The sequence below is a fragment of the Nocardia higoensis NBRC 100133 genome (genome assembly GCF_000308595.1).
GTDB lineage: Bacteria > Actinomycetota > Actinomycetes > Mycobacteriales > Mycobacteriaceae > Nocardia > Nocardia higoensis.
This window is the reverse complement of record NZ_BAGA01000065.1, coordinates 1-57,671: the sequence shown is the minus strand read 5'-3', so window position 1 is coordinate 57,671 and position 57,671 is coordinate 1. Positions and strand designations below refer to the sequence as shown.

Here is a 57,671-nt window from a genome sequence, read left to right as displayed (position 1 = left end):
GGGCCTTGATGAACATCTCGAGCTTGTCCTCGAAGCCCACGAAGCTCGCCTCCACGCGCGGCAGCGTCTCCGGGTCGGGCACCTCGGGCAGGGCGTGCGAGTGCTCGAGGCCCTTGCCGTACTCCTGGAAGGCGGCCAGCATGACGAACAGTTCCTGGTCGTCCTGCAGGGCGGTCACCGTCCGGTTGGCGAAGGCGCGGCCGTCGCGGTGGCGCTCCACCCGGTACTCGATCGGCTGCTTCGGGTCGCCGCCGCGCACGAAATGCGCGTTGACGGCGTGGATGGTCCGGTCGCCCGCGGTGCGGCCCGCCGCCATGATGCCCTGGGCGACGAGCTGACCGCCGAAAGTGCGGCTCCACACCTTGTCCGGATGGTGCCCGATGAAGACATCGGGCTCGGCTTCGTCGAGGTCGAGCAGACCGAGCAAGACATCGAGGTCCGAGGGTCCCTCCGGCACCGACTCCGTGCCGACGGAATCACTCAGCGAGATGCTCACTAATGGTCCTCCTCACCGATGCGGTGCACGTGGATCAGGTTGGTCGATCCGACGGTGCCGGGCGGGGAGCCGGCGACGATGACCACCAGATCGCCCTTACGGTAGCGGTCCATCGAGAGCAGCGCCTGATCCACCTGGTGGATCATGGCGTCGGTGCTCTTCACGGTCGGCACGATGAAGGTCTCGGTGCCCCAGGTCAGCGCCAGCTGGCTGCGCACCTCGGGCAGCGGCGTGAACGCCAGCAGCGGCAGCGGGGTGTGCAGGCGGGCCAGGCGGCGCACGGTGTCGCCGGACTGGGTGAAGGCCACCAGCGCCTTGGCGTTGAGGCGTTCACCGATGTCGCGGGCGGCGTAGGAGATGACGCCGCGCTTGGTACGGGGCACGTGGGTCAGCGGCGGCACCCGGGTCGAGGACTCGGCCTCCACCGCGTGCACGATCCGCGCCATGGTGCGCACCGTCTCGATCGGGTACACGCCGACGGAGGTCTCGCCGGAGAGCATCACCGCGTCCGCGCCGTCGAGCACCGCGTTGGCCACGTCGGAGGCCTCGGCGCGGGTCGGGCGCGAGTTCTCGATCATGGATTCGAGCATCTGGGTGGCCACGATGACCGGCTTGGCGTTCTCGCGAGCCATCTGGATGGCCCGCTTCTGCACCAGCGGCACCTGCTCGAGCGGCAGCTCCACGCCGAGATCGCCGCGCGCGACCATGATCGCGTCGAAGGCCAGCACGATGGCCTCGAGGTTGTCGATCGCCTCGGGCTTCTCCAGTTTGCCGATCACCGGCACGCGGCGGCCGACGCGGTCCATCACGTCGTGCACCAGTTCGACGTCCGCGGGCGAGCGCACGAACGACAGCGCGATGAAGTCCACGCCGAGCTTCAGCGCGAATTCCAGATCCTCGATGTCCTTCTCGGACAGCGCGGGCACCGAGACGTCCATGCCGGGCAGCGAGACGCCCTTGTTGTTGGAGACGGGGCCGCCCTCGGTCACCCGGCAGACCACGTCGTTGCCGTCGACGCGAACGACGGTCAGGCCGACCTTGCCGTCGTCGACCAGCAGGCGGTCGCCGGGCTTGGCATCGGTGGCCAATTCCTTGTAGGTGGTGGAAACACGGTCGTGCGAACCCGCGATGTCGTCGACGGTGATCCGGACTTCCTGACCGGTGGCCCACACCGTGCGGTTCTCGACGAAACGGCCGAGACGGATCTTGGGGCCCTGCAGATCGGCCAGGATGCCGACGGCACGCCCGACATGGTCGGAGGCCTCCCGCACCTTCTTGTAGTTCTCGGCGTGGTCACTGTGGTCGCCGTGGCTGAAGTTCAGCCGCGCCACGTCCATACCGCTCTCGACGAGTTCGCGGATACGTTCCTCGGTGGCAGTGGCCGGGCCGAGTGTGCACACAATCTTCGTCCGTCGCATCACGGGTAGAGCGTAGTCCTGCCCCTCGGGTGGAGGCGGTTGCGGCCTCGATGAAGAGTGCGTGAACTCCGGCGTGGACGGCCCCGGCGTGTCGCCCGGGCGCCCGGACAGCACGACGGGCACCTTCCCGGTCGGGAAGGTGCCCGTCGTCGATCGGGCCGGACCGCGGATCAGTCGCGCAGCGGGCGCCCCTGGGCGTCCGGCACCTTGCCGGTCAGGATCATGATGCCGTCGATCAGCGGCCAGATGGCGCCGAGGCCACAGGTCAGCCAGGTGACGGCGATCTGGGCGATGGCGATGCCGGTGTGGCCGAGGTAGAAGCGGCCGACGCCGAAGCTGCCGAGGAAGATCTGCAGCAGACCCGCGGTCAGCTTCTGCTTGTCCGAGAACGGCACGCCGAACGGGTCGCGACCGTAGGGCGCTTCCGGGTCGTTCGGGTTGTAGCCCTGCGGCATGGCGGGCGGGTAGCCACCCGGCTGCCCGTAACCGGCGGGCGGCTGGCCGTAACCCGCGGGCGGCTGGCCGTAGGGCTGCTGCTGCTGGGCGTACGGGTCACTCTGCTGACCGTACGGCTGCTGGCCCTGACCCTTGTTCAGGTCCGGACCCGTTCCGGCCGGGCCGTACTGCGGGGCACCGTAGCCCGGGTTGTTCTGGTAGGGGTCGGTCACTCATGTCCTCCTCATTCGTGCGGGCACCTCCTATTGGCCCCCGTTCACGCGATCGGTTCGGGGCACCCCGCGACGATCACGCGTCATTCTTGCCGGTCTCGACCCGTTTTGTCGCCCCGGCCATCCACTGGCCGCGCGGCCGATGACCGCCGGAGGGCGGGTCTCGACTCGTTATCGCGGTCGGTGGTGGTTTCGTTGCCGCATTGCCGCGGCGAGCTTCTCGGCGTGCGCCGTCTTCCTAGCCGGCGCTGCCCGCGCTCGGCTTCCCGGATTTCCCGGCGGACGCCGCCTCGTCGGCCTTCGGGTTATCGGCGGGCTCTGCGGCCTGCGCGGATTCCTCGGCAGCTGCGGGCTTTTCGGCTGCCCCGGATGCCGGGGATTCGCCGTCCTCGGCGACAGCGGTCGTGTCGGCAGCGGTCGGTTCGCCTGCGGCCGTCTCGGCTTGCCGCTCCGCGGTGCCCGGCTCGTCGGCGGCGGCCTTCTTCGAGCCGGTCTGCTCCACGCCTGCGCTCTCGGCATCGGCAGTCGCCGAATCGGTCTCCCCGGCAGCGGCCGCACCGGTCCCCCGCTCGGGATCGGCGTCCTCGGGACCGGAGTCTTTCGCATCGCCCTTTTCGGCGGCGCCCTTTGCGGCGGCGCCCTTTGCGGCGGCGCCCTTCGCCGGCTCGCTGTCGGCCTTCGCCGCGACGGACTCCCCGTCCGCGCCGTCGAACGTCACGGTCTCCGGTTCGGCGGGCGCGGGCGTGTTCGCCTCGGGCCCCGCCGCGCGCAGTGCCTTCCATTGCCACGGCCACGGACGGGTGGTGGCGCCGGGCTGCAGGCGGCTGGGGTGCTCCCTGCCCTTCGTCGCGAACACGACGTAGGCGAGCGCGGCGAGGAACACCAGCGCGGAGGTGAAGTTGTTGATGCGGATGCCGAAGATCTCGGTGGCCTCGTCGTCGCGCATCAACTCCACGAAGAAACGGCCGAAGCTGTAGCCGGCGACGTAGAGCGCGAACAGACGACCGTGGCCGATGCGATAGCGCTTGTCGATCTGCACCAGCAGCACCACCACGAGCACGTTCCACAGCAGTTCGTAGAGGAAGGTGGGATGCACGATCTTCTCCACGACGCCGTTGGAGACGCCGGCCATCGCGTCCGGATCGCCGTTCGCGTCGAAGCGCGGGTAGATCTCCAGGCCCCACGGCACGGTGGTCTCGCGGCCGTAGAGTTCCTGGTTGAACCAGTTGCCGAGGCGTCCGATGGCCTGGGCCAGCAGTACCGGCGGCGCGATGGCATCGCCGAAGGCGGGCAACGGGATCCGGTAGATGCGGCAGGCCAGCCAGGCGCCGATGCCGCCGAGGAAGACCGCGCCCCAGATGCCGAGGCCGCCCTGCCAGATGTAGAGGGCCTCGATCGGGCGCGCGCCCTGGCCGAAGTACTTCTCCCAGTCCGTCGCGACGTGATAGAGCCTGCCGCCGATCAGGCCGAACGGCACCGCGAACATCGCGACGTCGAGCACCGTGCCCTCGCGGCCGCCGCGTGCCTGCCAGCGCCGCTCGCCCCACCAGATGGCGACGATGATGCCCAGGATGATGCACAGGGCGTAGGCCCGCAACGGAAACGGCCCGAGGTTCCACACACCCTGCGCGGGGCTGGGGATGTAGGCCAGCACATCGCTTCGTAAGGTCACGGGGCCACCGTAGTCGAGACCCTGTGCCGCGGGCGATCCGGCCGGTGACCGGACGCGCGCGACTAGGAGGCGACGGTCGCCGAACGCACGCCCTCGGCGAGCTCGGAGGTGAGTGCGCGCACCGCGTCCAAGCCTTCGCCTGCCGCGCTGACCAGCGCCGAACCGACGATCACGCCGTCGGCGTAGGCGGCGATCTCGGCGGCCTGCGCGCCGCTGCGCACGCCGAGACCGACGCCGATCGGGATGTCGGAATGCGACCGGATGCGCGAGCACAGCGCGGGCGCGGCCGAGGACACCGCGTCACGTGCGCCGGTGACGCCCATGGTGGAGGCCGCGTAGACGAAGCCGCGGCTGGCTTCCAGGGTCTTCACCAGGCGCTCCTCGGTCGAGGAGGGCGCGACCAGGAAGATGCGGTCGAGATTGTGGGTGGCCGAAGCGATGAACCACTCGTCGGCTTCCTCGGGGATCAGGTTCGGCGTGATCAAGCCCGCGCCGCCCGCGGCTTCCAGATCACGGGCGAAGCGATCGACACCGTAGGCGAGCACCGGATTCCAGTAGGTCATCACCACTGCCTGACCGCCCGCGTCGGCGACGGCCTGGACGACCTTGAACACGTCGCGCACGCGTACGCCGCCACGCAGGGCCTGCTCGGCCGCGGCCTGGATGGTGGGTCCGTCCATCACCGGATCGGAGTAGGCCACGCCCACTTCGATGATGTCGCAACCGGATTCGACCATCGCGCGCACCGTGGCGATCGACTGGTCGAGGTCCGGGTAGCCCGCCGGGAGGTAGCCGATCAGCGCGGCGCGGTGTTCGGCGCGCGCGGCGGCGAAGGTGGCGGCGAGACGGGACTGCTGACTCACTGGTCGGACTCCTTGCCGGTGGTGTTCTCCGCGCCGGGAGCGGGCGCGGCGTCGTCGAACAGACCGAACCAGCGGGCTGCGGTGTCCATGTCCTTGTCGCCGCGACCGGACAGATTGACCAGGATGATCGCGCCCTCGCCGAGCTCCTTGCCCAGCTTCAGCGCGCCCGCCACGGCATGCGCGGACTCGATGGCCGGGATGATGCCCTCGCTGCGGCTGAGCAGCAGCAGCGCGTCCATCGCCTCGGTGTCGGTGATCGGCAGGTACTCGGCCCGGCCGATGTCCTTGAGCAGCGCGTGCTCGGGCCCCACCCCGGGGTAGTCCAATCCCGCGGAGATGGAATGGGATTCGATGGTCTGGCCGTCCTCGTCCTGCAACAGGTACGAGTAGGCGCCCTGGAAGGCACCGGGGGTGCCCCCGGTGAAGGTGGCGGCGTGGCGGCCGGTCTCGACGCCGTCGCCCGCGGCCTCGTAGCCGATCAGGCGCACGCCCGGATCGTCGAGGAAGGCGTGGAAGATGCCGATGGCGTTGGATCCGCCGCCCACACAGGCCGCGACCGCGTCGGGCAGCCTGCCGGTGAGCTCGCGGATCTGCTCGCGCGCCTCCAGGCCGATGATGCGCTGGAAGTCGCGCACCATCATCGGGAACGGGTGCGGGCCCGCGGCGGTGCCGAAGCAGTAGTAGGTGTCCTCGGCGTTGGTGACCCAGTCGCGCAGCGCCTCGTTGATCGCGTCCTTGAGGGTCTGCGAACCGGTGGTCACCGAGACCACCTCGGAGCCGAGCAGGCGCATGCGCGCCACGTTCAGGGCCTGGCGGGCGGTGTCGACCGCGCCCATGTAGATCACGCACTCGAGGCCGAGCAGCGCACAGGCGGTGGCGGTGGCCACGCCGTGCTGGCCCGCGCCGGTCTCGGCGATGACGCGCTTCTTGCCCATCCGCTTGGCCAGCAACACCTGGCCGAGCACATTGTTGATCTTGTGCGAGCCGGTGTGATTCAGGTCCTCGCGCTTGAGCACGATGCGCGCGCCGCCCGCGTGCTCGGCCAGCCGGGTGCATTCGAACACCGGGGAGGGCCGGCCGGTGTAGTCGCGCTGCAGCCGGTCGAGTTCGTCGAGGAAGGTGTGGTCGGTGCGGCACTTCTCGTAATCGGCCGTGACCTCCTCGATCACCGCCATCAGCGCCTCGGGGACGTGCCTGCCGCCGTAGACGCCGAAATGACCGCCGTGATCGGGCTCGTGCGCGCTCGGGTGGGCGACCCCGGCGCTGGCCTTGGGCAGATCGATCGATGTCATCAGCGACCCCTTCGCGCGGGCTTCGGGCAGGACGGGTGAGTGCCCGCGGTCACCAGCTCCGACACCGCGCCACGCGGGTCGCCACTGGTCACCAGGCCTTCACCCACGAGCACGGCGTCGGCGCCCGCGCCCGCGTAGGCGAGCAGATCGGCGGTGCCGCGGATGCCCGACTCGGCCACCCGGATCACCTCGGTGGGCAGGCCGGGGGCGATCCGCGCGAACACATCGCGATCGACCTCGAGGGTCTTGAGATTGCGGGCGTTGACACCGATGACCGAGGCGCCGGCCTCCAGTGCGCGGTCGGCCTCTTCCTCGGTGTGCACCTCGACCAGGGCGGTCATGCCGAGCGATTCGGTGCGGTCGATGAGCGAGGCGAGCACGTCCTGTTCCAGGGCGGCCACGATCAGCAGGATCACATCGGCGCCGTGCGCGCGTGCCTCGTGGATCTGGTACGGGCCGACGACGAAGTCCTTGCGCAGGATCGGGATGCTCACCGCGGCGCGCACGGCGTCGAGGTCGTCGAGCGAGCCGCCGAAGCGCCTGCCCTCGGTGAGCACGCTGATCACGCGGGCCCCGCCGTCCTCGTAGGCCTTGGCGAGGTACGCCGGATCCGGGATGTCGGCCAGCGCGCCCTTCGACGGACTGGCCCGCTTGACCTCGGCGATCACGCCGATGCCGTCTTCCAGCAGAGCGGCCCGAGCATCGAGGGGCGCGGGGGCCTTCGCCGCGGCTGCCTTGATGGACGGGAAGTCCAGGAAAGCCTCGCGGGCGGCCACGTCCGCGCGAACCCCATCGAGAATCGAGTCGAGTACCGTCATCTGGCTCGAATCCTTTCCTGGGAGACGCCACTTGCTGCCTGAGAATCCCCCAAGGCGCTGTCTCACCGATATCGACAAAGAATAAATGGGTGGTTGTCCCGGCTCGGCGGCGGGGTGGCGGGGATCTGCGCGAGCCGATCTGATAGACGATGCCACCCGAGCAGGGCGGCACGGGTGGTCTCACGTCACGTCGGCGAGCCCGGCGGACCGTCACCCGTCCGCGGGTTGTCCTCGGTGGGGTCCTCCCCCGCGTCGAGCGCGTCCCACAGCACCCGTTCGGAGAGCGCCGAGCCCTCCTGCGCGCGCCGCTCGGCGACCGCCTCCGCGGCTGCCGCCTTGCGCGTGCCCGGCGCGTCGTAGCGGCCGGTCAGCCCCTGCGTCTCGCGCGGCATCCTGGCCAGCAGCAGGCCGGCGCCGAACGCGCACAGGGCGGCGACGACGGTCACCACCGCGGGCAGGACGGAGGTCTGCACGTCGGTCACGGTGGCCCGGCCCGGCAGCTCGGCCAGCGCGCCCGCGCGCTCGGCGGTCGCGCCGGAACCGGTGAGCAGCGCGAAGGCGGGCACGGCGGTCACCGCGCCGATCAGCGCAACCAGGACGCCGACCAGTCTGCGCAGCCAGCCCTTGGTCGCCAGCACCGCCGCGATGGCGGCCAGCAGCACCAGGGCCAGCGGGGTGAGCGCGCCGAACCAGACCGCGCCCTTCAATTCGTCGACACGGGGTTCGGTCAGGCCGTCTGCCGAGGAGACGGTCACCCAGGTGAGCCGGGACACGCCCCACATGAGCGCGGCGGCCACCGCCAGCAGGATCACGGGCACGATCGGGCGGGCCCGGCGCGGCGCGACGGGGACCACGGCCGCTTGGTCACCGGCCGCGTCGTATCGGTCCGGGTCGGCGGCGGGGTCCAGGTGAGCCGCGGCGGCGGGGGCACCGCGATCCGAGTCCGGCCGGGCCGGACCGGCGGCCGCGTCGGGGTGCTCCGACGCGGCAGGCGTGCCCTCCGCCTCGCCGGTCGGGTCCGAGTCGGGGGAGGTCATCGGGGCCCACCGTTGTCGGCCGAGAAGGGACGCACGGTCCCGGCGGCGGCGACGGCTTTGAGCACGGCCATCGCCTTGTTGCGGGACTCGACGTCCTCGTAGTCGGGGTCGGAGTCGGCGACCACGCCCGCGCCCGCCTGGACGTAGGCGATGCCGTCCTTGAGCAGGGCGGTGCGGATGGCGATCGCGGTGTCGGCGTCACCGGCGAAATCCAGGTAACCGACGACGCCGCCGTACACCCCGCGCCGGGTCGGCTCGATCTCCTCGATCAGCTCCATCGCGCGAACCTTCGGCGCGCCGGACAGCGTGCCTGCCGGGAAGCAGGCCCGTACCGCGTCGAGGGCGACCTTGCCCGGCGCGAGATGACCGGACACGGTGGAGACCAGGTGCATGACGTGGCTGTAGCGCTCGATGTGGCGGTACTGGGTGACCTTCACCGTGCCCGGCGTGCACACCCGGCCCAGATCGTTGCGGCCGAGATCGACGAGCATCAGGTGCTCGGCGTTCTCCTTCTCGTCGGCCAGCAGGTCCTTCTCCAGCAGCAGGTCGTCCTCCTCGCTGGCCCCGCGCCAGCGGGTGCCCGCGATCGGGTGCGTGGTGGCGACGCCGTCGACGACGGTCACCAGTGATTCCGGGCTGGAACCGACGATGGAGAAGGCGGTGTCGCCGTCCGCGTCGGGGATATGCATCAGATACATGTACGGGCTCGGATTCGAGGCACGCAGCATCCGGTACAGATCGATGGGAGCGCCGTCGTAGTCCATCTCGAAGCGCTGCGAGAGCACCACCTGGAAAGCCTCGCCCGCCTCGATCTCCTTCACCAGCCTGCGCACGCCCGCGCCGAACTGCTCGGAGGTGCGACCGCGCCGGAACTGCGGCTCGGGACGGTCGAAGACCGACACCGTGGAGGCGGCGGGCGCGGCCAGCGCCTCGGTCATCCGGTCCAGGCGTGCGAGCGCGTCGTCGTAGGCCTCGTCCACGTGCTCGGCCGTGCCGTTCCAGTTGACGGCGTTCGCGATCAGCGTGATGGCGCCTTCGTGGTGGTCGAAGGCGGCCAGGTCGGTGGCCAGCAGCAACACCATCTCGGGCAGGTTCAGGTCGTCGGTCGCCAGCGCGGGCAACCGCTCCATGCGCCGCACGGCGTCGTAGCCGAGATAGCCGACCATGCCGCCGGTCAGCGGCGGCAAGCCGGGCAGGCGCTCGGTGCGCAGCAGTTCGAGGGTCTCGCGCAGGGCGTCGAGCGGATCGCCACCCGATGGCGCGTCGGCGGGGATGTGGCCGAGCCAAGCGGCCTCGCCGTCCACCACGGTCAGCGCCGAGGGCGCTCCGGCGCCGATGAACGACCAGCGCGACCACGACTTGCCGTTGGCCGCGGATTCGAACAGGAAGGTGCCGGGGCGGTCACCGCCCAGCTTGCGGTAGGCCGAGAGCGGAGTCTCGGAGTCCGCCAATACCTTTCGGGTCACCGGCACGACCCGGTGTTCGGCGGCCAGCTGCCGGAACTGTGCACGGGTCGTGGTCGTGGGATCGGTCGCGACTGGCATGGGCCCATCATCCCAGGCCGCGTCCACGGCGAGCGCGGCGGGACTTCCCAGGCCCGAGATCGGCCGCCTGCCGGTACTGTCCAGGAATGCAGAAAGGTGCTCAGGCCCCACATTTCACACTTCCCGATCAAACCGGGACGGCGCGCTCCCTCGACGAGTTGCTCGCCGCGGGCCCCCTGGTGCTGTTCTTCTACCCCGCCGCCAACACTCCGGTGTGTACCGCCGAGGCCTGCCACTTCCGCGACCTGAGTGCCGAGTTCGCCGCGCTGGGCGTCTCCTGTGCGGGGATCAGCACCGACGCGGTCGGCACCCAGGCGGGGTTCGCCGATTCTCAGCGTCTGGACTATCCGCTGCTGTCGGACGCCGACGGGACGGTGGCCGCGCAGTTCGGGGTCAAGCGCGGTCTGCTGGGCAAGATCGCTCCGGTCAAGCGGCACACCTTCGTCATCGACACCGATCGCACGGTGCTCACTGTGATCACCGGTGAACTACGGGCGAACGTCCACGCCGACGACGCACTGACGTTCCTGCGCAAGCGCGCGAAGTAGCCCCGCGCCAGGCTGCCGGCCGGACGGACGGGCATACGGCACCCGATGTCGCTACCGGCTGGAAATGATCCGGATGTGAATGATTTCACCGCTCCCGCCTGCGCTATGACTAGCGAGCGAAGCCGTGGCAAACTCGGAGTCAGTGGTGGCGGTCTCCTTCCAACGCCGCCTGATTTCGGAAGGGGGCGCAGATGGCGCAGTGGCTGGAGCCGGTCGAACAGAAGGCGTGGAACGCCATAGTCGCCCTCCTGAACCGGCTCCCGAGCACACTGGACACCAAGTTGCAGCGGGATTCGGGCATCACGCATTTCGAGTTCGTGGTGATGACCGTGTTGTCGCACGAGCCGGGGCACCGCTTGCAGATGAGCGAACTCGCGCACAAGGTGAACTCCTCGTTGTCACGCCTGTCTCATGTCGTGTCCAAGCTCGAACGGCTCGGCCTGGCGAAGCGGTCGGTGACCGAGGGCAAGCGCGGCGTCCAAGCCGTACTCACCGACGAGGGATATCTGACCACCGTCGGGGCCACCCCCGGCTACATCGCCACGGTGAGCCAACTGGTCTTCCGCGGCCTCGACGACGAGCAGAAGACCGCACTGGCCGATATCGCCGTGACGGTGCGCAGGCAGCTCGATGCCGAACTCGGGCGCGCCAAAGAGGATTCCGAGCAGTTCTTCCGCATCTGATCCGCGCGGCATCCGCCCGGCGCCGCGCGCCGACGGCAGCGCCGGACCTAGGCGGGCGCGCCGAGCAGCACGTCGGTATCGAAGCAGGTGTGCGAGCCGGTGTGACAGGCGGCGCCTTCCTGATCGACCACGAGCAGGATGGTGTCACCGTCGCAATCCAGCCGCACTTCGTGCACGTACTGGGTGTGCCCGGACGTCTCGCCCTTGACCCAGTACTGCTGCCGCGAACGCGAATAGTAAGTCGCGCGGCGGGTTTCGAGTGTGCGGGCCAGCGCCTCGTCGTCCATCCACGCCATCATCAGCACATCGCCGGTCGCGCGTTCCTGTGCGACGGCGGCGACCAGCCCGGCCTCGTTGCGCTTGAGCCGGGCTGCGATAGCGGGGTCCAGAGTCATGGTTCCGTTATATCCTCCGGCGCCGGGCGCCGCGGCGACGGGGTTCAGCGCACCACCAGGTCGGCAGCGCGCAACGAGTCCTTGACCTGACCGATGGTGAGGTCACCGAAGTGGAACACGCTGGCCGCCAGCACCGCGTCGGCGCCGGCCCGGACGGCGGGGGCGAAATGCTCCACCGCTCCCGCGCCGCCGCTGGCGATCACCGGAATGGACACCGCGGCCCGCACCGCGCGGATCATCGCCAGGTCGAAACCGGCCTTGGTGCCGTCGGCATCCATCGAGTTGAGCAGGATCTCGCCGACGCCGAGTTCGGCGCCCCGCTCGGCCCACTCGACGGCGTCGATGCCGGTACCGCGCTTGCCGCCGTGTGTCGTGACCTCCCAGCCCGACGGGGTCGGCGGCTCGCCCTCGGGCACCGTCCGCGCGTCCACCGAGAGCACGATGCACTGCGAGCCGAACCGCTCCGACATCTCGCGCAGCACCTCGGGCCGGGCGATGGCGGCGGTGTTCACCGACACCTTGTCCGCGCCCGCGCGCAGCAGCCGGTCCACGTCCTCGACGGTGCGCACGCCGCCGCCGACGGTGAGCGGGATGAAGATCTGCTCGGCGGTGCGGGTGACCACGTCGATCATGGTGCCGCGATCGCCGGTGGAGGCGGTGACATCGAGGAAGGTCAGCTCGTCGGCGCCCTGGGCGTCGTAGCTCGCGGCCAGTTCGACCGGGTCGCCCGCGTCGCGCAGGTTCTGGAAGTTGACGCCCTTGACCACCCGGCCCGCGTCCACGTCCAGGCACGGGATCACGCGTACCGCCAGTGTCATCGCTCGATTCCTTCCTCGGCGGCCGCAGGTTCGGCGACCGCGCAGATCATCTCCAGCAGTTCGGCGTGCACCCCGGGCGCGGCGGCCAGCACCGAGCCCGAGGTGATCGTCCACGGCTGTCCCGCCAGATCGGTGACCACGCCGCCCGCCGCCCGCACCAGGGCGACTCCGGCCGCGTTGTCCCACGGATGGTGGCCGAACACGATGGCGCCGCCGAGCACGCCGGAGGCGGTGAAGGCCAGATCGATACCGGTCGAGCCGTGCATGCGCACCCGGGAGGACAAGGTGCTCAGGGAGCCGAGCAGGTCGAACCGGAAGCGGCCAGGGATGCGGCCGTTCGAGTCCAGATTGAACGTGCCGAAACCGATCATGGATTCGGCCAGTTTGCCGGTCGGCAGCGGCGGCATCGGATCGCCGTCGATCAGCAGCGGTCCGCCCTGCACGGCGGCGTAGCGCCTGCCCATCAACGGCAGCCAGGTCAGCCCGACCACCGGCTCACCGTCGTGGACGAGAGCCAGCAGGATGGCCGAGAGCGGATGCCCGGAGGAGTAGTTGAAGGTGCCGTCGATCGGGTCGAGCACCCACGCCGTTCCCGAAGTGAGCTGCGGGCCGCCGAATTCCTCACCGTGCACGGCGATTCCGGTGCGCTCGCGCAGGGCCGCGGACACCGTGCGTTCCAGTTCGAGGTCGAATTCGGTGGCGAAGTCGTTGCTGCCTTTGGCGACCGCGCTCGGCGCGCCGATGCCGTGGACGAAGCGCTCGGCCGCGCCGTCGAGGATGTCACTCGCGATGTCGAGCAGGCCGGGCAGATCGGGTAGGTCGGCGTTCGGGTCGGCAGCCATCGTCTCGGGTCAGCGCACCGCGGCCAGGGCTTCGGGCAGGGTGAACCGGCCCGCGTACAGCGCCTTGCCGACGATCGAGCCCTCCACCCCGTCGGGCACCAGGCCCGCGATCGCGACCAGGTCGTCGATGGTGGACACGCCGCCCGAGGCGATCACCGGCGCGTCGGTGGCCGCGCAGACCTCGCGCAGCAGGTCCAGATTCGGTCCGGTCAGGGTGCCGTCCTTGGTGACATCGGTGACCACGTAGCGCGAGCAGCCGTCGCCCTCCAGGCGCTCGAGCACCTCCCACAGGTCGCCGCCGTCACTGACCCAGCCGCGCCCGCGCAGCCGGTAGTCGCCGTCGATGATGCGCACGTCCAGGCCGACGGCGATGCGCTCGCCGTGCTTGGCGATGGCCGCCGAACACCACTGCGGGTCCTCGAGGGCGGCGGTGCCGAGGTTCACCCGGGCGCAGCCGGTGGCCAGCGCGGCCTCGAGCGAGGCGTCGTCGCGGATACCGCCGGACAGTTCGACTTTCACATCGAGCTCGCCGACGACCTGGGCGAGCAGTTCACGATTGGACCCGCGGCCGAACGCCGCGTCCAGATCGACCAGGTGCACCCATTCGGCGCCGGCCTCCTGCCACGCCAGCGCCGCCTCGCGCGGCGAGCCGTAGCTGGTTTCGCTACCGGCCTCCCCCTGAACGAGGCGCACGGCCTCTCCATTGGCGACATCGACGGCGGGAAGCAGCACAAGACTCACTTTGGGCAGCTTAGTAGCTGCCCGGCCGTGGTCTGTGCCCGGGCCGGGCATGGCGCCCGATCTACAGCGCGCCCACCCAGTTGCGCAGCAGTTGTGCTCCCGCGTCGCCGGATTTCTCCGGGTGGAACTGGGTGGCCGAGAGCGGGCCGTTCTCGACGGCGGCCAGGAACCGGGTACCGTGCTCGGCCCAGGTGAGCTTCGGGGCGGCGATGTGGTCGTTCGGCGGCAGCTCCCACTTCTGTGCGGCGTAGGAGTGCACGAAGTAGAAGCGGGTGTCGGCGTCCAGGCCCGCGAACAGCACGCTGTCCTCGGGCGCGTCGACGGTGTTCCAGCCCATGTGCGGCAGCACGGGCGCGTCGAGGCGTTCCACCACGCCGGGCCATTCGGCGCAGCCGTCGGTCTGGACGCCGAACTCGACGCCGCGCTCGAACAGGATCTGCATGCCGACGCAGATGCCGAGCACCGGGCGTCCGCCGGCCAGGCGCTGGCCGATGATCTTCTCCCCGCGCACCGCGAGCAGCCCGTCCATGCAGGCGGCGAACGCGCCGACGCCGGGCACCACCAGACCGTCGGCGGCCAGGGCGACCTGCGGGTCGGCGGTCACCTCGACCTGCGCGCCCGCCCGCACCAGGGCCCGCTCGGCCGAGTGCAGGTTGCCGGAGCCGTAGTCCAGCAGGGCGACGGATTTCGTTGTCACAGTGATCCCTTCGTCGACGGCACACCGGTGACCCGCGGGTCCGGTTCCACGGCGGCGCGCAGCGCGCGGGCCACCGCCTTGAACTCGGCCTCGGTGATGTGGTGCTGGTCGCGTCCGTAGAGCACCCGCACGTGCAGGGCGATGCGGGCATTGAGGGCGATCGACTCGAAGACGTGCCGGTTGAGCACCGTCGAGTACGGCGCGCCCGGATCGCCGCTGCCGCGCACCGGGGAACCGGGGATCACCGCGTGAAGCAGGTGGTCCGGCTCGCCGACGTGCACGCAGTAGGGGCGCCCGGAGACGTCGACCGAGGCGTGCGCGAGCGTCTCGTCCATCGGGATGAACGCGTCGCCGAAGCGGCGAATTCCCTTCTTGTCGCCCAACGCCTGCCCGAGCGCCTGTCCGAACACGATGGCGGTGTCCTCGACGGTGTGGTGCGCCTCGATCTGGATGTCGCCCTCGGCCCGCACCGTCAGGTCGAAGCTGGCGTGCGCGCCCAGCGCGGTGAGCATGTGGTCGTAGAACGGCACGCCGGTGCTGATGTCGGTGCGGCCGGTGCCGTCGAGGTCGAGCTCGACGACGATGCTGGATTCCTTGGTGACGCGTTCGACGCGCGCGGTGCGGTGGTCCTCGATCATTTCGTGCCTCGTTCGTCGTTGGAAACCGCCGCGCCGGAAAGTGCTGGGCCGCCCGCGATCTCGTCGGCGGCCAGCAGTTCGCTCACCCGCAGGAACTCGTCGTTCTCGGCGGCCAGGCCGACGGTGGCGCGCAGCTGCCCGGGGATGCCGACATCGCGGATGAGCACGCCGTGCTCGAGATAGCGCTGCCAGGCGCGCGGGGCGTCGGTGAAGGGGCCGAACAGCAGGAAGTTCGCGTCGCTGGGCACCACGTGGTAACCCATCTCGGTCAGCGCCGCGGCGACCCGGTCGCGCTGGGCCGCCAATTCGGCGACGCTGCCGAGGGTTTCGTCGGCATGGCGCAGCGCGGCCCGGGCGGCGGCCTGGGTGACCACCGACAGGTGATAGGGCAGCCGCACCAGCAGCAGCGCGTCGATCACCGCCGGAGCGGCGACCAGATAGCCGAGCCGCCCGCCGGCGAAGGCGAACGCCTTGCTCATGGTCCGGCTGACCACCAGCTTCGCCGGGAACCGGTCGATCAGCCCGATGGCGCTGGGCTGCGCGGAGAACTCGGCGTAGGCCTCGTCCACCACGACGATGCCCGGCGCGGCTTCCAGGATGCGCGCCAGATCCTCGAACGGGATGCTGTGCCCGGTCGGATTGTTCGGGCTCGTCACGAACACCACGTCGGGACGGCGCTCGGCGATGGTCGCCACCGCGTAGTCGACATCCAGGGAGAAGTCGGCGTTGCGCTTGGCCTCCACCCATTCGGTGTCGATGCCCTCGGAGATGATCGGGTGCATCGAGTACGAGGGCACGAAGCCCAGCGCGCTGCGACCGGGCCCGCCGAAGGCCTGCAGCAACTGCTGCAGGATCTCGTTGGAGCCGTTCGCCGCCCACACGTTCGCGGTGGCCACGGCGACGCCGGTCTGGCGGGTCAGGTACTCGGCGAGGTCGGTGCGCAGCGCGACGGCATCGCGGTCCGGGTAGCGGTGCAGGTCCGCGGCGGCCGCGCGCACAGCCTCGGCGACATCGTCGACGAGCGCCTTGCTCGGCGGGTGCGGATTCTCGTTGGTGTTGAGCTGCACCGGCACGGTCAATTGCGGTGCGCCGTAAGGCGATTTGCCGCGCAGATTCTCCCGCAGCGGCAGATCGGCCAGGGTCGCGGCCGCGCCGGGCACGGCGGGAGCGTTCACGTCGTCGACCCGGCTCATGCCAGCGCCTCGAATCGCACCGTCACGGCCTGGCCGTGCGCGGGCAGATCCTCGGCGGTCGACAGCGCCACCACGTGGCCTGCCACGTCCTTCAACGCCGCCTCGGTGTATTCGACGACGTGGATGCCGCGCAGGAAGGTCTGCACGCTCAGCCCAGAGGAGTGCCGGGCGCAGCCCGCGGTGGGCAGCACGTGATTGGAGCCCGCGCAGTAGTCGCCCAGGCTGACCGGCGCGTACGGGCCGACGAACACCGCGCCCGCGTTGCGCACCCGCGCGGCCACGGCCGGGGCGTCGGCGGTCTGGATCTCCAGGTGCTCGGCGGCGTAGGCGTCGACCACCCGCAGACCCTGGTCGATGTCGTCGACCAGCACGGTGCCCGACTGCGCGCCGGTCAGCGCGCTGCGCACCCGTTCGGCGTGCTTGACCACGGGCATCTGCGCGGACAGCGCGGCATCCACCGCGTCGGCCAGCGCCTGGCTGTCGGTGACCAGCACGCTCGCGGCGAGCACGTCGTGCTCGGCCTGGCTGATGAGGTCGGCGGCCACGTGCGCCGGATCGGCGGTGGCGTCGGCCAGGATCGCGATCTCGGTGGGGCCGGCTTCGGCGTCGATCCCGACCAGGCCGCGGCACAGCCGCTTGGCGGCCGTCACATAGATATTGCCGGGGCCGGTGATCAGGTCGACCGGGGCGAGTTCGCCGCCGTCGGTGTCGGTGCCGCCGTAGGACAGCAGTGCCACGGCCTGCGCACCGCCGACCGCCCACACCTCGTCGACGCCGAGCAGCTGCGCGGCGGCCAGGATGGTCGGGTGCGGCAGCCCGCCGAAGTTCGCCTGTGGCGGGGAGGCCACCACCAGCGAGCCGACGCCGGCGGCCTGGGCGGGCACCACGTTCATGACCACGCTCGAGGGGTAGACGGCGTTGCCGCCGGGCACATACAGCCCGACCCGCTCCACCGGCACCCACCGTTCGGTGACCGTGCCGCCGGGCACCACCTCGGTGGTGGTGTCGGTGCGCCGCTGGTCGGCATGCACCTTGCGGGCGCGGGAGATGGACTCCTCGAGCGCCGCGCGGACCGCGGGATCGAGTTCGTCGAGCGCGCGCCGCAGCTGCTCGGCGGGCACCCGCACGGTCTCCGGGACGACTCCGTCGAACTTCTCGCCGTACTCCAGCGCCGCCGCCGCGCCGCGATCGCGGACGGCCTCGACCACCGGCCGGACATGATGGAGCACCGAGTCCACGTCGACCCCTCCACGCGGCAGCGCGGCGCGCAGCTCGGCAGTGGAAGGAGTGCGACCGCGCAGATCGACGCGGGCGAGCTCGATGCGGGATGTCATGTCGGTGTCGATTCCTTCGTCTGGCGGACGTGCGGCAACAGGAAAGTTGCCGCTACCAGCCTAATGGTCGGCCGTCGGTGCGGAACGTCACCCTCCGTCCCCGGTCCCCGGGTCGAGGCGGGGAACGACTAGCGGGTGTCGCTGTCGATGAGCAACCTGCCGTTGTGCGCGACAACCCGCAGGACCATCGGCTTGGAGGTGCCGCCGACGGTGATATTGCCCAGGCGCATGTCGACCGAGCCGTCGCTGTTGTTGGCGCCGGTGGCGGCGTTGATATTGGCGAAGCTCTCGATAATGCGCGAATTCCAGTAGTCCTGGAAGTCCTGCTGGCTGCCGTAGGCGGCCTGCGCGGCCGGGGTCAGCAACGACCAGGAGCTGCTCGGGCTGTTGTAGAAGTCGACGATCAGCTGACCGGCCGAACCCCAGTCGACGGTGCCGCTGCTCGGCGTCGCGCCGAGCGCCGCTGCCGTGGTGGTGGTCGCACCGGGCTTGGTCGTCGAGGAGACGGGTGTATTCGCTTGCGCCACCGAGCCGTTGGACTCCGAGTCGTTCATCGTTCCGATCAGCAGCGCCGAGACCGCGACCAGCCCGCCCGCCAGCCCGCCGATCAGCACCGCGCGACGCTTGCCACCACTGGCCGAACCCGAACCCGAACGCGCGGGCGCGGTGGTGGGATGGGCGGCCGTCTCCGGATGGGCCACGCCGCGCTGCGGGGGCGGCAGCGGGCGCTCCTGCCGGGTGGGCTGGTGCACGGGGGCGGGCGAACGAAGCGCCCTGGTGGCCGCGTCGGGTTCGCCGCCCTGCCTGCGGGCGTAGGCCTCGCTGGCCGGGACGAACCCGACCGGCGCGGCCGAGCCTGCGTCGGCGAAGGCCGTTAGTGTGTCGCGCGCGACCCGCATGCTGGGCCGCACGTCGGGATCGGGATCGAGCAGCGCGAGCAGGAACTCGGTCGCGGGCCCCGCATTGCGTGGCTGGCTGACCTGCCCGTTGGCCGCGGCGTAGAGCACCGCGAGGGGGTTGGCGCTGGCGCCGTAGGGCGGCTCGCCCTCGAGCGCGTGGAACAGCGTCGCGCCGAGGGAGAAAACATCGGCGGCCGGAGTCGGATCCGACCCGCGGGCCACCTCGGGCGCGAGGTAGGCGGCGGTGCCGCAGATGAGGCCGGTTTCGGTGAGGGTGGCATCGCCCGCGGCGCGCGAGATGCCGAAGTCGGTGATCTTGACCGTGCCGTGATCGTCGAGCAGCACATTGCCCGGTTTCACGTCGCGGTGCACGATGCCCGCGTTGTGCGCGGCGATCAGCGCCGAGGCGACCTGCTCGCCGATCCGGGCCACCTGCGTCAGCGGCAGGGTGCCCTGGGCGGCCAGCACCGCGGCCAGGCTGCGCGACTGCAGGTATTCCATCACCAGGCAGGGATCGCCGTCGTGCTCGGTGATGTCGAAGACCACGATGGCGTTGGGATGCTGGAACCGGGCGGCGTTGCGCGCCTCGCGGATCGCCCGCTGACGCATGATGTCGCGCTCGGCCTCGGGCAGGCTGGGCTTGATCTGTATCTGCTTGATCGCCACGGAACGTCGCAGGCGCTCGTCCGTGGCACGCCAGACCACGCCTGTGCCGCCGCTACCAATCCGCTCGACCAGGCGGTAATGCTCCGCGATCAACTGACCGGTATCGATGGCGCCTACTCCGAACCTTCTCGAAATCGTGACATCCCACATGTTGACCGCAGGTGCGGCCCGCCGACGAGTGTAGCGGGCCGTGGGACTTCGGCACGCGTCAGCCGGGGTCTGCGCGACCGCGAAAATGGGCCCGGCTCCGGCGACGTCGAAGGATAGCCGACGGCTACCGTGGCGCGCGCAGCATCCGGCCCGCCGCCGCCACGGCGGGAGCCGAGCTGCCCGCGTCCGCGGCGAACACCGCGAACGCCAGATCATCGGCGATACCGACGAACCAGCCGTGCGCGTGGGTGTCGTCGATGTACTCCGCGGTGCCGGTCTTGCCCAGCACGCCGGGGATGTCGGCGAGCGCCGTCGCAGTGCCGCCGGTCACAGTCTCGCGCATCATGGTGCGCAGCTGTTCGGCCACCGTGGCGGGCAGCGGCTCCGGCTGCCGGTCCGCGGTGCCGGGACGTCCGGCGACCACCGCCGGAACGGGCAGCGATCCGTCCGCGATGGATGCCGCGACCAGCGCCATCCCGAACGGCGAGGCGGTGACCGCGCCCTGCCCGATGGCGGCCTCCACCCGGGCGGCGGACGTCTCGGCGGGCGGCACCGAGCCCGTCACGGTGGTCAGGCCCGGGGTCACATAGTCGATGCCGAGTCCGAGCTGCGCCGCGGCGCGGGTCAGCCCGTCGGCGGGCAGGCGCACCCCGAGCAGGCCCATCGTGGTGTTACAGGAGCGCGCGAAGGCGGTGTGCAGGGGGACCTCGCCGAGATCGAAATCGTCGTCGTTGGGAATCCGGCGGCCTTCGATGGTCGCAGCGCCCGGACAGGGCAGCACGGAGTCGGGGGTGGCTTCGCCCGCCTGCAATGCCGCCGAGACGGTCACCGTCTTGAACGTCGACCCCGGCGGATACAGCCCCGACAACGCGATCGGGCCCTGCGCGTCCGCGGCGGAGTTCTGCGCGATCGCCAGCACCTCGCCGGTGGACGGCCGGATCGCCACGATCGCCGCGGGCCCGGTCAGCGGCGTGAGCGCGGCTTCGGCCGCCCGTTGCAGACCGAGATCGAGGGTGGTGGCGATGTCGGAGGTCGGCCGGGGATCCTCGCCGGCGATGCGTTCGGTGCCCTGCTGGGTACGCACGCGCACCGCCCAGCCGGCCGCATCGTCGGCCTCGCTCTGCCAGAGTTCGGCCAGTCCACCGAGAGCGGGCGAGGCCAGCGCCTTGTCGACGGTCAGCAGCCGGGTCTGCGGTGCGAGTGCGACACCGGGCAACGCGGCCAGCCGCTCCTGGATAGGCGCGATGTCCTCGGCGCGCAGCGTGACTGCGGTGACCGGTGCGCCCTGCTGCGCCAACTCGGCCCGCAGGCTCTCGGCGGTGATGCCGGGGGCGAGCGGCGACAGCAACGCGGCCACCGCGGCGGTATCGGCCTCGGCGGAGACGTTCACCAGCGTGACGATCTGCTCGGTCATCAACGCGCCGCCCGCCGCGTCCAGCACCCGGGCGGGCGCCGACCTGGTGAGACCGTATTCCAGCGTGCCCTTGTCCAGGCCGGGGGCGATCGTCGCCGGGTCCCAGCGGATCACCGGGTCCTCGCCGCCCGTGGTGAGGCCCGTTGTGGTGTAGGTCCATTCGTCGCCGGCCGCGCCGAGCTTCCAGGTGGCGGCGAGGGTGAATCCGTCGCCCTCGCCCCCGCGCACCTCGTAGTGGACGTCGGTGCCCAGGCCGTCGTAGAGCTGGTTCAACGTCGCCGTCGCTCGCGCCGGATCGTCGGTGAGCGCGGCGACCGCCGCCACATCGCCGCTGTCGAGCGCGTCGGCGAACCGGCCCGCGACGGTCTCCGGCTGATCCGGGCCCGAGCTACAGGAGACCAGGACGAGCACGGGTGCGGCGAACAGGACGGCGAGTTTGCTCCGGTTGGTACGCACGCGCCGACGGTACTCGACGGTGACAACGGGAATACCGGACTCACGAGCCGATATCTTCAGCTGATGCATCGTTTTTGCATCGTTTCTACGGTACTCTGCCACTACAGCACTTCCTCAGGAGGCAAATGATGCACACAGTGCGCGGCAGAACAGATCGAGTGGTGGTCGTCGGGGCCGGCCTGTCCGGGCTCGCGGCGGCGCTGCACCTGGCCGGACGCGGCAGGGAGGTCGTCGTCCTGGAACGCGACGCGCATCCCGGGGGGCGAGCGGGCCGGCTCGACGTGGACGGCTACCGGCTCGACACCGGCCCGACCGTGCTGACCATGCGCGACATCCTCGACGAGACGTTCGCGGCCGTCGGCGACAGCGTCGACAGCAGGCTCGACCTGCTGCCGCTGCATCCGGCCTACGACGCTCGTTTCGCCGACGGGTCACGCCTGGCCGTGCACAGTGAGGCCGACGCGATGTACGACGAGGTGCGCCGGTTCTCCGGCGTCGCGGAGGCGGAACGCTACCTGCGCCTGCGCGATTGGCTCGGACGGCTCTACCGCGCGCAGTACGACAGGTTCATCGCGGCCAATATGGATTCCCCGCTCTCGGTGCTCACCCCCTCGCTGGCCCGGGTGGCGGCGCTGGGCGGATTCCGCTCGGTCGACGCCCAGATCTCGCGCCGCCTGCACGACGAGCGGCTGCGCCGGGTGTTCAGCTTCCAATCGCTGTACGCGGGCGTCGCGCCGCAGCGCGCCCTCGCCGTCTACGCCGTGATCGCCTACATGGACACCATCGCGGGCGTCTACTTCCCGAAGGGCGGCGTGCGCGCGCTGCCGGACGCGCTGGCCGCGTCGGCGGCCGACGCCGGTGTCGAGTTGCGCTACAACGCCACGGTGACCGAGTTGGAGCGCTCCGGTTCCCGCGTCACGGCCGTGCGCACCGCCGACGGCGAACGGCTCCCCTGCGACGCCGTCGTCCTGACCACCGAACCGCACATCACCCACCGGCTGCTCGGCCGCGTGCCCCGCCGGCCGGTGCCGTTGCGCGCGGCGCCCTCGGCCGCGATCATCCATGTCGGCGCTCCGGCCGGATCGGACGTCGGTCACCACACCATCAGCTTCGGCGCGGCCTGGCGGGAGACATTCGCCGAACTCATCGACCAGGGCCGCACGATGAGCGATCCGTCGCTGCTGATCACCCGGCCGACCGCGACCGACCCGTCGCTGGCCCCACCCGGACAGGATCTGTTGTCGGTCCTCGCGCCCGTGCCCAACTTGACAACGCACCGCGGGACGCCCGCGTTCGACTGGCACGCCGACGGCGACCGCTATCTGCGCGAGGTGCTCGCCCTGGCCGCCGAACGGGTCGCGCCCGGTCTGGCGGATTCGGCCCGCGTCCTGGCGACCCTCACCCCGGCCGACTGGGCGAAGGCGGACATGACGGCGGGCACGCCCTTCAGCTATGCCCACAACCTGGCCCAGACCGGTCCCTTCCGGCCGAACAACTTCCCGCGCTTCGTCGACAACGCCGTGCTCGCCGGATCGGGCACCACCCCCGGCGTCGGGGTACCGACAGCCTTGATCTCCGGCCGGCTCGCGGCCGACCGCATCACCGGTGCGGCGCGGCCCGCGTCCGTCATCATCCCGAGGGAGGTCCGCCATGACGCAGCGTGAACTCGACGCCGCCGGAATCACCGACCCCGTTCTGCGCCGGGCATATACGCGCTGCCGGGCGCTGAACGCGGAGCACGGACGCACCTACTTCCTGGCGACCCGGCTGCTGCCGCCCGAACGGCGACCGGCCGTCCACGCGCTCTACGGGTTCGCCCGGTACGTGGACGACCTCGTCGACATGCCCGGGCAGGACAGCACCCCCGAGGCGATCAACGACCGGATCGAGGAGGCCGAACGTCTGCTCGCCGCAGCCCTCGCCGACGACGACAGCGCCCGCCCGGGCGACGCCACCATCGGCAATGCTGTCATCGGCGATGGTCTCACCGGCAATGCTCTCACCGGCGGCGCAGCTCTCACCGGCGGCGCAGGCACCGGCCGCCCTCACACCGGCCCCGCTCACTCCGACGGCGGGCAGTCCGTGGCGCTCGCCCTGGCCGACACCGTGCGCCGCTACGCGATCGATCCGGCACTCTTCGCGGCGTTCCTGGGCTCGATGCGCATGGACCTGCTGTTGCGCGAGTATCCGACCCGCGCCGCCCTGCAGCGCTACACCTATGGCTCGGCCCAGGTGATCGGCCTGCAGCTGCTGCCGGTGCTCGGCACGGTCACCCACCGCGACGAGGCGGCGCCGTTCGCGGCCGCACTCGGCGACGCCTTCCAGCTCACGAACTTCCTGCGTGATGTCGCCGAAGACCTCGACCGAGGCCGGATCTACCTTCCGGCCGACGAACTCGCCGCCTTCGGCGTGGATCGTGACCGCCTCGCCTGGTGCCGCAGCCACGGTCTGGCCGACGCGGCGGTCAGGTCCGCGCTCGCCGAGCAGGTCGCCACCACGCGCACCGTCTACCGCAGGGCCGCCCCGGGAATCGGCATGCTCTCGCCCTGGGCACGACCGTGTGTGGCCACCGCGTTCACGCTCTACTCGGAGATCCTGGACCGCATCGAGTATCTGGACTACAACGTGTTCGCGAGCCGGGCGACCGTCGGCGCCGCGCGCAAAGTCCGCGTCGCGGCGCCCGCGGCCGCCCGCGCCTGGTGGATTCGTCGCTCCGATCCCGCGCACCGGGCGCGGACCGCACCGACGAGCGGCTAACCCGCCGCCGTTCGAGTGGGCGGGTGCGGGCGATCGAATTGTTCGACCCACTCCCCCGTGGTCAGCGCGTGGGCGTCCGCATCGGTCAGATCGATGCCGAAGATGTCCTTCAGCACCCCGGGGATTTCGTCGGTCTCCAGTTCCCTCGACTCGACTGTGCCGTCAGGCCGTTCGGCGCTCAGGCTGTGCCCGTCGAGAATGTGGCGGACGTCCGGCAGGAACCGCTGGACGAACGGGCGCATGGTGAACGGCGAGCGCGGCGAGGTGGACACGAAGTGGTTGCCGACCTCGAAATCGATGCGGTACTGCGGATTGGTGGTGAAGGTGTACCGCTCGACCCAGCCGTCCTTGCCGAACTGGTGCAGCGCCCACAGGTCGGCGCCGAGCTCACCGATCCGGCGCTCGAAGCGAAAGCGCCACTGCCCCAACGCGAATTCCTCCGCGCGGGGCACCAGCTCCCATGGTTCCGGCGGTCCCTGGCCGAAGCCGACGTCACAGATCCAGACCCGGTCGTCCTCGGCCGTGGTGACCCGCACCAGCGCGTGCGTCGCGGGCCGCGCGGCGACCGCCCCCAGCGTCACGCGGGCGCTGAGCCCGGTGACGCCGAAGCCGAGCCGCTCCAGCGCGGCCGCGAACAGGCCGACGTTCTCGTAGCAATACCCGCCGCGCCCGCGCCGGATCATCTTCTCCTGGACCTCGGCGGGCCCCAACGGCACGGGCCGGCCGAACAGCGCCTCCAGATTCTCGAACGGGAGGGTGGTGGTGTGCCGGTACACCAGCTCGCGCAGCGTCGCGACCGTGGGCGCGCGCTCACCGGTGAATCCGATCCCGGCCAGATAGCCGTCCAGGTCCAGCTCTTCCCCCTTCCAGCGGTAGCTGCGATCCACGGATTCGACCATCGGGCACCTCGATTCGTCGTCACTCATGTCTGCGGCAACTCCCGCCCGGCGCCGGACATTCCACCACCGCTCCCGGCACGCCACGCCGATCCGATCTGCTACCTTCCGAGCGTCTGCCGGAACGAGTCGTCACGTCCCGGCCCTTGCTCGCGGGAGTTCGCATGTCCTTCATCAACAAACTCTTCCACAACGCCAACAACATCTCCCGCCTGCTGGACCTCGCCGACAAGGCCCCGCAGTGGCGCAAGCAGCTGATGGAGAAGAAGAACGAATTCCGCGGCGGCGCCTTCCGCGACGCGGTGATGGGCATGTGCGCGCTGGTCGCCGCCGCCGACGGCACCATCGCCCCCGACGAGCGCATGCGCGTGGCGAACATGATCTCCACCGAGCCCGCCCTCGACGCCTTCCCCGCCGACGAACTGCGCCAGTTGTTCGACGCCAACTGCGATCGCGTTCTCGCCGACCCCGCGTTCGGCAAGACCCATCTCATGCAGCAGATCACCAAGGTCGCGGGCAAGCCCGACCAGGCACGCGCCATCGTGCAGATCGGCATCATGATCGCCAATGCCGACGGCAGGCTCGATATCGCCGAGATCCACGCCGTGCGCGAGGCGTGCGCCGCGCTGAACATCCCTCCCATGCTCGACCTGCCCGGCTGACACCTGACTCGGCGCCGCGACCAGAGCACTTCGCCGACCACACCGTCCGTGCCCGCGCCGAACGAGAGCCCCTCGGTCAATCGAGCTGCGCGGAATCGCCGAGCTTCGCCCGGCCGTGGCTGTCCGCGAACGCGAGCAAGGGAGGGATCACCCGCTCCCGAGCCGCCCAGATCATGTCGTGCCCGACCCCGGGGTAGATCTCGATCTCGGCGGAGGGAACGCGCTCGCGGACCAGACGCGCCGCCTGTCCGGCATCGTGGACGACCGTCTCGGCGCCGAACAACACCTGCAGCGGAGCGCCGAGGGCCGCGAACCGCTCGGCGGGCAGCGGGCGCGGCCACGGCATGCCGGGCCGGAACTTCAGGGTGGCCATCGTCATCGCCCATTCCTCGTCGGTGAGTCGCACAGCGGGCGAGAGCCACCTGGCGAACTTCTCCATCTTCGCCTGGACATAAATGGTACGTGCATATCACCAAATCCGAGTTGATCTACGGCTGCCGCCTCCGCGGCGCGACAGCTAGAATCCGCACATGCGTTCGATCGGAGTCGAGGAACGACGAGCCCGCCTGGCCGAGCGCCACGGCCTGCACGCCGCCGCCCGTACCGCCCCAGCCGCCGACGACGTCGCCGGCCTCGTGCGCTCGCTGGTCGCCCTGCACGCCACCGATCCCGCCACGGTCTACCTCTCGGTGGCCGCCCGGTCCGCGACGGTGAAACCGGCCGACATCGAGCGTGCCCTCTACGAAGACCGGACCCTGATGCGCCTGCTGGCGATGCGCCGCACCATGTTCGTGGTGCCGGTGGAATTCCTCGGCGCACTGCGTTCCTCGGTGACCGACGCGCTGGCGGTCAAGCAACGCCGCACCTACTGCAAGCTCATCGAGCAGGCGGGCGTGGTGGACGGCGACGTGACGGCGTGGTGGGCCGAGGTGGAACGCGAGACCCATGACGCGCTGCTGGATCTCGGCGCGGCGACCGGCGCGCGATTGAGCAAGGCGGTGCCGCGCTTGCGCACGGCCGTCGACGTCTCGCCGGGCAAGGCCTATTCGAAGCCGACGAACATCACCACCTGGATGCTGGTGGTGCTCGGCGCCGAGGGCCGGATCGTGCGCGGCAGGCCCAACGGCACCTGGGCCAGCAGCCAGTACAGCTGGGAGCCGATCGAGACCTGGCTGCCCGACGGCATTCCCGACGTCCCGGCCGAGGAGGCCAGGGCCGAGGTCGTGCGCCGCTGGCTGACCGCCTTCGGGCCTGCCCCCGTCTCGGACATCAAGTGGTGGACCGGATGGACTGTGGCACAGGTCCGTTCGGCGCTGTCGCGACTCGACGTGACCGAAGTCGACCTCGACAGCGTGCCCGGCGTGGTCCTGACCGACGACATCGAGCCCGCCCCGGGCGTCGAGCCCGCCGCCGCGCTGCTGCCCGCCCTCGACCCGACGCCGATGGCCTGGCAGTCCCGCGACTGGTTCCTCGGCCCGCACGCGGAGGCCCTGTTCGATCGCAACGGCAATATCGGGCCGACCGTCTGGTGGGACGGGCGCATCGTCGGCGGCTGGGCCCAGCGCGGCTCCGGCGAAATCGCGTTCCGCCTGCTCGAGGACGTCGGCGCCGAGGCCGAGGCGCACGTCGCTGCGGAGGCCGAGCGCATCGGGGCGTGGTTCGGCGACATGCGCACAATCCCTCGCTTCCGCACTCCGCTCGAACGGGAACTCACCGCCTGACCCGCGGCCTCACCGCCCGGCCTGTCGGCCTCGGTGGTCCGCCGCGCGTCGATCCGGCACCCCGACCGGCGCCCGACTCCGGCACTCTCGTTCGCAAGGCTATTGCGTTGCCGGGCAGGCGGTCTTGTCCGCCACCGACACCGGTCCGCCGTAGGAGATGTCAGGCGAATCCACCCCTCGCGTGACAATGCCGGGGCTAGGTTGAACATATGGAGATCCGGCAGGCATCCGAAGCCGATCGCCCCGCCCTGCGAGAGCTGTTCCCCCGGGCCGGCGCCGGTTCGCCGACCGGAGATCTCTGGGGCGACCCGGAATCCGAGGCGGCGGTGTATCTCTACCCGTACCTCGAGCGCGAGCCGGAATCGGTGTTCGTCGCCGCATCCGACGACGGCACGCTGCTCGGCTACCTCACCGGGTGCGTGGACAGCACCACCTTCCCCGGCGAGGAGAAGCGCGTCGATGCGGCCATCCGGCGGTACGGACTGCTGCGCCGCCGGACCGCGGTCGCCTTCTTCGGCCGTGCGGTCACCGACACCGTGTGGGCGAAACTGCGACGGCAGTCCACGACATGGGAGTTCACCGACCCCCGCTGGCCGTCGCATCTGCACATCGACCTGGCGCCCGAGGCCAGGGGCACCGGCGCGGCCGCCGGGCTGATGAACCGCTTCCTCGCGCACGCGAAGGCGGCGGGATCACCGGGCTGCTACTTGCAGACGGTCGTCGAGAACCCCAGAGCCGTCGCCTTTTTCCGGAAGATGGGCTTCACCGCGCACGGCGACACCCCGATCATTCCCGGACCGCGTTACGAGGGCGCGAAGCTGCACCAGCTGACGATGGTGCGCGCCCTCTGATCCCGCCGTGCGGCTCGCCTACATGTCCAGACCGAGATCGAGCACACCGACCGAGTGGGTGAGCGCGCCCACCGCGAGGTAGTCCACGCCGGTGCGCGCGTAGTCCGCGGCCACGTCCAGGGTCAGCCCGCCCGAGGATTCCAATTTCGTCCGCGGCGCGACGGCATCGCGGCGCTGCACGGCCGCCTGGGTCTGCCACAGCGGAAAGTTGTCCAGCAGCACCAGTTCCACGTCCTCGGCGAGCACCGCGTCGAGTTGCTCGAGGCTGTCCACCTCGACCTCGCAGGCGATATCGGGGGCCAGCTCGCGCACCGCGCGCAGCGCCGCCACCACCGAGCCTGCGGCGACCACGTGGTTGTCCTTGATGAGCGCGGCGTCGCCGAGACCCATCCGGTGATTGACGCCCCCGCCGACGCGCACCGCGTACTTCTGCAGCGCGCGCAGACCGGGCAGCGTCTTGCGGCTGTCGCGGATGGCGCATCCGGTGCCCTCGACCGCGTCCACCCAGGCGGCGGTGGCCGTGGCGATGCCCGAGAGGTGGCAGACGAGGTTGAGCATGGTGCGTTCGGCGGTCAGCAGGCCGCGCGTCGGCGCGAGCAGGCCGAGCACCGACTGCCCCGGCTCGACCCGGGTGCCGTCCGGCACGCGGTCGGTGATCTCGTAGGAACCCGCGCCGATGACCTCGTCGAGCACCAGCAGGCCGATGTCGATGCCCGCGACCGTGCCCGGTTTGCGGGAGACCACCGCGGCCTTGCTGGTGGCATCGGCGGGCACGGTGGCGTTCGTGGTGACATCCGGGCCGTAGCGCAGGTCCTCGTCGAGCGCGGTGCGGATGAGGGCGAGCACGGCGTCGCGGTCCAGAGCGGCGTCCAGGGTCATGGGTGCACTCCTGTTCTCGTGGTCGTCGGGCGGCGTCACGGGACGGCCGCGAGTTCGGGGCCGTCCGGATCACCGGCAGGCAGGTCGGGCAGACCGGGCAGGTCGATCGAATCCAGCAGGTCCGGATGCCCGTCGGGATCGAGGCGGATCGCGATCGGACGGCGCAGTTCCGGGTCGGCGGCCGGGTAGTCGGTGCGGGTGTGGCAGCCACGGCTCTCGGTGCGCGCCGCGGCGGCCAGCAGCAACACCCGTGCGGTCAGCGTGAGCGCGCCGTCTTCCAGTTCGGCGATCCGCCGGGCCGCCAATTCCGTTTCGCCCGAGGCCGGTTCGGCTGCGGCCGACCTGGTCTGCGAGTAGCGGGAAGACAGGTCGCGCAGCACGGCCAGTTCCAGCCGCCTGCTCGCCTCGGCCAGCCCGTCGCCGTCGCGAACCACCGCGGCATGCGTGGTCATGACCTGCTGGAGCGCGGCGCGCGCCACCCGCGGCATGGCACGGGTCCGGATCTCGGTCACCTCGGCGGGGATCTCGCGACGCTCGGCGACGGCCGCTCCGACCCGCTCGCCCACGACCAGGCCTTCCAGCAAACTATTGGAGGCCAGGCGATTCGCCCCGTGCAGTCCGGTGCGCGCCACCTCACCGGCCGCGTACAGACCGGGCACCCCGGTGCGCCCGTGCGGGTCGGTCACCACGCCGCCGCACTGGTAGTGCGCGGCCGGCGCGACCGGGATCAGATCGGCGCGCGGGTCGATTCCGGCGGCCAGGCACGAGGCGGTGATCGTCGGGAACCGGCCGGTGAATCCGTCGATTGCCCGCGCGTCGAGATACACGTGATCGGTGCCGAGCTCGCGCATCCGCGCCGCGATCGCCTTGGACACCACATCACGCGGAGCCAGATCACCGCGCGGATGCACTCCGGCGGTCACCGACCGGCCCGCGCCGTCGACCAGCACCGCGCCTTCGCCGCGCACCGCCTCGCTGATCAGCGGGCGACGGCCGAGGCCGCCTGGCGTGTACAGCACCGTCGGGTGGAACTGGACGAATTCCAGATCCGCGACCGCCGCACCCGCCCACAGCGCCAACGCGACGCCGTCGGCCGTCGCGCCGGGTGGATTGGTGCTCAGCGCATAGAGCTGTCCGAGTCCCCCGGTGGCCAGCAGCACGGCCGGAGTGTGCACGACGCCGAAGCCCCTGTCCGACACCGCGATCACGCCCTGCACGCCGTGCGGTCCGGTGACCACCTCGCAGGCCGCCGCGCCGAACAGCACCGGCAGCCCGGCCGCGTTCAGCGCCCGCTGGACTTCCGCGCCGGTCGCGTCGCCGCCCGCGTGGATGATGCGCCGGGTGCTGTGCCCGCCCTCGCGGGTGCGGGAGATCTGTCCGTCGCGGCCCAGATCGAAGACCGCGCCGAGGTCGGTCAGCGCGTCGATCGCGGCCCGGCCGCCCGCGACGATGGACCGCACCGCCGCCTCGTCACAGAGCCCGCCGCCCGCTTCCACCGTGTCGCGGACATGTGACTCCACCGAGTCGCCGTCCGGGGCGACCACCGCGATACCACCCTGCGCGTACTGCGTGGAGGTGTCGGTCGGCCCGCCTTTGCTCAATGTCAGAACCCGCAGTCCGCGCAGCGAGGCGGTCCGTGCCGCCGTCAATCCCGCCACGCCGCCGCCGATCACCACCAGGTCGGCCGTGGCCTCCCAGTCGATCGTCGCCGGAGCCGTCATGTTCTCGTGCCTTTCGCTCCGAGCGCCCGCCGCGGATCACGCATGCGGGTTCGGGTACGCGGCCGCAATGCCGCGCACCGTCCAACCGTCAGCGACGGTTCACTCACCGCCGCCTGGATTGCCGATCTCGATCATCCGCTGGACCGAATTGCGGCCGAGCGCGGCGGTCTCGGGGTCGACGTGCACTTCGTCGGCGCCTTCGACCAGGCACCGCAGCAGCGCGGCCGGGGTGATCATCTTCATGTACGGGCACGATGCCCGATCGTTGACCGCCTGGAAGTCGATGCCCGGCGCGGCCTTGCGCAGCTGGTGCAGCATGCCGACCTCGGTGGCCACCAGCACCTGATTCGACTTGGCGGCCTTGGCGGCGTCGATCATGCCGCCGGTGGACAGGATGTGCACCCGGTCGGCCGGGAACGAGCCTTCGCCCGCCAGGTACAGCGCCGAGGTGGCGCAGCCGCACTCGGGGTGCACGAACAGCTCCGCGTCCGGGTGGGTGCGCGCCTGTTCGGTGAGCTCCTCACCGTTGATGCCCGCGTGCACGTGGCACTCACCCGCCCAGATGTGCATGTTCTCCCGGCCGGTGACCCGCTTGACGTGCGCGCCGAGGAACTGGTCGGGCAGGAACAGCACTTCGCGCTCGGGATCGATCGAGGCCACCACGTCGACGGCGTTGGACGAGGTGCAGCAGATATCGGTCAGCGCCTTGACCTCGGCGGTGGTGTTCACATACGACACCACGACCGCGTTCGGGAACTCCGCTTTCCAGGCGCGCAACTCGTCGGCGGTGATCGAGTCGGCCAGCGAGCACCCGGCGCGCTGGTCGGGGATCAACACCGTCTTCTCGGGGCTCAGGATCTTCGCGGTCTCGGCCATGAAGTGCACGCCGCAGAAGACGATGGTGTCCTCGGGCGCTTCGGCCGCGATCCGCGAGAGCGCCAGCGAGTCGCCGACGTGATCGGCGATGTCCTGGATCTCGGGCAGCTGATAGTTGTGCGCGAGAATCGTCGCGTTGCGCTCGCGGGCCAGGCGCTTGATCTCCTCGGCCCACTCGGGTGTCGCCGCGACACCGGCGTACCCGGTGGGCCCGTCGACCACCTGTTCCATCAGCGCAGGCGCGGGCTGCACACCTGTTGTCGCCATGACGGCTCCCTTCCTCGTGCGGCCGCCCGCGTCCGTTTCCGTGTCACGCGACGCTGCGATTCGCACCAACCAGGTTTTCGACTTACAATCGAAAACGTGCCCCATAGTAACACTGTTCACGAAACGCTTACCGCGGTGTTCCAGGTTCGCCGCTTCCCCGCCGCGAGATCCGCAGGTCAGCGCGATGTGACCGGCGTTACCGGGGCGCAGCGGAGCGCTAACGGCGATCGCCGCCCCGAATTGGCCGTCCTGCTGTGGGAGCGCGCGCTCGACCCGCAGAAGGGCACCTGGTCGCTGCCCGGCGGCCGCCTGCGCGACGACGAGGACCTCGACACCTCCGCGGGCCGCCAGCTCGCCGAGAAGGTGGACGTGCGCGAGTTGGCCCACCTCGAACAGTTGTCGGTCTTCAGCGATCCCCACCGCGTCCCCGGCCCCCGCCGGATCGCCTCGGCCTATCTCGGCCTCGTCCCCCTGACCGCCGAGCCGGAACTGCCCGAGGACACCGCCTGGCACCCGGTCTCCGCGCTCCCCCGCATGTCCTTCGATCACGGCACCGTCGTCGAGCACGCCCGCACCCGCCTGGCCGCCAAGCTCTCCTACACCAATATCGCCTTCGCCCTGGCCCCGGCGACCTTCACCATGTCGGTGCTCCGCGAAATCTATTGCGCGGCATTGGGTTACGACGTGGACACGACCAATCTCCAGCGCGTCCTCAATCGCCGCAAGGTCATCGTCCCCACCGGCGACACCGCCGCACCCGGGCGGGCGGGCGGGCGGCCCGCGGCAGTCCACCGGTTCAACGACTCGGGCCTGCGCGTCACCGACGAGTTCGCCGCGCTGCGCCCGCGAAGCTGACATCCGATCCCGCCGCCGGCGAATCGCACTGCGCCATCGCCACCCGCGTGCCCCGCGGGATCCGCGACGACGGCGCATTCAGCAGTCGTGGGACCGATGGCGATGCTTGGCGGTGCGACGGTAGCGCCGCTTGCTCGGAATCGGTCGCGCCGCGGCGGACCGCCGCAGTTCGTGCCGACGCCGCCACGCCACCAGATCGGGCCGTTCCGCCGCTTGCCCGGGTGCCCGGCCGTCCCCCGCGCGAAGGCCACTCATGTCCTCACCCCCTCGGGGCGAGGCTAAGCGATGGCATGCCCGATCCGCCACCGATTTTCGATCCGCTCCGTCCGCCGCGACGGACGCCCGCGATATCGGGCTACCGACCTGCGAGTCCGAACCCCGGACAGGTCAGCGGGTTCGCTCGGCCTCCGGCCCGGCTTCCGGCTGCGGGTACGCACCGATCGCGCCGGGCGAGTCGAAGGCCGGGACGGCACTCCACTGCGGCGTCGGCACGGCGTGCCCGAAGGGACCGAGGTAGCCGGTGCCCAGGTCATCGGAGGTGCTCAGCGCGACGAGGAGCAGCACGACCAGTGAGGCGATCAGCGGTTGCACCAGCAATGCCAGGTCGGTGCCCAACCCGGTGGACAGCGTGACCACGGTTCCGATCGCCGGATCATCCGCCCGCGGATGCAGCAGATCCCCCACCGTCTCCCCGCTCCACGCCATGGCGTAGGCGCCGACGAGCGAGCCCGACAGCAACCCGAGTTGCAGCAGTGGCCCACGCACCGGACGCAGCAACCGCCAGACCGCGACCGCGGCGAGCAGCCCGGTGACCGCCCCGAAGCAGACGAACATCGCCACCGCGTCGAACTGGTGCAGGCTTTCCCCGATCAGCGCCGACCCGCGCCCGGGCTGCGTGACAACCAACTGCTCGGTCGGCGACACCAGCCCCCACAGGGCGCCGAGCGCCAGGCTCACCGCGACCACCGCCGCGGCCACCAGCAGACCCGCCGCCGCCTCCCTGCGCACCCCGGCCGAGCGAACCCCGCTGCCCGCCACCATCAGCGGTGTTCCAGACCGGCGGAGTCGAGCACGCCGTGCCGGGAGCACTTCGCCCACCAGCCGTCGGGGCTGATCTGCACGACCATCCGCCTGCCGCACTCCTCGCAGAAGCGCGGCGGCTCCAGACCGAGTGCCGCCGCCGCGGGCACGGCATCGTCGACACCGGGCACGATCCGTTTGCCGGTGAACGGGTTGTAGCGCTCGTCCATGTCCATGACCCTACCCATGGTCGTCACTTCGCCGCGCCGACCGGCTCAGAGCGTTTCGTTGAGCGCCTTGATCGGCATCTTCAGCTCGCCGAGCAGGTCGATATCCGACTCGGCCGGACGACCGAGGGTGGTCAGGTAGTTGCCCACGATGACGGCATTGATGCCGCCGAGAATGCCCTGCTTGGCGCCCAGATCGCCGAGGGTGATCTCGCGCCCGCCGGCGAAGCGCAGGATGGTGCGCGGCAGCGCCAGCCGGAACGCCGCGACCGCCTTCAGCGCCTCGGCGGCGGGCAGCACCTCGAGATCGCCGAACGGGGTGCCCGGACGCGGGTTCAGGAAGTTCAGCGGCACCTCGTCGGGCTCCAATTCCGCCAGCTGGGCGGCGAATTCGGCACGCTGCTCGAGGGTCTCGCCCATCCCGAGGATGCCGCCGCAGCACACCTCCATGCCCGCCTCGCGGACCATGCGCAGGGTGTCCCAGCGCTCTTCCCAGCTGTGCGTGGTGACCACGTTCGGGAAGTGCGACCTGGCGGTCTCGAGATTGTGGTTGTAGCGGTGCACGCCCATCGCGGCCAGCTGGTCGACCTGCTCCTGGGTCAGCATGCCCAGCGAGCAGGCGACCTGGATGTCGACCTCGTTGCGGATGGCCTCCACTCCGGCGGCGACCTGCGCCATCAGCCGGGCGTCCGGGCCGCGCACGGCGGCGACGATGCAGAACTCGGTGGCGCCGGTCTTGGCGGTCTGCTTGGCGGCCTCGACCAGGCTCGGGATGTCGAGCCAGGCGGCGCGCACCGGCGACTGGAACAGGCCCGACTGCGAGCAGAAGTGGCAGTCCTCGGGGCAGCCGCCGGTCTTGAGGCTGATGATGCCCTCCACCTCGACCTCGGGCCCGCACCACTTCATCCGGACTTCGTGGGCCAGCGCGAGCAGCGCCTCCAGCCGATCGTCGCCGAGGCGCAGCACCGCCAGGGTCTGCTCCTGGGTCAGGCCCTCACCGCGCTCGAGCACCTGCTCGCGCGCGATCTCGAGAATGTCGGTCTGGACGGGTGCCTGGGTCACGGCGGAATTCCCTTCGGGCGGGACTCATCGTCGGCGGACGCGACTGCCTCGTCCGAGGTAGCCGCATGACTTGAACGGTGTTCAGCTAAGCTTGAACAGCGTTCAGGTTAGGGTAGTGACCGGTGTGAGTCAAAGCACCGGGGAGCAGTCCCCGCGACGCCGCGGACGCGCGTCGAGCCCAGTTCGCCGAGGCAGGTCCGATCGACCACCTGGGCCGATTTCCGCAACCGCCGGTGCGGCGGGCGAGCCGCACCGGGTAGCGTCGAGGCCCCGCCGGGGTAGCCAGGAAGGTGACGAGCGAGTGCAACTGCACAGAGCGGATGTGGTCGAGGGCGCGATCGCGATCCTCGACGAATACGGACTGGCCGATCTGACCATGCGCAGGCTGGCCGGTTCGCTGAAGGTGCAGCCCGGCGCGCTCTACTGGCACTTCCCCAACAAGCAGGCCCTGCTCGGCGCGGTCGCCGACCGGATACTCGAGCCCATGGCCGATCCGGTGACCGCCGAGGACTGGTCCGGCCAGATCACCGAACTGGCCCACCGCCTGCGCGACTGCCTGCTGGCCTATCGCGACGGCGCCGAGCTGGTCTCGGCCACCTACGCCTCCCGCCTGACCACCAGCAAGGGCCGCGAGCGCTTCGCGGGAGCGGCCATCCGAGCCGGAATGCCGCGTCAGGAAGCCGACCTGGCCGCCTACACCCTGCTGTACTACGTGCTCGGCCAGACCGTCGACGAACAGGCCCGCATGCAGATGGACGCGGTGGGCGCGCTGCCGGAGACCCCCTCGGCGGGCCCGGACTCCCCCGATGCCGCGCCGTTCGCCGAAAGCACCGACGCGACAGCCCGTTTCGACTTCGGACTGCAATTGTTCGTCGCGGGTGTGCGGCAACTGCTCGGTAGCCGGGTGCGCTGAGAGCGGCCCGGCCGACGGGCGAGACAGCGCGTCGGCCGGGCTCCCGACCGTCTCGGGGCCTACTTGGCAGGAGGCTGCGGCGCGGGCGCGTTGATGGTGGTGAAGTACTGGACGGCCGCGGCGATCGCGACCGGCGCGGTGATGAGCAGCTGGCCCGCGAGCGTGCCGAGGGCACCGACCGCGATCACGCCGCCGATGCAGCCGACGGCCGCGGCGGGCACGAACGGCCCGAACAGACCGACGATGGTCGCCGACGCGACGGTCGCGCCCGCGATGCCGCCGAGCACGCAACCCACGGCCGCGCCCCCGATGCCGCCGACCACGGTGCCGATGGCTGCCCCCATCGAGATGGTGCTGGTCAGCCTGCTCCAGGCCGCCACCTCACGGTCGTATTCGTTCTTCCAGGGGGCCTTGTCCTCGAAGGGCAGCGCGACCGGCTCGAACACCGCGTGCTCGCGATCGATCTGCGGGGTCAGCGTCGCCGTGCGGTCGGCGATCTCGGCCGCGATCGGGAACTCGAAATCGTCGATGCGGAAACTCAATGGCATGCCGGCGAGCACAGTTCCGTCGACGGCCTTGATCTTCAGCGCCGAATCCTCGACGACCAGCGCGCCCTCATCGATGCTGATGATGCTCTGGGTGTCGGTGGCACGGGCGGTGAAATCGACGATTCCATCCCCGCTCGGAGCCGCGCCGGCGGTGCCGGACACGATTCCGCATGCGGCGGCCAGGCCCGCGGCCACCGCAACAATCTTCCTCATCCTGATGTGTCCTCTCGGTTTTCGTGATGACGGCGCTACGCACCGTGTGCCGGCGGCCGGAGCGGCCACCGGACAGTTCAGAGGTCGAGCACGAGCAGGTCCTGCCCGGCCCGGGAGACGCAGAGCATCATGGTTCTGCCCTCGGCTCGCTCCTGGTCGTCGAGCACCGAATCGCGGTGGTCGACGGCGCCTGCGACCACCCCGGTCTCGCAGCTGCCGCAGGTGCCCTCACGGCAGGAGGTGATCACCTCGACGCCCGCGGCCGCGAGCACGTCGACGATGGACTGCCCCGGCGCGACGCGGAAGGTACGTCCGTCCCCGGCCAGCCGGATCTCGAAGGCCCGCTCCGCGCCGGGCTCGGCCGGTCGGGGCGCGAAGCGCTCGACGCGCACGGTGACACCGCGACGGGCGCCCTCGGCCTGGGTCGCGGCGAGCAGCGGTTCGGGCCCGCAGCAGTAGACGACGGCGCCGGGATGCCGGTCGAACAGTTCCGCGAGCGGCAGCAGCCCGGTCTCGTCCTGCGGCAGCAGGGTGACGCGCGGGCGCAGGCCGGCGAGCGTGCCCGCGAAGGCCATCTGCGCTCGGCTGCGCCCGCCGTAATACAGCGACCAGCGGGCGCCGCGGGCCTCGGCGGCGGAGGTCATCGGCAGGATCGGGGTGATGCCGATGCCGCCGGCCAGGAACAGATACTCCCGCGCGTCGACGAGTTCGAAGTTGTTGCGCGGTGCCGAGACTCGCAGCAGTGAGCCAGGCGTCGCGGTGCGCCACAGATGATCGGAGCCGCCGCGGCCCCCTGGCTCGTGCAAGATCGCGATCCGCCAGCGGGAGCGATCGCCCGGGTCGCCGCACAGCGAGTACTGGCGCACTCCGGCGGCGCCTGCTGCGACGTCGATGTGGGCGCCGGGGGTCCAGGACGGCAGCGGCGCACCCGAGGCGTCGGTGAGTTCGAGGGAGAACACGCCGTCGGCCTCGTCACGACGTGCGGCCACCCGTGCCGTGATGTCGTTCATCTGGTCTCCTCACCAGCCGGTGTCTCGCGATCACCGTCACCGGAAACCAGCGCGCTCGCAGTACCCGAACAGGCAGTCGATTCGCGCAATCGACATTGACTATCGCCCCGGCGCGCGGGCGACCCACCCGCCGACACTGACGCCATGACTACAGTCGCGCAGTTGGTGGAGCGGACCGAACAGTTCATCCATGAGCAGGTCGTTCCGGTGGAACGCGAAGTCGTCGTCGACGGCCGGGTCATGGACGACGCCCTCCGGCTCGAATTGCAGAAGAAGGCCAAGGACGCCGGCGTCTTCGGCCCGCTGTCGGAGACCCGATACGGCGGGCTCGGTCTGGACACCCGCGCCCAGGCGCAGGTGCTCGAGGCGGCGGGCGCGAGCCTGCTCGGCCCGATCGCGCTCAACGCGTGGGCGCCCGACGACGGCAACATCCACCTGCTCGCGCATGTCGCGAACGACGAGCAGAAGCAGCGCTACCTCGCGCCGCTGGCCGCGGGCGAGGTCCGCTCGGCCATCGCGATGACCGAACCGGCTCCGGGCGCGGGTTCGGACCCGTCGATGCTGCAGACCTACGCGCAGGAGACCGACGGGGGCTGGATCATCAACGGCGCCAAACATTTCTGCACCGGCGCGCAGGGCGCGGCGTTCGTGATCTGCGTCGCCGCCACCGACGACGGTCCGACCATGTTCCTGGTCGATGCCGACAATCCCGGTCTGCGGGTGGGCAGGCGGATGCCGACGCTGGATTACACCAGCGCCCCGGGCGGGCACTGCGAGGTGAGCTTCGTCGATTGCGTGGTTCCCGACGCTGCGGTGCTCGGCGAGGTCGGCCAGGCATTGCCGTTGGCGCAGGTCCGGTTGGCGCCCTCGCGGCTGGTGTTCTGCATGAACTGGCTCGGCCTGGCGGTGCGGGCCCAGCGGCTGGCCATCGACCACATCGCGACCCGCACCTCCTTCGGCTCCCCGATCGCCGAGCACGGGATGGCGCAGGCACTGATCGCCGACAGCGAGATGGACATCGCCGCCTCCCGGGGGCTGATCCGCACCGCCGCCGAGACCATCGACGCCGCGGGCCCGACCGCGTCGCAGTCGCGGCACGAGGCCTCCATCGCCAAGACCTTCGTCTCCGAGGCGGTGTGGCGGGTGCTCGACCGCGCGGTGCAACTGCACGGCGGACTCGGCGTGTGCGAGGACCACCTGGTCGCCCGATTCCTGGTGGAGGCCCGGGCTTTCCGCATCTACGAAGGCCCCTCCGAGGTGCTGCGTTCCTCCATCGCCCGGCGCGCGCTGCGCGCACGACTCCCCCGCGCCTGAACCCGCGCGCCACGCCCGCACCACCGCGCGTCCCGTGGCGCCCCTCCCCGAAAGGCACTGACGATGACCACTGGTGAACTCACCGGATTCGCGGCGGGCTATCCCGAGCTCGACACCGCCGCCGTCGATTACGACTACCTGCGCACCGCCTCGCACGCACTCATCCCGTTCGGCAACCATGTCGGCACGGTCATCACCGAGCTCGGCCCCGAGCGGGCCGTCGTCGAGATCCCCGCCGGCGGCCCCGTCACCAATCACATGGGCACCGTGCACGCGGGCGCGTTGTTCACCGCCGCCGACATCGCGGGCGCGGCCGCTTTCGTCGGCGCCGCCGCCACCGGCCTGACCAGGGTGAAGCGCCTGGTGCTGCGCGGGGCGAGTTCGGCCTACAAGCGCCCGGCGACCGGACGCATCCGCGCCGTCGCGACCGTCGCCCCCGAGGACGTCGCTGGTGTGGCGGCCTCGACCGGCACCGAGCGGTTCGAGATCGCGGTGCCGGTCGCACTGCTCGACGACGCCGACGTGCTGGTCGCCGAATTCACCTTCGACTACGTCTGCGACACGAATCCCGGGGCGGGTGAGCGATGACCAGCGCTCCGTCGAGCAAGCGCCCCTCGCTCACCGATCTGGAAGCGATCCGGGTCGAGACCGGCGACGGCGTCGCGTTCACCCTGCGCCTGCTGCCCGCCACCCGGCCCGAGGCGCCGGTGGTGCTGATCCTGCCCGCCATGGCGATGAAGGCCAAGCACTATCTGACGCTGGCCACGAGCCTGCACGAGCAGGGCCTGTCGGTGGTGACCACAGACCTGCGCGCGCAGGGCGAAGCGGTGCCGCCGCTGGGCGAGCACACCGACTTCGGCTACCGGGAGATGATCGAGACCGACCTGCCCGCACTGGTGCGCGCGGTGCGAGAGCGCTTCCCGCAGGCTCCGATCCACTTGTTCGGGCACAGCCTCGGCGGCCAGCTGGCACTGCTGTTCGCCGCCGCCGAGACCGAGCAGGTGGCGGGCGTGGCGATCATCGGCACCGGCACGGTGTTCTGGTGGGCCTTCGGGCCGCGCCGCTGGTTCGAGGCGCTCGGTCAGATCCAGTGGATCGGCCTGGTGGCCCGGGTGAAGGGGCTCTGGCCCGGGGGCGTGCTGATCCCGGCCCCGATGGCGGGCGGGGTCATGCGCGACTGGTCGTGGCATTCGCTGACCAGCTACTACCGCCCCAAGGGCAGCAAGCGGCGTTACAACACCCTGCTGCGCGCGCTGTCGCTGCCGGTGCTGGTGATCTCGCTGGACTCCGACGTGCTCGGACCGAAGTCCAATGTCGACTTCCTGGTCTCCCGGATGCCGAGCGCCCGGCTCAGCCGCTGGCACATCGACGCGAACTCCGGTGTGGCGCACCGCGATCACTTCACCTGGGTGAAGGACTCCCCGGTGATCGCCGCCCGCGTCGCGGCGTGGGCACGTGGCGAGCGGCCGGAGTAGGCGAAATGGCACGATTGCGAATCGAATCGGTGTCCAAGCGGTTCGGCGACGCGGCCGCGGTGCGCGAGGTCGATCTCGACATCGCCGACGGCGAGTTCATGGTGCTGCTCGGGCCGAGCGGCTGCGGGAAGTCGACGCTGCTGCGCATGGTCGCGGGCCTGGAGGACCCGAGCGGGGGCCGGATCCTGCTCGACGGCAAGGACATCACCCACGTGGCGCCACAACAGCGCGACCTGGCCATGGTGTTCCAGAGTTACGCGCTGTACCCGCATCTGACGGTCGCGAAGAACATCGGCTTCCCGCTGCGGGCCCGGCGGACCCCGCGTGCCCGGATCGCCGCTCGGGTCGCCGAGGTCGCGGACGCGCTCGGGCTGACCGACCTGCTCGGCCGCAAACCCGCCAACCTCTCGGGCGGCCAACGCCAGCGGGTGGCTCTGGCCCGCGCGATGGTACGCGACCCCGGCGCGTTCCTGATGGACGAGCCGTTGTCCAACCTGGACGCCAAGCTGCGCAGCGCCACCCGTGCGGAACTGATCTCGCTGCACCGCAGCCTGGGCGCGACGTTCCTCTACGTCACCCACGATCAGGTGGAGGCCATGACCATGGCCGACCGGATCGCGCTGCTCGACGAGGGCCGGGTCGAACAGGTCGGCACGCCCGCCGAGCTCTACGACCGGCCCCGGTCGACATTCGTCGCCGGGTTCCTCGGATCGCCGCCGATGAACCTGTTCCCCGCGACCGTGGACGCGCGCGGGGGCCGGCTGCACCTGACCGCCGAGGGCGTCGACATCGCGCTGGCGTACCCGGCAGCGGACTTCCGCGGCCCGCTCGCGGTGACCGCGGGCATCCGCCCCGAGCGGTTGCGACCCACGACGACCGGGCCCGCGATCCGCGGACAGGTGCGCATGGTGGAAAACCTCGGCAGCGAGGAACTGGTGCATCTGGACACCGGCGCGCACACCTTCGCCGTGCGCGTGCCGCGCCCATCCGGGGTGAGCGCGGGCGAGACGCTCGGCCTGCACGCCGATCCCGCCGAGGTCCACCTGTTCGACGCCGCCTCCGGGCTCCGGCTGCGGTGGAGCGAACCGGGAACCGGCGCCCCGATCGACCGCGACGCCGAACGCGTCGCCGTCGCCTGATCCCCGCGATCAGGTCCGCACCACCGATGATGAGGAGTACACAGTGAAACGCACCGCGCCCCTTGCGGGCCTGGTGTTCGCGGCCGTCCTCGCGCTCAGCGCGTGCGGCGGCCTCGGCCCGACCACCACCGACGAGGGCGCCGAGGGGGCCAGGATTCCCGAGCTCGCCCCGGACCAGAAGGTGTCGATCGTCTTCGAGTCCTACAACTACGGACTCGCCGGCGCCTGGACCGACACCTTCGACAAGCTGCTCGGCGAGTTCCGCGCCGAGCACCCGAACATCACGGTGACGGCGCAGAAGCCGCAGGGCAACAGCCCCAACCCGGCCACGGACACCATTTCCAGCATCCAGAACCAGATGGTGGCGGGCACCCCGCCCGACGTCGCGCAGCTCGGCTTCAGCGACCTCGACTTCACCATCGACCAGCTCGGCGCCAAGCCGCTGGACACGCTGGTCGGCGCCGACGAGGTGCAGGCCAACTTCGACGGCGAGAAGCACCCCTACGCGGAGCGCGCGCAGACCCTCGCCGACTGGGACGGCCACACCTACGGCGTGCCGTTCGTGTTCTCCACCCCGGTGCTGTACTACAACGCCTCGCTGTTCACCCAGGCCGGTCTCGACCCGGCCGCACCGCCGGCCACCTGGGATCAGGTCGCCCGAGCCGCGGCATCGATCACCGAGCGCACCGGCAAGGGCGGCGTCTACATCGACTGCCTCACCAAGACCGCCAAGGACTGGTGCTTCCAGTCGCTGGTGCGTTCCAACGGCGGACGCGTCATCTCCGAGGACCGCGCCACCCTCACCTACGCCGAGCCCCCGGCCGTGGAGGTCGCCGCCATGGGACAGCGCCTGGTGGAATCGGGCTCCATGCCGCGGCTGAACCAGAAGCAGGGCTACGAGGCCTTCTCCCGGGGCGAGATCGGCATGATCCTCGAGACCAGCGCCATCCAGGGCACGTTCGTCACCGGGGCGAAGGACAAGTGGGACCTGCGGGCCGCGCCGATGCCCAGCTTCGCGGGCAAGCCGACGGTGCCGACCAATTCCGGCGCCTCCCTGTACATCCTGTCCAACGACCCGGCCAAGCAGCGCGCGGCCTGGGAGCTGATCACCTTCCTCACCAGCGAGAGCGCCTACACCACCATCTCGCAGGGCATCGGCTACCTGCCGCTGCGCACCGGCCTCATGGATGATCCGGCGGGCCTGCAGGAATGGGCCGCCCGCAACCCGCTGCTGCAGCCCAACGTCGCTCAGCTGGCGACGATGGAGCCCTGGATCTCCATGCCCGGCAACAACTATCTGCAGATCCGCGACGGCATGATGGACGCCGTCGAAGCCGTGGTGTTCCAGGGCAAGGACCCTGCCTCCACGCTGGCGGCGGCGCGCGATCAGGGCGCCCAGCTGATGCCGGCGCCGTAGCACGCATCTCCACCACCCGACCACCGACCCGGCCGCGCGTCCCACTCACGGGGACGCGCGGCCTCCCGAGGGGAATCCCATGCCCGAGGTGACCATCGTCCAGCTCACCGACACCCATATCCGGCCCGCGGGTGAGCAACCCCTGCACGGCGTCGTCGACACCTACGCCAACCTGACGCATGTGCTGCAGCAGCTACGGGCCTCGCACCGCTCGATCGACGCGATCGTGTTGTCCGGTGATCTGGCCGACAACGGCGCGCCCGAGGCCTATCGCCGGTTACGCGACGCGGTGGAGCCGGTGGCCGCGGAATTGAACGCGCGCATCGTCTACGTGATGGGCAATCACGACGAGCGCGTCGCGTTCGGCACCGAGTTGCTGCGCTCGGACGCGGCACTGCGGGATCCCGACAGCACCCACGATCAGGTCGTCGATGTCGCCGGCCTGCGCATCATCGCACTCGACAGCACCACGCCGTACCAGCACGACGGGGTCCTGCGGCCCGCTCAGCTCGACTGGCTGGCCGATCAGCTGCGCGAGCCCGCTCCGCACGGGACGTTGCTGGCGTTGCACCATCCGCCGATCCCGTCACCGCTGCCCACCACCGAATACCTGCGGCTGCGTACCCCCGAGCAGCTTGCCGAGGTGTTGCGCGGCTCGGATGTGCGTTTGGTGATCTGCGGGCACAATCACCTCACCGCCGCGGCCTCGCTGGCAGGCATCCCGGTGTGGATCGGGCCCGCGGTGGCCTACCGGCTCGACCCGCTGGCGCCCGCGGGCAGGCAACGCGCATTCGCGGGATTCGGTTTCAGCCGTATCGATCTGCTCGGTGACACGCTGGTCGCCACCGCCGTGGAAGCGACACCGGCCGGCACCGTCTACGACCGTCCCGAACAGGACGTGCTCGACCAGCTCGCGGCCCTGGCCGCCGAAGCGAGGTAGTCGATGTTCGTCCTCGACGCGCCCGCGCCGGTCACCACCGAACCCGTGCGGTACAGCTCGTCGCGCCCCACCCGGTTCCGCCGGGCGGGGCGCGGTGTCGTGCCGTACCTGTACCTGGCGCCCGCGCTGCTGCTGCTGGTCGTGTGGACGTATCGGCCGCTGATCCAGGCCTTCGAGCTGTCCACCTATTCGTGGAATCTGCTGCCCACCTCGCCCATGCGTCCGGTCGGCACCGGCAATTACGAACGGCTGCTGAATCTTCCGGCGTTCTGGGACTCCCTCGGCCGCACCGGCGTGCTGATCCTCGGCATGCTGCCGTTCACCGTGCTCGCGCCGCTGGTGATCGCGCTGGCCAGCCGGCGGGTGCGCGGGCGCGCCCGGACCCTCTACCACGCCTTCATCTTCGCGCCGTTCCTGGTGGCCCCGGTCGCCGCGGCCGCGGTATGGCGATGGCTACTGCATCCCGGCGGCGGTGTCGTCGGCCGGGTGCTCGGCACCGACCGCAACTGGGTCTACGACGCAGGCACCGCGCACTCGGTGATCATCGCCATCACCGGCTGGCAACTGCTCGGTTTCGCCGTGCTGGTGATGTGGGCCGGACTCGCGGGCATCAGCACCGACTACGAAGAGGCCGCCGGAGTCGACGGCGCGAGCCCCCGCCAGATCCTGCGTTGGGTCACCCTGCCGATGCTCTCGCCCACCCTGATGTTCCTGGTGCTGACAACAGTGCTGCTGAGCCCCACGCTGACCTTCCCGCTCATCGACTCGATGACCCAGGGCGGCCCCTCGCAGTCGACCACCAACATCTATTACCTGTTGTGGGACTACGCCTTCCACAGCTTCGACGCCGGACTGTCCGCCGCGGCCGGAGTGCTGCTGTTCGTCGGATTCGGCGTGCTCGCCGGAATTCTGGTCTGGATCTCGGAAAAGGTCTCCTTCCATGACAATTGACGCCCCCGCCCGCTCGAGCATCGCCGACCGGCTGCGGGGCGCGGGCAGCCATCTGCTGCTCACGACCACCGCCCTACTGGCGGCGTTCCCGATCTACTGGCTGTTCGCGACCTCGCTGCGCCGCCCCGAGGACGTCACCTCGCTGTCCCCCGTGCCGTGGCCGCTGTCGATCGGCAACTACACCGACGCCGCCGACAAGGTGGACGTGCTGGGGTTGATCGGCAACACCTTCTTCGTCGCGACCTTCTCCGCGGCCGGGCAGCTGCTCGTCGCGCTGCTGGCCTCCTACGCCTTCGTCATGTACACCTTCCCCTTCCAGAAGGTGCTCTACCTGGCATTCGTCGGCGTCTGGCTGGTCCCGTTCCAGGTGACGATGCTGCCGAACTACGTGCTGCTCACCCAGCTCGGTCTCATCGACACCCTGATCGGCACCGCATTACCCACCCTGTGCTCGGCGCTGGCGGTGCTGCTGCTGCGCCAGCACATGGCGAGCTTCCCCAAGGAACTCGTCGCCGCCGCGCAGATCGACGGCCGCTCCTCCTGGTCGATCCTGTGGACGGTGGTGGTGCCGAACCTGCGCCCCGCGCTGGCCGCCCTCGGCATCCTGCTGTTCATCAACGCCTGGAACGAATACTTCTGGCCCGCAGTCGTATTGCGCCAGTCCAACAGCGTGCTGCAACTGGGCTTGCGCAGCTTCATGGGCACCGACGGCGACCAGTGGGGGCCGATCATGGCGCTGGCCGGGCTGGCCTGCCTGCCTGTGCTGGTGATGTATCTGCTGCTGCAGCGCCACATCGTGAACGCGTTCGTGCGGTCGGGGTTGAAATGACGGTCGAGGCTAACGACCGGTGTCCGCACTTTCACCGGCGTAGCAATAACTCCACGTATACCTGGTCTTTCCGTTCTCGTCCCCATGGTGCTCACGCCCTGTCATAACCTTGTTCGGGGGAGCCATGGCCGCATCTCCCGACGACTCCTTCAACCAGGCGCCCTCTTTGCTGTCGATCGTATTCAGGTATGCCTTCCTGTCCCCACGCTTGGAATACACCCGCGCGAGCAGGTATTCGGTCGGCGAATTCTCGTCACCATGATGCCTACGCCCGACGACGACGCATCCTTCACGGGCAAATTTCTCGTCACTGGTCTTCGTGGTGAACCACTCCATCTGTTCCGTCTGCAGCAAATCGCCCCCGGACAGACGCAGCGGAGCATGAAAGTATGTGGTGCGGCCATTTTCGTCACCGACATGCTTGCGGCCGACCACTACCCGCCCGATAGGACAAACGAATGCATGGTTGGATTCTTTCATCTCCGGAGTCGCGGTGACATCCTCCGGCTCGTAATACGCAAGCGACGCACCCTGCACCGTCTTTGCGTAACGGTACGCCGGCTCCGTTGCCGCATTCTCAGCGTGCAACCCATTGACGACCGAATCACCATCGGCGCCGGGAGGTGGATATTGCGGCTCCCATACATCCGAGCGCACATCCATTTCGACAGGGATAAGACCGGACATCTCGGGCATGACTCTCTCCTCTACCATCGGAAGGAAGGAACGAGCACTGCACTGTCGAACGCAGCATTACCACCAGGCAGCCGGGGAAACCTCCCCGGATCGCGACTCGAATCCGATTCGGCTGCGCACCATTCGGTGACAGCGATCCGCCGCGATACACGCAAATCACCACAGCTACCCGACAGCAATCGAAATCCAAGTGAACCACATCCCGGGACCGGCTGCTACACCTGATCGACTTCCGACATGTCGTCGAGACCATGGCTCGGCGGGATCGCACGCTGTGGGCGATCCCTTGCCGTCCCTGCACGTCTTCCGGAGCGGCCGGGATGCCGCGAGGAGAATGTCGGTGGACACCTCCGGAGCGGGGCATCCCGAGCCGGATCGTGGGCTCCCGCTGCCGCACGGGAGCATTCACCCGCACGCGCGGTGTTCGATATCAGACGGAAATCCCGGTCCCCGTGATGATTTCACCGACGAGAGCGGTGTCGTGTTCGGCCGCCCGGAAGCGGGGGTGGTCGAGGATGTCGTGCAGGAATTCCGCGGTGGTGGCGATACCGCGGCCGGTGATGCGGGTCTCGGCCAGGGCCCGGCGCATCCGCGCGATGGCGGCCGGACGGTCCGGCGCCCACACGACCACCTTCGCCAGCAGCGAGTCGTAGTGCGGCGGGATGGTGTAGCCGGGGCCCACATGGGTGTCGACGCGGACGAACGGACCGCCGGGGAACACACAGTCGGCGAGTGTGCCCGGGGCGGGGGCGAATTCGCGTTCGGGATCTTCGGCGTTGATCCGGCATTCGATGGCGACGCCGCGCGGGGTGAGCTGGTCGGGGGTGAGCGTCAGCGGCTCGCCCGCGGCGATGCGGAGTTGTTCGGCGACCAGGTCGGTGCCGGTGACCATTTCGGTGACGGGGTGCTCGACCTGCAGGCGGCAGTTGACTTCCATGAAATAGAACTCGCCGGCGGCCGGGTCGAACAGGAACTCGAAGGTGCCCGCGCCGACGTAGCCGACGGCGCGGGCACCGTGGACGGCGGCCTCGCCGATCCGGGCGGCGAGGTCCGGGGACAGGCCGGGGGCGGGCGATTCTTCCACCAGCTTCTGATGCCTGCGCTGCAGCGAGCAGTCGCGGGCGCCGAGGTGGACGACCGTGCCGTGTGTGTCGGCGAGGATCTGCACCTCGACGTGGCGGGCCGAGTCCAGGTAGCGCTCGACGTAGAGCCTGCCGTCGCCGAAGACCGCGGCGGCGTTGGCTCTGGTCTCCTGCCAGGCGGCGGGGAAATCGGCGCTCGCGCGCACCACCCGCATGCCACGACCACCGCCGCCGGCTACGGCCTTGATGATGACCGGGTAGCCGATCTCGTCGGCCAGGGTGTGCGCCGCGCCGACGGTCTCGATCGGGTCGCGGCTGCCGGGCAGCAGCGGCAGCCCGGCCGCCGACATCAGCGCCCGCGCGCTGGACTTGTCGCCGAGGTCGGCGAGCACAGCGGCGGGCGTGCCGACGAAGACCAGGCCCTCGGCCTGGCACACCTCGGCGAAATCGGCGTCCTCGGAGAGGAATCCGTATCCGGGGTGGATGGCGTCGGCGCCGGTCGCCCTGGCCGCCTCGATGATCGCCGGGATGTAGGAGTAGCTGCGTTTGGCCGGGCCGGGGCCGATGCGGAAGGCGCGGTCGGCCATGCGCACGGCGGCGGAGTCCGCGTCGGCCGAGGAGTACACGGCCACCGTCTTCAGGCCGAGTTCGGCGCAGGTGCGGATGACCCGGACGGCGATCTCGCCGCGGTTGGCGACGAGCACCGTGCGGATCGGGCGCGGGGTCACGGGACCACCTCGAGCGCCATCAGCGCGGCGCCGTATTCCACCGCTTCACCGTTGCCCACCAGGAATTCGGCCACCCGGCCTTCACGGGTCGCCACGACCGGGATCATCAGCTTCATCGCCTCGACGATGCCGACCTGCTGTCCTACCCGCACCGGATCGCCTTCGGTGACGAAGGGGTCGGCGCCCGGCTCCGGCGACCGGTAGAAGACACCGACCGTCTCGGCGACGAGCGTGAAGGTATTGTCCCGCAACGCTTCCGGGGCGGCAGCTGCCGTGGACGACACAGGTTCCGGCGACACCTCCGAGGTCGAGTGGGAGGCGGTGCCCGCGGACGCCGATCGAGAGGCCGCGGCCACGGGCCGAAGCGCCGCGGAGTCCGCGCGTGCGGCCGTGTCGTCCCGGGTGAGCTCCAGCATCAGCGGACCGTTGGCCAGCGTCACCGAGTACGGCGCCGCCTCGGCCAGGATGGTCAGGGCGTGCCGGGCCAGCACCGTGAGGGCGAGGTCGGCGTCGACGGGGTCCATCGCGCGGACCGAGCGGGGGTTGATGAGGGACTGGGTCATGACAGCTCCTGGTCGTTGGGTGTCGGCAATCCGAAAGCGCGGAAGCGGCGGCGGCGCCGCTCGAGCAGGTCGGGCACGGGAACGGCGGCGAGAGAGCCGATTTCGCCGCGCAGCACGCCGCGCAGGATGATCGCTGCCGCATCGGGGTCGCGGTGCGCGCCGCCCTCGGGTTCGGGCACCACGCCGTCGGCGACGCCGAGCCGGACCAGCGAGGTGGAGTCCACGCGCAGGGCGGCGGCCGCCGCCGGGGCCGCCGCCGCGTCCTTCCACAGGATGGAGGCGCACCCCTCGGGGCTGATCACCGAGTACACGGCGTTCTCGCACACCAGCACTCGGTCGGCCACGGCCAGCGCCAGCGCGCCGCCGCTGCCGCCCTCGCCGGTCACTACCGCGACCACCGGGACCGGCAGGCCCGCGAGCAGTTTCAGCGATTCGGCGATGGCCGCCGCCTGGCCGCGCTCTTCGGCGGTGATGCCGGGATAGGCGCCCGCGGTGTCGACGAGGGTGACCACGGGAAGGCCGAGTTTCGCCGCGAGCCGCAGCGCCCTGGCGGATTTGCGGTAGCCGGCGGGGCTGGGCATGCCGAAGTTACGGCGGGACAGTTCGGCGGCGTTGTGCCCCTTCTGGGTGCCGATCACGACCACCGGCGCGCCGTGCAGGCGCGCCAGCGCGGTCACCATCGCCGGGCAGTCGGCCTCGAGGCGGTCGCCGTGCAGTTCCACGAACTCGTCGAAGGAGGCGGCGAGGTAGTCCAGGGTGGTCGGCCTGCCCAGTTCGCGGGCCGCGCGCACGCTCTGCCAGGCGTCGCGCTCCGGGAGATCGCCCGGATCCTCGCGCAGCAGCGGCGGATGCTCGATCGCGGATGCGCCGCGTGCCCGGACGTATTCCTCGTCGACCCGAGCCCCGGATAACCGCTCGCGGTCGGCGAACAGCGCCAAGATCCGAGCGAGCCGGTCCCGCAGAGCCGACCGGTGGCAGATCATGTCCACGAATCCGTGCTCGAGCAGGAACTCGGCGGTCTGGAAGCCCGCGGGCAGGGTCTGCCCGATGGTCTGGGCGATGACCCGCGGACCGGCGAAACCCAGCCGCGCGCCGGGTTCGGCGATGATCAGGTCGGTAGAGGTGGCGTAGGAGGCGGCCACGCCGCCGTAGGTCGGGTCGGTGACCACCGAGATGGTGAGCACGCCCGCGTCGTCGAGGTGACGCAGCGCCTGGCTGGTCTTGGCCATCTGCATCAGCGCGAGAATGCCCTCCTGCATTCGCGCCCCGCCGGAGGCGGTGACGAGCACCAGCGGCACCCGCCGCGCCAGCGCGGCTTCGGCGGCGGCGGTCACCGCCTCCCCCACCGCACTGCCGAGGCTGCCGCCGAGGAAGCGGAAATCCATCACGGCGAGCACCAGCGGCGCGCCGTCGACGGTGCCGTGCGCGCACCGGATGCCGTCGGTCATGCCGGTCTGGCGGCGGGCCTGCGCGAGGCGTTCGGGATAGCCGCGGGAGTCGGTGAATTCCAGCGGGTCGGCCACCGTCGCGGCGGGTTCGATCCATCGGACGCCGTCCGCGTCGAGCAGTGCGGCGATGCGCTGGTCGGCGGTGAGCATGCCGTGGCCGTCGCAGTCCGGGCACACCCGGCCGGAGCGGTCGTAGCGCTTGGCGTAGATCATGGCGTCGCAGTGCGGGCACACCGTCCAGGACGTCCCGATGTCCGGGCCGGTCTCGAGCGTGGTCATCGCTGCTCCCTCGGTCGGGGTGGGAATTCGGCGCATTCGGTGGGCAGGCGTACGCCCGCCGAGCGCAGCTGGGCGACGCGCGTCAGGTACGCGGCGCCCAGCATCAGCTGGTCGGCGATCTCGGCCGCCTGCCGGTTCGGCAGGGCGGCCAGATGGGTGCCCGCCGCCCAGGTGTTGAAAGCCCCCATGGCCGGACCGCACCACACCTGGTAATCGGTGACCCGGTCGGCCTCGCCGCGGATGCTCCACCCCGACGACAGGCCGAGATACCACCGGAACACCAGGGCCATCCGGCGTTTGGGGTTCGCGGCGGCGCCGGCGAGCTGGGCCGGATCGCGCTCGCTGAAGAAGCGCACGCAGTCCTCCCATACCTCCTCGACCGAGCGCCGGAACAGCGTGCGCTCGAGATCCTCGCGCAGCGCGGCGGGCAGCTCGTCGAGCCCGTCATAGGCCCGATAGGTCTCGTAGAGCCGCTGGGCGCGAGTGGCGAACAGGGTGCCGCGGCGCAGCACCTGCACCTGCACGCCCATCTCGAACATGTCCGCCGAGGGCGCCATCACGCAATCGGCGAACTGCGCCCTCGCCAGCAGTTCCTTGGTGGCCGCGCACTGGGCGGCCTCGACGGTGGCCTGGTTCACCGAACCGGTGACCACATAGGCCGCACCGAGCGCGAAGGCCGCGGCGGCCGCCGCCGGGGTGCCGATGCCGCCCGCCGCGCCGATACGCACGGCGGCCGCGCCGGGCAGGGTGCGCGCGACCCGGTCGCGGGCGGCGATCAGCTCCGGCAGCAGCACCAGCAGCGGCCTGCGGTCGGTGTGCCCGCCGGAATCGGCTTCGGCGGTGATGTCGTCGGCCATCGGCACCTGTTCGGCCAGCCGGGCCTGTTCGGCGGTCAACTCGCCCGCGGCCACCAGCCCGCTCAGCAGCTGAGCGGCCGCGGGACGCAGGAACGCCTCGGCCACCTCGACCCGGGAGACCTTCGCGATCACCCGGTGCGCCGAAACGATCCGGCCGTCACGTCCGAGGCTCAACCCCGCCGCCCGGTAACGCACCACCTCGGCGGTGAGATTCATGAACGCCGAGGCCTCCACGCACCGCACCCGGTGCCGCAGGCAGGCGTCGACGATGGCGCGCTCCAGCGCGGGCTCGGACGGACTGTGGATGAGGTTGCAGGCGAACGGCAGGTCGCCGAGTTCGCGGCTCAGTTCCGCCAGTGCCGCGTCGACCTGGGCGGGGGCGACGCCGGCGGCGCCGTAGGAGCTCAGATAGCCGGCCCGCGCCATCGCCGACACCAGGGCGGGTGAGGCGATGCCGTTGGCCATGGCGCCCGCCATGTAGTTGGCCCGCAGTCCGTGGGTGGCGCGGAACGTGCTGTCGCCCAGCATCTCCGGGGTGAGCGGGCCCGCCGCGGCGAGCACGCGGGCGCCGGGGACGGCCGATCGGTCGGCGGTGACCCCGACCCGGCCCTCGTGGTGCACGACCCAGACCGGACGGGCGAGGTCGCGCAGGACGGCGGTGACGTCGGGGGCCGTCTCGGCGACGAGGCCGGGCACGGCGCCCGTACGTGGAAGGGTGGTCACGGCTGTACCTCTCGTTCGCCGAGTTCGACGGCCAGATCGGTCAATGCGTAGATCCGCAGCCCCGGCTTCCACAGCGAGGCGTCCACCACGGCGATGACGTCGTACCGGTCTCGGCGGATCTCCTTGATGTGCGCCTCGAGTTCGACCGTGCCGTCGGTGGGCAGGAACTGGCCGCGATACCGCCAGCTGAAGGCGATGCCCGCGGGAATACGGAACACCGGGTCGGCCAGGCCGTCGGCGAAACCGGCGTCGAGCATCCATTCCTGCACCGCGTGGATCACCGATTCGACGCCGAGCGAACCGGGGATCACCGGGTCGAGGTGGAAGTGGCGGGCGAAATACCAGTCGCCCGGGTCGATGGCGCGCAGTGAGTGCAGGTAGCCCGCGCCGTGTGTGCCGCCGCCGTCCACCACGTCGACCCGGTCGATGAGGGCGAGGGTGTCCCGGGCGCACAGGGGTGCGGCGGGGTCGGCGCGGCGCGCGGCCACGTCGATCACCCGGACGTCCGCGCCGGGATTCTGGGCCAGCCAGGTCGGGGCGGGACGTCCGCCGTCCAGGCCGGTCTGGTTGGCCAGCGCCTCGTCGCTGAAATAGCCGAACATGGTCTCGCCGGTGTAGAACGGTTCGCCGTCCACCGTGAGGGTGTAGTCGAAGGTCTGCAGCGAGGAGCCGGGCAGGATCGTGGTCGACAGCAACCGCGAGTTCTGCCGGATCGTCGTGTCGCGCAGCTCCACTCGGCGCAACACCGTCGCGGTGCCGCCGAGATTGCGCAGGCTCAGCGTCGTGCCCGGCTGGGTGCGGGTGGGGCCGGCGTAGTAGCCCATCAGCAGCGCCGCCTGCAGGGAGGTCTCCATGTAGACGAAGTGCGGCATGGATTCGTTGGCGGTGGCACCGTAGTACCAGGAGTCGGCGGGTGAGTCGTACTCGGTGGTGTAGGCGGCGGCGTCCAGTTTTCCTCGCGCACCGTCGAATTCGAGGACGCGGTCGACCAGCAGCAGGCCGCCGGTCGGCAGGCGGGTGGCGCGGACGCCGGTGTACTCGGCGAACTCCGGGCCCATCGCGACGGCCTGATCGCCGCGCGCGAGATGGGCCATGTGGAACTCGTTGAGCAGCAGGGCGGCGTCCGGCTGTCCGGGACCGACACCGGCGCCGTCCGGTTCGACAGCGGTGACCGACACCGCGACCGGCGCGGCGGCGACACCGTGCACCAGCGCGCTCAGGTGCGGGCGCGGCACCAGATCGATCTCGGTGACGATCAATTCCAGCGTCGCCACCCGGCTGGGCCGCGATCCCGGCCCCTCGGCGACCAGGGCGCTGCCGGACAGGCACAGCGGCAGACCGGTGTAGAGGGCGAACACCTCGGCGGCCTGCGTCGCGGCGGCGCCGGGATCGCCGTCGAAGCGGGCCAGCAGACGGCCCCGGCCCTCGCCGCCGTACAGCTCCAGGGAGGTGATCTCGGTGAGCGCCAGCGGTGCGTGCGCCGCCAACCGCGCCTCGGGACGCACGCCCGGACGCCGGTAGGCCGGGCCGAACACGCCCGCCAGGTCGCCCTCGGCCAACCGGCGCAGGGCGGCATGGTCGAGGTGGGTGCGAGCGGTGCGGGCCACCGGCTTGAACGCCCATTCGGCGGCGTGCCGGCCCATCCCCGATGCGGGCGAACGATGATCGACCGGCGCCGCGGCCGAAGTCGCGCTGCCCGAGGTCGCGGCGACCGAGGTCGCGGCGGCCGGCACCGGCGATTCGGCGCCCGATCCGGCCGGCACCGGCATCTGCGCGCCAGGCGTGGCCGGGACCGGGACCGGGCGGCGCCTCCGCGCATGTTCGTCCGGGCCCGCAGCACGCTCCCACCGGGCCCGCTGCATCGCCAGTTGCGCGGTGAGCGCCGCGCGGTGCGCCGCGACAACCCCCGCACGTATCTCGGCCAGCGGATCGGGGCTTCGGGTCGTCGAGACCACCGACTGCGCCACCTCGGGCCGCGCGACGCCGGCCTCGTAGATGTCCTCGCCCGGCAGCCCGGGCGTCTCCGGGTCGAACGCGATTCCGTCGAACTCCAGGGTCGTCATGCCATCCACCGCCTCACCGAGGATCGGAACTTCTCCGTCAGATCGGGCGTCGTGACCACCACGACGTCCGTGAACCGTTGCAGGACAGTGCCGTCCGCATCCGTTGCGGTGGCGTCCACCCGGGCGTCGAAGCGGCCCGCGCGGGCGTTGCCGACCACCAGGGTGAACGGTTCACCGACCGGCAGCGGCCGGTAGTAGTCGACCCGGCCGATGCCGAGCGGCAGGCACGCGGAGCCGAGGACCCGGTGACCGAGCACCGGCGGGCCCTGCAGCATCAGGTCCGCGCGCACCGGATCGTGCAGGCGGCTCGCGTACGCCCCGCCCGCCACCGGCTCCGCGTCGAGCAGACAGTCGAAGACGAGCGTGTCGCCGGTGTCGGCCACGATCCGGCGCAAGCCCTGCAGCGCGGGGGCGTGGAACTGGATCGCCTCGCGGTAGATGTCGATCGCGCTGCCGGGACCGTCCGGCACCGTGATGGCCGGCGGCTCGACCGCCGCCGTCGCGAGTTCCAGCGTCGCCCGGAAGTGGGTGACCGCGCCGTCGCGGACGCTCACCCGGACGGGCAGGACGTCACCCTCCGCCGCGCCGGGTTCCAGGACGACGTCGAGAGTGTCGACCTGGTGGTCGAACACCAGCCCCTTGAGGACCTCGAAATTGCGCGCACCCACCACGATTCGACCCGGCAGTGCTCGTTCGACCACATGCGCCATCGCGCCGAGCCCGAACGTGGCGGGCAGCACCAGATGCTCGCCCACCCGATGCGCCTGGACGGTCGGCTCGTCGGTGAGCCCGCGCAGCGCCCGGCGGATGTGCACCGGCGTCGCGGGGGCAGGCGCCGGTTCCGAGAGCCCGGCGGCCGGGCCGATCAGCACGACCGTGTCGTCGGCGCGGTCGGCGGTGAACTGCTCGGTGAAGGCGGCCGCACCGATCTCCGGGGCCAGCAACGCCACGCCGAGCGCGCGAAAGTGTTCGCGCAGTGCGGGCGTCACCATCCCGCCGTCCCAGGCGCCCCAGTCGATCGCGGTGACGTGGCAGTCCGGATGCGCCCGCCGCCAGGCGAGTGCGTACCGGGACAGCGCCTCGTTGGCCGCGGCGTAGTCGGCCTGCCCGATATTGCCGAACAGCCCGGCCACCGAGGTGAACAGGATCAGGTGACGCGGTTCGGGCACCGCGGCCGTCAGCGCGGCCAGACCGGCGATCTTCGGGTCGAGCACCCTGGCGATCGACTCGGCGGACTTGGCCGGAATCCGGGAGTCCGCGAGGACGCCCGCGCCGTGCACGATGCCGGTGATCGCCTCGCGCCACGGCGCGAGCGCGTCGCGTACCGCCTGCGCGTCGGTGGCGTCGACAGTCACGTACTCGGCGCGCTCACCGAGATCAGCCAGCGTTGCGCGGATCTCGCGGCCGGCGCGCACGTCGGCACAGGCTCGCTCGAGATCGCGCGGGGTGGCGCCGGCCCGTGCCCGCACCGCCGCGTGCCGCAGATCCGCGTCGGCGACCCCGGCCGCCCACTCCGGTTCCGGAGCGAGCTCGGTACGGCCGAGCAGCAGGAACCTGGCGGGGCCGCGCCGGGCGAGGGCCCGCACGCAGGTGGCGGTGACGCCGCGGGCGCCGCCGGTCACCACCAGCAGGTCGTCGGCGGTGAGCGTGGTGGCGGGCTGTTCCCCGGCTGGCCGGATGGCCGTCACCGTGGGACTCGGGCCGTGCCCGCCGGGTACCAGCGTGTGGCGCGAGCCGTCGGCGGCGACACCGACTTCGGTGGTGTCGCGCGCCGGGTCGGACAGTTCGGCCGCCACCAGCTCGGCGCAGCGTCCGGCGTCGGCGGCCGGGTCGATGTCGAGCGCCCGGCAGAACAGATCGGGCCGTTCGGCGGCGAGGGTTTTCACGACGCCACCGACACCGCCGAGCAATGCGGCGGCCGGGTCGGTGACGGAGCGGAAGCCGAGTCCGCCGTCGAGCCGGATGAGGGTCACGAAGGCCGCGCGGCCGGCGTCGGCGGACATGCCGGGCGTGATCCGGCCCGTCGTCAGGATCGTCTCGCCGAGCAGCCGCGAGGCCGTCGACCGGTCCGCGCCGCCGAGGACGACCAGGCACAGGTCGGCCGGGGCGCCGGCCTCGGGCAGTCCGGTCTCGCGCCGCACCGACCAGCCGCGCGCGGTCAGTGCCGCCGCCAGCGCGTCGCAGTCGCGTCCGCTCGTGCCCGCCAGGTCGACGAGCACGGCCTCCGGGTGCTCCCGGTAGACGCCGATCGCCGTGTCCAGGGCGGGCAGGGCGACGAGTTCGACGGCATGCCGCGGCGTGACCGCCGCGGCCTCAGCTTTTGGGTGGACATCACCCCCTGCCGACGCCCCGAGTTCCTCGACGATCTGATCCAGCGTCCGCAGCGTGCCCAACTGCTCGGGGCCCAGATTCGGCAGGTTCGGGAACCGCTCCTGCAGCGCGCCGATCACCTGCACCCGCTTGATCGAATCCACACCCAGATCCGCCTCCAGATCCATCCCGGTGTCGACCATCTCGACCGGGTAACCGGTCTTCTCGGCCACCACCGCACGCAACGCCTGCCGCAGCGACTCCGCGGACCGGCCCTCGGCAGCCGACGCCTCCGTCGCGCCGTTCCCGGCGATCGGGGCCGTTGCGCGAGCAGAATCGGTGTCGCGGACCGGCATCGCGCCGCGAGCGGTACTGCCGTCGCGCTCGTCCAACACCGAATCATGCTGTGCCACAGCAATACCCGAGTCGGCGGCATTCGTGGCGAGTCGGCCGTTCGCGACCTGCGCCGCACCATTGGACGGGCGCCCGCCAGGCGCGGTCGTCAGCGCTTCGGGCCGATGCGCGGGCAGCACGGCCTGCCGACCTAACTCCGGCTCGGCGGCCTGCAAGTCGAACCCGGGCCCAGCGGCCTGCGGCTCGAATCCGGGCACAGCACCGGCGGGCGCGACGCCGGTGCGGCTCGCCGCGGCGGGACGGGCGAACCCGGCCTCGAGTTCGGCCAGCTGCGCCAGGACCTCGGAGGCGCGGGTGTGGCTGGCGCTGATGGCGATTCCGTGATCCTTCACGGCCTCGATCGCGCGCAGGGTCGCCTCGTCCAGCACGCCGCCGTCGAGGGCGCCGACCAGTGCGCGCGCCATGTCCAGTTGCCCGTCGAGGAACTGGTGGTGGGTGCGTAGGTGCTGGGCGAGCGCGCTGTCGAGTGCGTCGTCCGCACCGGGTCGCGAATGGGATGTCGAGTACACGGGGGTCTCCGATGTGTCGGTGGAAGCCGAGGAGGCGGGCGGGTTCTCGAAGGAAGCGGGGCGGGGCGGCGCCGACGGCGCGAGATCGACGGCACGACCCGCCGGAGAGGCCGCGAGGGCGACGGCCTCGCCGGCGACCGGCGAGGTGGCACTCCGCGTCCCGGCGTATGCGTT

Annotated in this window: 53 protein-coding genes (1 of these 53 running past the window's edge); 17 read left to right on the top strand and 36 right to left on the bottom strand. The window is 71.0% G+C overall.

Features of this window, described 5'->3' with window-relative positions; genetic code table 11:
* The 9 genes from ON26_RS08900 to ON26_RS08860 form a co-directional block, all read right to left on the bottom strand.
* Positions 1–496 carry the 5' portion of an acyl-CoA thioesterase gene (locus ON26_RS08900; protein WP_245545777.1) on the bottom strand. The gene continues 413 nt to the left of window position 1, outside the view, so 496 of the gene's 909 nt are visible here — the first part of the coding sequence; the start codon lies at positions 494–496; its stop codon lies beyond the left edge, outside the window.
* Positions 496–1,917: a pyruvate kinase gene (gene pyk, locus ON26_RS08895; RefSeq protein WP_174375387.1), complete on the bottom strand. Its 1,422-nt coding sequence runs from the start codon at positions 1,915–1,917 to the stop codon at positions 496–498. Before pyk ends, ON26_RS08900 begins: the two co-directional genes overlap by 1 nt.
* A gap of 167 nt (positions 1,918–2,084) precedes the next feature.
* Complete coding sequence (locus ON26_RS08890; protein ID WP_040795537.1) at positions 2,085–2,582, bottom strand: TM2 domain-containing protein; 498 nt, start codon at positions 2,580–2,582, stop codon at positions 2,085–2,087.
* A 238-nt stretch (positions 2,583–2,820) separates the two neighbouring features.
* Complete coding sequence (lgt, locus tag ON26_RS32185; RefSeq protein WP_083883950.1) at positions 2,821–4,254, bottom strand: prolipoprotein diacylglyceryl transferase; 1,434 nt, start codon at positions 4,252–4,254, stop codon at positions 2,821–2,823.
* A 62-nt stretch (positions 4,255–4,316) separates the two neighbouring features.
* Positions 4,317–5,117 (bottom strand): tryptophan synthase subunit alpha, encoded by an 801-nt coding sequence (trpA, locus tag ON26_RS08880; protein ID WP_040795536.1) that lies wholly within the window; start codon positions 5,115–5,117, stop codon positions 4,317–4,319.
* A complete protein-coding gene (gene trpB / locus ON26_RS08875) occupies positions 5,114–6,409 on the bottom strand; it encodes a tryptophan synthase subunit beta (protein WP_040795535.1) in 1,296 nt (431 codons plus the stop codon). Before trpB ends, trpA begins: the two co-directional genes overlap by 4 nt.
* Positions 6,409–7,227 (bottom strand): indole-3-glycerol phosphate synthase TrpC, encoded by an 819-nt coding sequence (trpC, locus tag ON26_RS08870; protein WP_040795534.1) that lies wholly within the window; start codon positions 7,225–7,227, stop codon positions 6,409–6,411. The genes trpB and trpC overlap by 1 nt, the downstream gene beginning before the upstream one ends.
* A gap of 185 nt (positions 7,228–7,412) precedes the next feature.
* Entirely contained in the window at positions 7,413–8,264 is an 852-nt protein-coding gene (locus ON26_RS08865; protein WP_083883949.1) for a TIGR02234 family membrane protein, read from the bottom strand.
* Positions 8,261–9,808, bottom strand: coding sequence for an anthranilate synthase component I (locus ON26_RS08860; protein ID WP_040795620.1), 1,548 nt, complete (start codon positions 9,806–9,808; stop codon positions 8,261–8,263). Before ON26_RS08860 ends, ON26_RS08865 begins: the two co-directional genes overlap by 4 nt.
* 86 nt (positions 9,809–9,894) lie before the next feature.
* Here ON26_RS08860 and ON26_RS08855 point away from each other — a divergent pair, with 86 nt between their 5' ends.
* Positions 9,895–10,356 carry a peroxiredoxin gene (locus ON26_RS08855; protein ID WP_040795533.1) on the top strand — a complete coding sequence of 154 codons (462 nt, stop codon included), beginning with the start codon at positions 9,895–9,897 and terminating at the stop codon, positions 10,354–10,356.
* A 191-nt stretch (positions 10,357–10,547) separates the two neighbouring features.
* Positions 10,548–11,039 (top strand): MarR family winged helix-turn-helix transcriptional regulator, encoded by a 492-nt coding sequence (locus tag ON26_RS08850; protein ID WP_040795532.1) that lies wholly within the window; start codon positions 10,548–10,550, stop codon positions 11,037–11,039.
* 47 nt (positions 11,040–11,086) lie between these two features.
* Here ON26_RS08850 and hisI read toward each other — a convergent pair whose 3' ends face one another.
* The 10 genes from hisI to ON26_RS08800 all read right to left on the bottom strand — a co-directional run bounded on the left by hisI (position 11,087) and on the right by ON26_RS08800 (position 21,282).
* A complete protein-coding gene (gene hisI / locus ON26_RS08845; RefSeq protein ID WP_040795531.1) occupies positions 11,087–11,434 on the bottom strand; it encodes a phosphoribosyl-AMP cyclohydrolase in 348 nt (115 codons plus the stop codon).
* Between the two features lie 44 nt (positions 11,435–11,478).
* On the bottom strand, positions 11,479–12,252 hold the full coding sequence (gene hisF, locus ON26_RS08840; protein WP_040795530.1) for an imidazole glycerol phosphate synthase subunit HisF: 774 nt from the start codon (positions 12,250–12,252) through the stop codon (positions 11,479–11,481).
* Entirely contained in the window at positions 12,249–13,094 is an 846-nt protein-coding gene (locus ON26_RS08835) for an inositol monophosphatase family protein (RefSeq protein ID WP_051026848.1), read from the bottom strand. The genes hisF and ON26_RS08835 overlap by 4 nt, the downstream gene beginning before the upstream one ends.
* A gap of 9 nt (positions 13,095–13,103) precedes the next feature.
* A complete protein-coding gene (gene priA / locus ON26_RS08830; protein WP_040795529.1) occupies positions 13,104–13,835 on the bottom strand; it encodes a bifunctional 1-(5-phosphoribosyl)-5-((5-phosphoribosylamino)methylideneamino)imidazole-4-carboxamide isomerase/phosphoribosylanthranilate isomerase PriA in 732 nt (243 codons plus the stop codon).
* A gap of 61 nt (positions 13,836–13,896) precedes the next feature.
* Positions 13,897–14,532, bottom strand: coding sequence for an imidazole glycerol phosphate synthase subunit HisH (hisH, locus tag ON26_RS08825; RefSeq protein WP_040795528.1), 636 nt, complete (start codon positions 14,530–14,532; stop codon positions 13,897–13,899).
* Positions 14,529–15,170, bottom strand: coding sequence for an imidazoleglycerol-phosphate dehydratase HisB (gene hisB, locus ON26_RS08820; protein ID WP_040795527.1), 642 nt, complete (start codon positions 15,168–15,170; stop codon positions 14,529–14,531). The genes hisH and hisB overlap by 4 nt, the downstream gene beginning before the upstream one ends.
* Positions 15,167–16,363 (bottom strand): histidinol-phosphate transaminase, encoded by a 1,197-nt coding sequence (locus ON26_RS08815; RefSeq protein ID WP_085998974.1) that lies wholly within the window; start codon positions 16,361–16,363, stop codon positions 15,167–15,169. Before ON26_RS08815 ends, hisB begins: the two co-directional genes overlap by 4 nt.
* Positions 16,360–17,697 carry a histidinol dehydrogenase gene (hisD, locus tag ON26_RS08810; RefSeq protein WP_040795526.1) on the bottom strand — a complete coding sequence of 446 codons (1,338 nt, stop codon included), beginning with the start codon at positions 17,695–17,697 and terminating at the stop codon, positions 16,360–16,362. Before hisD ends, ON26_RS08815 begins: the two co-directional genes overlap by 4 nt.
* Before the next feature lie 128 nt (positions 17,698–17,825).
* Complete coding sequence (locus ON26_RS08805) at positions 17,826–19,355, bottom strand: serine/threonine-protein kinase (protein ID WP_040795525.1); 1,530 nt, start codon at positions 19,353–19,355, stop codon at positions 17,826–17,828.
* 181 nt (positions 19,356–19,536) lie between these two features.
* Entirely contained in the window at positions 19,537–21,282 is a 1,746-nt protein-coding gene (locus ON26_RS08800) for a penicillin-binding transpeptidase domain-containing protein (protein WP_040795617.1), read from the bottom strand.
* Between the two features lie 128 nt (positions 21,283–21,410).
* Between ON26_RS08800 and crtI the strand changes: the two genes are divergently transcribed.
* The gene (crtI, locus tag ON26_RS08795) at positions 21,411–22,946 is read left to right on the top strand and encodes a phytoene desaturase family protein (protein WP_040795616.1); all 1,536 of its coding nucleotides are present in this window, start codon (positions 21,411–21,413) and stop codon (positions 22,944–22,946) included.
* Positions 22,933–24,039: a phytoene/squalene synthase family protein gene (locus ON26_RS08790; RefSeq protein WP_051026846.1), complete on the top strand. Its 1,107-nt coding sequence runs from the start codon at positions 22,933–22,935 to the stop codon at positions 24,037–24,039. The genes crtI and ON26_RS08790 overlap by 14 nt, the downstream gene beginning before the upstream one ends.
* Here ON26_RS08790 and ON26_RS08785 read toward each other — a convergent pair.
* A complete protein-coding gene (locus tag ON26_RS08785; RefSeq protein WP_051026845.1) occupies positions 24,036–24,938 on the bottom strand; it encodes an arylamine N-acetyltransferase family protein in 903 nt (300 codons plus the stop codon). The two genes, ON26_RS08790 and ON26_RS08785, sit on opposite strands and share 4 nt — an antisense overlap.
* A gap of 161 nt (positions 24,939–25,099) precedes the next feature.
* Here ON26_RS08785 and ON26_RS08780 point away from each other — a divergent pair, with 161 nt between their 5' ends.
* Entirely contained in the window at positions 25,100–25,597 is a 498-nt protein-coding gene (locus ON26_RS08780) for a tellurite resistance TerB family protein (protein ID WP_051026844.1), read from the top strand.
* Positions 25,598–25,673: 76 nt separating this feature from the next.
* Here ON26_RS08780 and ON26_RS08775 read toward each other — a convergent pair whose 3' ends face one another.
* Complete coding sequence (locus ON26_RS08775; protein WP_051026843.1) at positions 25,674–26,036, bottom strand: alpha/beta fold hydrolase; 363 nt, start codon at positions 26,034–26,036, stop codon at positions 25,674–25,676.
* Between the two features lie 91 nt (positions 26,037–26,127).
* Here ON26_RS08775 and ON26_RS08770 point away from each other — a divergent pair, with 91 nt between their 5' ends.
* A complete protein-coding gene (locus ON26_RS08770; RefSeq protein WP_040795524.1) occupies positions 26,128–27,318 on the top strand; it encodes a winged helix DNA-binding domain-containing protein in 1,191 nt (396 codons plus the stop codon).
* Between the two features lie 209 nt (positions 27,319–27,527).
* A complete protein-coding gene (locus tag ON26_RS08765; protein WP_040795523.1) occupies positions 27,528–28,169 on the top strand; it encodes a GNAT family N-acetyltransferase in 642 nt (213 codons plus the stop codon).
* Between the two features lie 18 nt (positions 28,170–28,187).
* On the opposite strand, the gene nadC is transcribed toward ON26_RS08765, so the two are convergent.
* From nadC to nadA, 3 genes are all read right to left on the bottom strand, one after another.
* Complete coding sequence (gene nadC / locus ON26_RS08760; protein WP_040795522.1) at positions 28,188–29,048, bottom strand: carboxylating nicotinate-nucleotide diphosphorylase; 861 nt, start codon at positions 29,046–29,048, stop codon at positions 28,188–28,190.
* 35 nt (positions 29,049–29,083) lie between these two features.
* Entirely contained in the window at positions 29,084–30,769 is a 1,686-nt protein-coding gene (locus ON26_RS08755) for an L-aspartate oxidase (protein ID WP_040795521.1), read from the bottom strand.
* Between the two features lie 99 nt (positions 30,770–30,868).
* Positions 30,869–31,912, bottom strand: coding sequence for a quinolinate synthase NadA (gene nadA, locus ON26_RS08750; protein WP_040795520.1), 1,044 nt, complete (start codon positions 31,910–31,912; stop codon positions 30,869–30,871).
* A gap of 96 nt (positions 31,913–32,008) precedes the next feature.
* On the opposite strand from nadA, the gene ON26_RS08745 reads away from it, so the two are divergent.
* On the top strand, positions 32,009–32,767 hold the full coding sequence (locus tag ON26_RS08745) for an NUDIX hydrolase (RefSeq protein WP_040795519.1): 759 nt from the start codon (positions 32,009–32,011) through the stop codon (positions 32,765–32,767).
* Positions 32,768–33,154: 387 nt separating this feature from the next.
* On the opposite strand, the gene ON26_RS08740 is transcribed toward ON26_RS08745, so the two are convergent.
* Genes ON26_RS08740 through bioB form a run of 3 tightly spaced genes read right to left on the bottom strand, consistent with a single transcriptional unit; the run spans position 33,155 to position 35,076 of the window.
* Entirely contained in the window at positions 33,155–33,808 is a 654-nt protein-coding gene (locus tag ON26_RS08740; protein ID WP_040795518.1) for a DUF2567 domain-containing protein, read from the bottom strand.
* Entirely contained in the window at positions 33,808–34,035 is a 228-nt protein-coding gene (bsaP, locus tag ON26_RS08735; protein ID WP_083883966.1) for a biotin synthase auxiliary protein BsaP, read from the bottom strand. Before bsaP ends, ON26_RS08740 begins: the two co-directional genes overlap by 1 nt.
* A 27-nt stretch (positions 34,036–34,062) precedes the next feature.
* Positions 34,063–35,076: a biotin synthase BioB gene (gene bioB, locus ON26_RS08730; protein ID WP_040795516.1), complete on the bottom strand. Its 1,014-nt coding sequence runs from the start codon at positions 35,074–35,076 to the stop codon at positions 34,063–34,065.
* Positions 35,077–35,377: 301 nt separating this feature from the next.
* Here bioB and ON26_RS08725 point away from each other — a divergent pair, with 301 nt between their 5' ends.
* A complete protein-coding gene (locus ON26_RS08725; RefSeq protein ID WP_040795515.1) occupies positions 35,378–35,989 on the top strand; it encodes a TetR/AcrR family transcriptional regulator C-terminal domain-containing protein in 612 nt (203 codons plus the stop codon).
* Between the two features lie 59 nt (positions 35,990–36,048).
* Here the strand turns inward: ON26_RS08725 and ON26_RS08720 are convergent, their stop codons facing one another.
* On the bottom strand, positions 36,049–36,756 hold the full coding sequence (locus ON26_RS08720; RefSeq protein ID WP_040795611.1) for a DUF8020 domain-containing protein: 708 nt from the start codon (positions 36,754–36,756) through the stop codon (positions 36,049–36,051).
* 71 nt (positions 36,757–36,827) lie between these two features.
* Positions 36,828–37,760 carry a PDR/VanB family oxidoreductase gene (locus ON26_RS08715; RefSeq protein WP_040795514.1) on the bottom strand — a complete coding sequence of 311 codons (933 nt, stop codon included), beginning with the start codon at positions 37,758–37,760 and terminating at the stop codon, positions 36,828–36,830.
* 144 nt (positions 37,761–37,904) lie between these two features.
* Here ON26_RS08715 and ON26_RS08710 point away from each other — a divergent pair, with 144 nt between their 5' ends.
* From ON26_RS08710 to ON26_RS08675, 8 genes are all read left to right on the top strand, one after another.
* Positions 37,905–39,074 carry an acyl-CoA dehydrogenase family protein gene (locus tag ON26_RS08710; protein WP_040795513.1) on the top strand — a complete coding sequence of 390 codons (1,170 nt, stop codon included), beginning with the start codon at positions 37,905–37,907 and terminating at the stop codon, positions 39,072–39,074.
* A 63-nt stretch (positions 39,075–39,137) separates the two neighbouring features.
* On the top strand, positions 39,138–39,662 hold the full coding sequence (locus ON26_RS08705; protein WP_040795512.1) for a YiiD C-terminal domain-containing protein: 525 nt from the start codon (positions 39,138–39,140) through the stop codon (positions 39,660–39,662).
* A complete protein-coding gene (locus ON26_RS08700; RefSeq protein ID WP_040795511.1) occupies positions 39,659–40,549 on the top strand; it encodes an alpha/beta hydrolase family protein in 891 nt (296 codons plus the stop codon). The genes ON26_RS08705 and ON26_RS08700 overlap by 4 nt, the downstream gene beginning before the upstream one ends.
* Positions 40,550–40,554: 5 nt before the next feature.
* A complete protein-coding gene (locus tag ON26_RS08695) occupies positions 40,555–41,688 on the top strand; it encodes an ABC transporter ATP-binding protein (RefSeq protein WP_040795510.1) in 1,134 nt (377 codons plus the stop codon).
* 43 nt (positions 41,689–41,731) lie between these two features.
* The gene (locus ON26_RS08690) at positions 41,732–43,105 is read left to right on the top strand and encodes an ABC transporter substrate-binding protein (protein ID WP_040795509.1); all 1,374 of its coding nucleotides are present in this window, start codon (positions 41,732–41,734) and stop codon (positions 43,103–43,105) included.
* 79 nt (positions 43,106–43,184) lie between these two features.
* Complete coding sequence (locus ON26_RS08685) at positions 43,185–44,045, top strand: metallophosphoesterase (RefSeq protein WP_040795508.1); 861 nt, start codon at positions 43,185–43,187, stop codon at positions 44,043–44,045.
* Positions 44,046–44,048: 3 nt separating this feature from the next.
* Entirely contained in the window at positions 44,049–44,996 is a 948-nt protein-coding gene (locus ON26_RS08680) for a carbohydrate ABC transporter permease (protein WP_040795507.1), read from the top strand.
* The gene (locus ON26_RS08675; protein ID WP_083883947.1) at positions 44,986–45,825 is read left to right on the top strand and encodes a carbohydrate ABC transporter permease; all 840 of its coding nucleotides are present in this window, start codon (positions 44,986–44,988) and stop codon (positions 45,823–45,825) included. The genes ON26_RS08680 and ON26_RS08675 overlap by 11 nt, the downstream gene beginning before the upstream one ends.
* A 9-nt stretch (positions 45,826–45,834) precedes the next feature.
* Here ON26_RS08675 and ON26_RS08670 read toward each other — a convergent pair whose 3' ends face one another.
* The 7 genes from ON26_RS08670 to ON26_RS08640 all read right to left on the bottom strand — a co-directional run bounded on the left by ON26_RS08670 (position 45,835) and on the right by ON26_RS08640 (position 57,497).
* Positions 45,835–46,521 carry a hypothetical protein gene (locus ON26_RS08670; protein WP_157171827.1) on the bottom strand — a complete coding sequence of 229 codons (687 nt, stop codon included), beginning with the start codon at positions 46,519–46,521 and terminating at the stop codon, positions 45,835–45,837.
* 430 nt (positions 46,522–46,951) lie between these two features.
* Positions 46,952–48,331, bottom strand: a complete 1,380-nt coding sequence (locus ON26_RS08665) for an acetyl-CoA carboxylase biotin carboxylase subunit (protein WP_083883946.1) — start codon at positions 48,329–48,331, stop codon at positions 46,952–46,954.
* A complete protein-coding gene (locus ON26_RS08660; protein WP_051026842.1) occupies positions 48,328–48,894 on the bottom strand; it encodes an acetyl-CoA carboxylase biotin carboxyl carrier protein in 567 nt (188 codons plus the stop codon). Before ON26_RS08660 ends, ON26_RS08665 begins: the two co-directional genes overlap by 4 nt.
* Positions 48,891–50,621: an acetyl-CoA carboxylase, carboxyltransferase subunit beta gene (accD, locus tag ON26_RS08655; RefSeq protein WP_040795505.1), complete on the bottom strand. Its 1,731-nt coding sequence runs from the start codon at positions 50,619–50,621 to the stop codon at positions 48,891–48,893. The genes ON26_RS08660 and accD overlap by 4 nt, the downstream gene beginning before the upstream one ends.
* Entirely contained in the window at positions 50,618–52,201 is a 1,584-nt protein-coding gene (locus ON26_RS08650) for a PfaD family polyunsaturated fatty acid/polyketide biosynthesis protein (protein WP_040795504.1), read from the bottom strand. Before ON26_RS08650 ends, accD begins: the two co-directional genes overlap by 4 nt.
* The gene (locus tag ON26_RS32865; protein ID WP_040795503.1) at positions 52,198–54,264 is read right to left on the bottom strand and encodes a beta-hydroxydecanoyl-ACP dehydratase; all 2,067 of its coding nucleotides are present in this window, start codon (positions 54,262–54,264) and stop codon (positions 52,198–52,200) included. The genes ON26_RS08650 and ON26_RS32865 overlap by 4 nt, the downstream gene beginning before the upstream one ends.
* Positions 54,261–57,497: an SDR family NAD(P)-dependent oxidoreductase gene (locus ON26_RS08640; RefSeq protein WP_245545776.1), complete on the bottom strand. Its 3,237-nt coding sequence runs from the start codon at positions 57,495–57,497 to the stop codon at positions 54,261–54,263. The genes ON26_RS32865 and ON26_RS08640 overlap by 4 nt, the downstream gene beginning before the upstream one ends.
* Positions 57,498–57,671 lie beyond the last annotated feature (174 nt).

Coding starts and splice junctions, on each gene's coding strand:
- trpB (WP_040795535.1), bottom strand. CDS start 6,409: ATGACATCGATCGATCTGCCCAAGGCCAGCGCCGGGGTCGCCCACCCG.
- trpC (WP_040795534.1), bottom strand. CDS start 7,227: ATGACGGTACTCGACTCGATTCTCGATGGGGTTCGCGCGGACGTGGCC.
- ON26_RS08865 (WP_083883949.1), bottom strand. CDS start 8,264: ATGACCTCCCCCGACTCGGACCCGACCGGCGAGGCGGAGGGCACGCCT.
- ON26_RS08860 (WP_040795620.1), bottom strand. CDS start 9,808: ATGCCAGTCGCGACCGATCCCACGACCACGACCCGTGCACAGTTCCGG.
- ON26_RS08855 (WP_040795533.1), top strand. CDS start 9,895: ATGCAGAAAGGTGCTCAGGCCCCACATTTCACACTTCCCGATCAAACC.
- ON26_RS08850 (WP_040795532.1), top strand. CDS start 10,548: ATGGCGCAGTGGCTGGAGCCGGTCGAACAGAAGGCGTGGAACGCCATA.
- hisI (WP_040795531.1), bottom strand. CDS start 11,434: ATGACTCTGGACCCCGCTATCGCAGCCCGGCTCAAGCGCAACGAGGCC.
- hisF (WP_040795530.1), bottom strand. CDS start 12,252: ATGACACTGGCGGTACGCGTGATCCCGTGCCTGGACGTGGACGCGGGC.
- ON26_RS08835 (WP_051026848.1), bottom strand. CDS start 13,094: ATGGCTGCCGACCCGAACGCCGACCTACCCGATCTGCCCGGCCTGCTC.
- hisB (WP_040795527.1), bottom strand. CDS start 15,170: ATGATCGAGGACCACCGCACCGCGCGCGTCGAACGCGTCACCAAGGAA.
- ON26_RS08815 (WP_085998974.1), bottom strand. CDS start 16,363: ATGAGCCGGGTCGACGACGTGAACGCTCCCGCCGTGCCCGGCGCGGCC.
- hisD (WP_040795526.1), bottom strand. CDS start 17,697: ATGACATCCCGCATCGAGCTCGCCCGCGTCGATCTGCGCGGTCGCACT.
- crtI (WP_040795616.1), top strand. CDS start 21,411: ATGCACACAGTGCGCGGCAGAACAGATCGAGTGGTGGTCGTCGGGGCC.
- ON26_RS08790 (WP_051026846.1), top strand. CDS start 22,933: ATGACGCAGCGTGAACTCGACGCCGCCGGAATCACCGACCCCGTTCTG.
- ON26_RS08785 (WP_051026845.1), bottom strand. CDS start 24,938: ATGGTCGAATCCGTGGATCGCAGCTACCGCTGGAAGGGGGAAGAGCTG.
- ON26_RS08780 (WP_051026844.1), top strand. CDS start 25,100: ATGTCCTTCATCAACAAACTCTTCCACAACGCCAACAACATCTCCCGC.
- ON26_RS08775 (WP_051026843.1), bottom strand. CDS start 26,036: ATGGAGAAGTTCGCCAGGTGGCTCTCGCCCGCTGTGCGACTCACCGAC.
- ON26_RS08770 (WP_040795524.1), top strand. CDS start 26,128: ATGCGTTCGATCGGAGTCGAGGAACGACGAGCCCGCCTGGCCGAGCGC.
- ON26_RS08765 (WP_040795523.1), top strand. CDS start 27,528: ATGGAGATCCGGCAGGCATCCGAAGCCGATCGCCCCGCCCTGCGAGAG.
- nadC (WP_040795522.1), bottom strand. CDS start 29,048: ATGACCCTGGACGCCGCTCTGGACCGCGACGCCGTGCTCGCCCTCATC.
- ON26_RS08755 (WP_040795521.1), bottom strand. CDS start 30,769: ATGACGGCTCCGGCGACGATCGACTGGGAGGCCACGGCCGACCTGGTG.
- nadA (WP_040795520.1), bottom strand. CDS start 31,912: ATGGCGACAACAGGTGTGCAGCCCGCGCCTGCGCTGATGGAACAGGTG.
- ON26_RS08740 (WP_040795518.1), bottom strand. CDS start 33,808: ATGGTGGCGGGCAGCGGGGTTCGCTCGGCCGGGGTGCGCAGGGAGGCG.
- bsaP (WP_083883966.1), bottom strand. CDS start 34,035: ATGGGTAGGGTCATGGACATGGACGAGCGCTACAACCCGTTCACCGGC.
- ON26_RS08715 (WP_040795514.1), bottom strand. CDS start 37,760: ATGAACGACATCACGGCACGGGTGGCCGCACGTCGTGACGAGGCCGAC.
- ON26_RS08710 (WP_040795513.1), top strand. CDS start 37,905: ATGACTACAGTCGCGCAGTTGGTGGAGCGGACCGAACAGTTCATCCAT.
- ON26_RS08705 (WP_040795512.1), top strand. CDS start 39,138: ATGACCACTGGTGAACTCACCGGATTCGCGGCGGGCTATCCCGAGCTC.
- ON26_RS08700 (WP_040795511.1), top strand. CDS start 39,659: ATGACCAGCGCTCCGTCGAGCAAGCGCCCCTCGCTCACCGATCTGGAA.
- ON26_RS08695 (WP_040795510.1), top strand. CDS start 40,555: ATGGCACGATTGCGAATCGAATCGGTGTCCAAGCGGTTCGGCGACGCG.
- ON26_RS08685 (WP_040795508.1), top strand. CDS start 43,185: ATGCCCGAGGTGACCATCGTCCAGCTCACCGACACCCATATCCGGCCC.
- ON26_RS08680 (WP_040795507.1), top strand. CDS start 44,049: ATGTTCGTCCTCGACGCGCCCGCGCCGGTCACCACCGAACCCGTGCGG.
- ON26_RS08675 (WP_083883947.1), top strand. CDS start 44,986: ATGACAATTGACGCCCCCGCCCGCTCGAGCATCGCCGACCGGCTGCGG.
- ON26_RS08670 (WP_157171827.1), bottom strand. CDS start 46,521: ATGCCCGAGATGTCCGGTCTTATCCCTGTCGAAATGGATGTGCGCTCG.
- ON26_RS08660 (WP_051026842.1), bottom strand. CDS start 48,894: ATGACCCAGTCCCTCATCAACCCCCGCTCGGTCCGCGCGATGGACCCC.
- accD (WP_040795505.1), bottom strand. CDS start 50,621: ATGACCACGCTCGAGACCGGCCCGGACATCGGGACGTCCTGGACGGTG.
- ON26_RS32865 (WP_040795503.1), bottom strand. CDS start 54,264: ATGACGACCCTGGAGTTCGACGGAATCGCGTTCGACCCGGAGACGCCC.